43 protein-coding genes (1 of these 43 running past the window's edge) are annotated in these 57,671 nt (G+C 38.1%); 11 read left to right on the plus strand and 32 right to left on the minus strand.

The window, feature by feature from the left end:
* Positions 1-745: 745 nt before the first annotated feature.
* Together IQ247_RS03335 and IQ247_RS03340 are read right to left on the minus strand one after the other, a co-directional pair.
* Positions 746-1,303 (minus strand): HAD family hydrolase, encoded by a 558-nt coding sequence (locus IQ247_RS03335; RefSeq protein WP_322745405.1) that lies wholly within the window; start codon positions 1,301-1,303, stop codon positions 746-748.
* A gap of 372 nt (positions 1,304-1,675) precedes the next feature.
* The gene (locus tag IQ247_RS03340; RefSeq protein WP_193917042.1) at positions 1,676-1,825 is read right to left on the minus strand and encodes an HAD family hydrolase; all 150 of its coding nucleotides are present in this window, start codon (positions 1,823-1,825) and stop codon (positions 1,676-1,678) included.
* A gap of 238 nt (positions 1,826-2,063) precedes the next feature.
* On the opposite strand from IQ247_RS03340, the gene nadC reads away from it, so the two are divergent.
* Positions 2,064-2,930, plus strand: a complete 867-nt coding sequence (gene nadC, locus IQ247_RS03345) for a carboxylating nicotinate-nucleotide diphosphorylase (RefSeq protein WP_193917044.1) — start codon at positions 2,064-2,066, stop codon at positions 2,928-2,930.
* A 52-nt stretch (positions 2,931-2,982) separates the two neighbouring features.
* Here the strand turns inward: nadC and IQ247_RS03350 are convergent, their stop codons facing one another.
* On the minus strand, positions 2,983-3,534 hold the full coding sequence (locus IQ247_RS03350) for a Uma2 family endonuclease (RefSeq protein ID WP_193917046.1): 552 nt from the start codon (positions 3,532-3,534) through the stop codon (positions 2,983-2,985).
* A 299-nt stretch (positions 3,535-3,833) separates the two neighbouring features.
* On the opposite strand from IQ247_RS03350, the gene arr reads away from it, so the two are divergent.
* Positions 3,834-4,280, plus strand: coding sequence for an NAD(+)--rifampin ADP-ribosyltransferase (gene arr / locus IQ247_RS03355; RefSeq protein WP_193917048.1), 447 nt, complete (start codon positions 3,834-3,836; stop codon positions 4,278-4,280).
* A 147-nt stretch (positions 4,281-4,427) separates the two neighbouring features.
* On the opposite strand, the gene IQ247_RS03360 is transcribed toward arr, so the two are convergent.
* Positions 4,428-5,354, minus strand: coding sequence for a LysR family transcriptional regulator (locus IQ247_RS03360; RefSeq protein WP_193917050.1), 927 nt, complete (start codon positions 5,352-5,354; stop codon positions 4,428-4,430).
* A 119-nt stretch (positions 5,355-5,473) separates the two neighbouring features.
* On the opposite strand from IQ247_RS03360, the gene IQ247_RS03365 reads away from it, so the two are divergent.
* The 3 genes from IQ247_RS03365 (at position 5,474) to IQ247_RS03375 (ending at position 8,926) form a co-directional block, all read left to right on the plus strand.
* Positions 5,474-6,100, plus strand: coding sequence for an FMN-dependent NADH-azoreductase (locus tag IQ247_RS03365; protein WP_193917051.1), 627 nt, complete (start codon positions 5,474-5,476; stop codon positions 6,098-6,100).
* Between the two features lie 56 nt (positions 6,101-6,156).
* The gene (locus IQ247_RS03370; RefSeq protein ID WP_228059439.1) at positions 6,157-7,647 is read left to right on the plus strand and encodes an iron uptake porin; all 1,491 of its coding nucleotides are present in this window, start codon (positions 6,157-6,159) and stop codon (positions 7,645-7,647) included.
* Positions 7,648-7,714: 67 nt separating this feature from the next.
* Positions 7,715-8,926, plus strand: coding sequence for an MFS transporter (locus IQ247_RS03375; RefSeq protein WP_193917053.1), 1,212 nt, complete (start codon positions 7,715-7,717; stop codon positions 8,924-8,926).
* 138 nt (positions 8,927-9,064) lie between these two features.
* Here the strand turns inward: IQ247_RS03375 and IQ247_RS03380 are convergent, their stop codons facing one another.
* From IQ247_RS03380 to IQ247_RS03395, 4 genes are all read right to left on the minus strand, one after another.
* A complete protein-coding gene (locus IQ247_RS03380; protein ID WP_193917054.1) occupies positions 9,065-10,039 on the minus strand; it encodes an endonuclease/exonuclease/phosphatase family protein in 975 nt (324 codons plus the stop codon).
* Positions 10,040-10,413: 374 nt separating this feature from the next.
* Entirely contained in the window at positions 10,414-11,697 is a 1,284-nt protein-coding gene (locus tag IQ247_RS03385) for a flotillin family protein (RefSeq protein WP_228059440.1), read from the minus strand.
* Positions 11,698-11,800: 103 nt separating this feature from the next.
* Positions 11,801-13,186: a flotillin family protein gene (locus tag IQ247_RS03390; protein WP_193917055.1), complete on the minus strand. Its 1,386-nt coding sequence runs from the start codon at positions 13,184-13,186 to the stop codon at positions 11,801-11,803.
* 101 nt (positions 13,187-13,287) lie between these two features.
* Positions 13,288-13,623: an NfeD family protein gene (locus IQ247_RS03395; protein WP_193917056.1), complete on the minus strand. Its 336-nt coding sequence runs from the start codon at positions 13,621-13,623 to the stop codon at positions 13,288-13,290.
* A 479-nt stretch (positions 13,624-14,102) separates the two neighbouring features.
* Here IQ247_RS03395 and IQ247_RS03400 point away from each other — a divergent pair, with 479 nt between their 5' ends.
* Positions 14,103-15,635: a YifB family Mg chelatase-like AAA ATPase gene (locus IQ247_RS03400; RefSeq protein ID WP_193917057.1), complete on the plus strand. Its 1,533-nt coding sequence runs from the start codon at positions 14,103-14,105 to the stop codon at positions 15,633-15,635.
* Between the two features lie 130 nt (positions 15,636-15,765).
* Positions 15,766-17,475, plus strand: coding sequence for a tetratricopeptide repeat protein (locus IQ247_RS03405; RefSeq protein WP_193917058.1), 1,710 nt, complete (start codon positions 15,766-15,768; stop codon positions 17,473-17,475).
* A gap of 230 nt (positions 17,476-17,705) precedes the next feature.
* Here IQ247_RS03405 and IQ247_RS03410 read toward each other — a convergent pair whose 3' ends face one another.
* From IQ247_RS03410 to IQ247_RS03420, 3 genes are all read right to left on the minus strand, one after another.
* Positions 17,706-18,107 (minus strand): helix-turn-helix domain-containing protein, encoded by a 402-nt coding sequence (locus IQ247_RS03410; RefSeq protein WP_193917059.1) that lies wholly within the window; start codon positions 18,105-18,107, stop codon positions 17,706-17,708.
* 83 nt (positions 18,108-18,190) lie between these two features.
* Positions 18,191-18,499: a type II toxin-antitoxin system HigB family toxin gene (locus IQ247_RS03415; RefSeq protein ID WP_193917061.1), complete on the minus strand. Its 309-nt coding sequence runs from the start codon at positions 18,497-18,499 to the stop codon at positions 18,191-18,193.
* A 399-nt stretch (positions 18,500-18,898) separates the two neighbouring features.
* Entirely contained in the window at positions 18,899-19,969 is a 1,071-nt protein-coding gene (locus IQ247_RS03420) for a CHAT domain-containing protein (protein WP_193917063.1), read from the minus strand.
* Between the two features lie 153 nt (positions 19,970-20,122).
* Here IQ247_RS03420 and IQ247_RS03425 point away from each other — a divergent pair, with 153 nt between their 5' ends.
* Positions 20,123-20,365, plus strand: coding sequence for a type II toxin-antitoxin system Phd/YefM family antitoxin (locus IQ247_RS03425; RefSeq protein ID WP_193917065.1), 243 nt, complete (start codon positions 20,123-20,125; stop codon positions 20,363-20,365).
* Positions 20,366-20,373: 8 nt separating this feature from the next.
* Here the strand turns inward: IQ247_RS03425 and IQ247_RS03430 are convergent, their stop codons facing one another.
* The 7 genes from IQ247_RS03430 to IQ247_RS03460 form a co-directional block, all read right to left on the minus strand.
* Complete coding sequence (locus IQ247_RS03430) at positions 20,374-22,056, minus strand: nSTAND1 domain-containing NTPase (protein WP_228059441.1); 1,683 nt, start codon at positions 22,054-22,056, stop codon at positions 20,374-20,376.
* A 393-nt stretch (positions 22,057-22,449) separates the two neighbouring features.
* Positions 22,450-23,430, minus strand: coding sequence for a PRC-barrel domain-containing protein (locus IQ247_RS03435; RefSeq protein ID WP_193917067.1), 981 nt, complete (start codon positions 23,428-23,430; stop codon positions 22,450-22,452).
* Between the two features lie 59 nt (positions 23,431-23,489).
* Positions 23,490-27,203, minus strand: a complete 3,714-nt coding sequence (smc, locus tag IQ247_RS03440; protein WP_193917069.1) for a chromosome segregation protein SMC — start codon at positions 27,201-27,203, stop codon at positions 23,490-23,492.
* A 289-nt stretch (positions 27,204-27,492) separates the two neighbouring features.
* On the minus strand, positions 27,493-27,996 hold the full coding sequence (locus tag IQ247_RS03445; protein WP_193917071.1) for a DUF3122 domain-containing protein: 504 nt from the start codon (positions 27,994-27,996) through the stop codon (positions 27,493-27,495).
* A gap of 132 nt (positions 27,997-28,128) precedes the next feature.
* The gene (gene miaB, locus IQ247_RS03450; RefSeq protein ID WP_193917199.1) at positions 28,129-29,490 is read right to left on the minus strand and encodes a tRNA (N6-isopentenyl adenosine(37)-C2)-methylthiotransferase MiaB; all 1,362 of its coding nucleotides are present in this window, start codon (positions 29,488-29,490) and stop codon (positions 28,129-28,131) included.
* Positions 29,491-29,863: 373 nt separating this feature from the next.
* Positions 29,864-30,424 carry a hypothetical protein gene (locus IQ247_RS03455; protein WP_193917073.1) on the minus strand — a complete coding sequence of 187 codons (561 nt, stop codon included), beginning with the start codon at positions 30,422-30,424 and terminating at the stop codon, positions 29,864-29,866.
* 164 nt (positions 30,425-30,588) lie between these two features.
* On the minus strand, positions 30,589-31,689 hold the full coding sequence (locus IQ247_RS03460) for a metallophosphoesterase family protein (protein ID WP_193917075.1): 1,101 nt from the start codon (positions 31,687-31,689) through the stop codon (positions 30,589-30,591).
* A 213-nt stretch (positions 31,690-31,902) separates the two neighbouring features.
* On the opposite strand from IQ247_RS03460, the gene trmB reads away from it, so the two are divergent.
* Positions 31,903-32,541: a tRNA (guanosine(46)-N7)-methyltransferase TrmB gene (gene trmB / locus IQ247_RS03465; RefSeq protein WP_193917201.1), complete on the plus strand. Its 639-nt coding sequence runs from the start codon at positions 31,903-31,905 to the stop codon at positions 32,539-32,541.
* Positions 32,542-32,965: 424 nt separating this feature from the next.
* The gene (locus IQ247_RS03470; protein ID WP_193917077.1) at positions 32,966-33,436 is read left to right on the plus strand and encodes a tetratricopeptide repeat protein; all 471 of its coding nucleotides are present in this window, start codon (positions 32,966-32,968) and stop codon (positions 33,434-33,436) included.
* A 326-nt stretch (positions 33,437-33,762) separates the two neighbouring features.
* Here the strand turns inward: IQ247_RS03470 and bchH are convergent, their stop codons facing one another.
* Complete coding sequence (gene bchH / locus IQ247_RS03475) at positions 33,763-37,449, minus strand: magnesium chelatase subunit H (RefSeq protein WP_193917079.1); 3,687 nt, start codon at positions 37,447-37,449, stop codon at positions 33,763-33,765.
* 577 nt (positions 37,450-38,026) lie between these two features.
* Between bchH and IQ247_RS03480 the strand changes: the two genes are divergently transcribed.
* Positions 38,027-38,968, plus strand: coding sequence for an N-acetylmuramoyl-L-alanine amidase (locus IQ247_RS03480; RefSeq protein ID WP_193917081.1), 942 nt, complete (start codon positions 38,027-38,029; stop codon positions 38,966-38,968).
* Positions 38,969-39,214: 246 nt separating this feature from the next.
* Here the strand turns inward: IQ247_RS03480 and IQ247_RS03485 are convergent, their stop codons facing one another.
* From IQ247_RS03485 to IQ247_RS03545, 13 genes are all read right to left on the minus strand, one after another.
* Positions 39,215-40,645: an O-antigen ligase family protein gene (locus tag IQ247_RS03485; RefSeq protein ID WP_193917083.1), complete on the minus strand. Its 1,431-nt coding sequence runs from the start codon at positions 40,643-40,645 to the stop codon at positions 39,215-39,217.
* Between the two features lie 362 nt (positions 40,646-41,007).
* The gene (locus tag IQ247_RS03490) at positions 41,008-41,946 is read right to left on the minus strand and encodes a glycosyltransferase family 2 protein (RefSeq protein WP_193917085.1); all 939 of its coding nucleotides are present in this window, start codon (positions 41,944-41,946) and stop codon (positions 41,008-41,010) included.
* A 2-nt stretch (positions 41,947-41,948) separates the two neighbouring features.
* The gene (locus IQ247_RS03495; RefSeq protein ID WP_193917087.1) at positions 41,949-43,097 is read right to left on the minus strand and encodes a glycosyltransferase family 4 protein; all 1,149 of its coding nucleotides are present in this window, start codon (positions 43,095-43,097) and stop codon (positions 41,949-41,951) included.
* 34 nt (positions 43,098-43,131) lie between these two features.
* On the minus strand, positions 43,132-44,043 hold the full coding sequence (locus IQ247_RS03500) for a glycosyltransferase family 2 protein (RefSeq protein WP_193917089.1): 912 nt from the start codon (positions 44,041-44,043) through the stop codon (positions 43,132-43,134).
* Between the two features lie 66 nt (positions 44,044-44,109).
* A complete protein-coding gene (locus IQ247_RS03505) occupies positions 44,110-45,084 on the minus strand; it encodes a glycosyltransferase family 2 protein (protein ID WP_193917091.1) in 975 nt (324 codons plus the stop codon).
* Positions 45,085-45,088: 4 nt separating this feature from the next.
* A complete protein-coding gene (locus IQ247_RS03510; protein ID WP_193917093.1) occupies positions 45,089-46,126 on the minus strand; it encodes a glycosyltransferase family 2 protein in 1,038 nt (345 codons plus the stop codon).
* 678 nt (positions 46,127-46,804) lie between these two features.
* Complete coding sequence (gene hepA / locus IQ247_RS03515; protein WP_193917095.1) at positions 46,805-48,646, minus strand: heterocyst formation ABC transporter subunit HepA; 1,842 nt, start codon at positions 48,644-48,646, stop codon at positions 46,805-46,807.
* A 387-nt stretch (positions 48,647-49,033) separates the two neighbouring features.
* A complete protein-coding gene (gene hepC / locus IQ247_RS03520) occupies positions 49,034-49,807 on the minus strand; it encodes a heterocyst development glycosyltransferase HepC (RefSeq protein ID WP_193917097.1) in 774 nt (257 codons plus the stop codon).
* Positions 49,808-50,730: 923 nt separating this feature from the next.
* Positions 50,731-52,965: a GumC family protein gene (locus IQ247_RS03525; protein WP_193917099.1), complete on the minus strand. Its 2,235-nt coding sequence runs from the start codon at positions 52,963-52,965 to the stop codon at positions 50,731-50,733.
* 17 nt (positions 52,966-52,982) lie between these two features.
* A complete protein-coding gene (locus IQ247_RS03530; RefSeq protein WP_193917101.1) occupies positions 52,983-54,092 on the minus strand; it encodes a glycosyltransferase in 1,110 nt (369 codons plus the stop codon).
* 147 nt (positions 54,093-54,239) lie between these two features.
* Complete coding sequence (locus IQ247_RS03535) at positions 54,240-55,001, minus strand: PIG-L deacetylase family protein (RefSeq protein WP_193917102.1); 762 nt, start codon at positions 54,999-55,001, stop codon at positions 54,240-54,242.
* Complete coding sequence (locus IQ247_RS03540) at positions 54,994-56,202, minus strand: glycosyltransferase (RefSeq protein ID WP_193917104.1); 1,209 nt, start codon at positions 56,200-56,202, stop codon at positions 54,994-54,996. The genes IQ247_RS03535 and IQ247_RS03540 overlap by 8 nt, the downstream gene beginning before the upstream one ends.
* 163 nt (positions 56,203-56,365) lie before the next feature.
* Positions 56,366-57,671, minus strand: the 3' portion of a protein-coding gene (locus IQ247_RS03545) for an NAD(P)H-dependent oxidoreductase (protein ID WP_193917106.1). The gene runs 8 nt beyond the window's last position; 1,306 of the gene's 1,314 nt are visible here — the last part of the coding sequence; the start codon falls outside the window, past its right edge; its stop codon occupies positions 56,366-56,368.

Raw genomic sequence — 57,671 nt, forward strand, 5'->3', positions numbered from 1 at the left:
CTGGCTTTCAAACAAATATATAGTTTTCTTGGTTCGGAACCCTTGAGTTGTCGTCGCTTTCGCGTCTCTCTCTCTCAGGCACTTATACATAGTATCGAGAGAATTTGTTTGTGTCAACTCTTTTTTCCAAGTTTTTTGGATATTTTTTTTGTTGATTCCTCAAACTATTGCTGCGTAAGGGTTATGGGCGATAATTTTTTTTGCGGTTTAGTCGAAATCGCTTGGTTGAAACTCCTCTTGATTCGATTTGCGGTAATTATGACGAAACTAAGTCCCAAGGAAACTCGAATAAGTAGAAGTCTCGGTGCTAACCTTCCGCAAAATTAATCAATTAACTGAAAATCAAAAAAATTCATCTCATGAGTATCCATAAAACTTGAGTCTTAGGGTGCGGGAGTACACTACGCCATTTGCTTCAAGTAGATAGATAGACCATCCGAGTTTTGTGACACTTGGGTAAGTCCTGTAAAACAGTAACCGCGCCAAAAATTCCGCAAACTATACAAGTACAGATTATTTGTGGTAACTATAGAGGTCAAAAAGTGACAGCAAGCGTGATCACGCTTGCTGTTGTGCAAAATTAATTAGACATTCCAAAACGCTGAAATCCTTGCAATGAACCGCACCCCGAAGGATGAATGCTATCTCCCGGAGGGAGACGCTCGAAGAACGTTCCTCGCTTCGGACAACATATAATTAATTTTGCCTAAGCACTTATTGCCCTAATCACAAACGATGATATATCTCAAAGTTGGTATTCAGATAAATCCGAAGCAATTAACTTATCAATTAGCTCCGTAACACCAGCACCACGACTATTCTTTGTTACAAAAGTCGCAGCTTCTTTCACTACTGGTAATGCATTATTTACTGCTACAGAGATTCCACACACATTAAGAAAATCTAAATCATTTTCAGCATCACCAACACCAACAACATTCTCTGGTAATAACTGCATATCTTCCAAAGCTGCTGCTAAACCTGACGCTTTGTTGATACCAGTCGGTAAGATCATAAGTGCACCTTTATTCAAAATGATTTCTAAATCTAATCCTAACTCGTTAATAACTTCTGATACCGTTGCCTCGTGTTTATCCCAAGTAGCTACAATGACTTTTCCTATTGAAGGATTGACACCACGTTCTCGTAGCTTATCCACAAACTCTTGCGGTGGTTTTAGAGCTAATAATTTTTCCTGATGATTCGCAGGTACATATAGTAAAGGACCATTTTCCGCTATTACAATATCAAATAAATCTATTTGAGAGAATGCTCTTATTGACACTCTCCGGTCTAAAGACACGGAGATTCTTGATTCAATGAGTCCACTTAGACTAGACCCCTTGCGGTATCTAACCAAGAGGTGGTTCTCTCCCCAAGCGTTACTTTCCGAGTGCCCCTCGGTAGTTGGATTATTCCAAAAATTTGTTTGATTTAAATTCTGAACGTCTAGTCCCCATGAAGATTTTACCTATTCCTGGGAAGGAACTAAAACTATGGAATAGAACCCCATATCTTCAGTTGTCAAGGTACAGATTGCCGCTAGGCAGTTGGGTTTTTATACAGGTTGGTTACCGTTCCTGTTAATAAAATCGTACCATAAATGACTGAGGCTTAAAAGCCTTTATGCAGTTTTCATCCCTGGACTAAAGTCACAGGGTTTTCAACCTTCCCTTTATAAATCATTTAACTCACGACCAGTAATCAAAATTAATTTTCTACCAGAAGAACGTAGACGCTTTAATGCTGCTATGGTTTCATCGTTGACATGACCATGTGTTGCTAATGTACCATCATAGTCTGTAGCTAGTGCTAGATAACGCATAATAAAGTTATGAAAGAAATACCAACAAATGTTACACATAGGATTTACCCTGCATGAAGCCGGTTTTTATACAAAATCCTTGTCTTTAGCATCAGATATCACTGAATAATCCCGATTTATGACTTCACTTGTGTGAATAACGAGATGGATTTTAGTTGTGTAGCAACCATCCGAACGCCTTTTATTTACCTAAAAAAGTCGGGACACTGAAAGCCATATTAACCAAGTAATTTTATTTATGAAACCTATAACCCCTGCACTACCTTCATTTATAATCTTGGATGACTATCTTAAAGATTGGTTACGAGAAGATATTGGAAGGGGCGATCGCACTACCCAAAGTCTGTTAATTCAAGATATAACATCAGGGTTAGCGCAGTGGACAGTTAAAGAGAACGGAATCATTGCTGGATTACCAATCGCAAGGAGAGTATTTCAACTTCTCAATGAAAAAGTTAGTTTTACTACATTGGTGAATGAAGGAGAATATTGTCAGTCAGGAACTGCGATCGCAAAAATCGAAGGTTCTCTTGATGCTTTGTTGACTGGGGAAAGAGTAGCTTTAAATTTAGCAATGCGTTTGAGTGGTATTGCAACATTAACTCGAAAGTATGTAGAAAAAATTGCAGATTTACCTAGTTCATTTGTCGATACCCGCAAAACTACACCAGGATTGCGAATTTTAGAAAAGTATGCGACTCAAGTAGGTGGTGCAATTAATCATCGTATGGGTTTAGATGATGCGGTGATGATTAAAGATAACCACATTGTAGCTGCCGGTGGAATTGGTAAAGCAATAACTTCTATTCGACAACGAATACCTTATCCTTTAACTATAGAAGTGGAAACAGAAAGTTTAGAACAAGTAGAAGAAGCTTTGAAATATCAAGCCGAGATTATTATGTTAGACAATATGAAACCGAATATGATGCGCGAAGCTGTAGAAATTATTCGTCAGCATAATAATAAAGTGAAAATTGAAGCTTCCGGCAACGTCACCCTGGAAACCATTCGCACCATCGCTGAAACTGGGGTTGATTATATATCCAGTAGTGCGCCGATTACTCAATCAAAATGGTTGGATTTGAGCATGAAAATCAATTAAATTTGAGATTTGAGATTTGAGATTTTATTGGATTAAAAATTCAAATTATCAGTCAATTACTCACAATCATATTTACCGATACAGCAACATCCGGAAATGCTAATGGATAAATCGTCCCTTCAGTTACGGTAGATTTTGAAGCATATTCTCCATCTGATGGCTGTCGAAATATAATCAACTGTCTTTTTTTGAGATTTACCACCCAATATTCAATAATTCCTACTTCAGCATAGATTTTAGTTTTCGTTTCTAAATCTTTTTCTAAACTGGAATTGGAATACTCAATCAACCAAAAAATATTTTCCGGATAAGGATGATGTTCTAAATATTCGCGTCCTAAAGGTTCAACAATAGCAATATCGGGTTCAGGTTCGGAATTGTTCGGAAGCGTGATTGGCTTTGCTTGACGAACTTTTGCACGATTACCTAATAATTTACTTAAATACTCCCCTGCTTCAGTACTAAAATAAGCATGGGGTTTTCCTTGCGGTGACATTTCTACAATTTCTCCCCGAAGTAATTCAACTCGACGATTATCAAATATTCCCGCAGCAATCATCTGGTGATATTCTTCTATGCTCCATTTAGCTAAGGTTACTGTCATAGTTAGTCTCCGATGAAACCATGTAATTTAATTGTCTTCTAACTTATATTTTATCCAAAATTAATCTTCAAAGCTTGAATATACCCAACCAATCAGTAAAAAATCATTGGTTATCTGCCGCCGCACAACTTCACTGTTAGCTATGATTGTAAAGAACAATTCAGCAAGCAAATAAATCAATCAAGGGCTGATAACTGTAATCTAAAATTTACCCATAAATGGACATAAATCACCATATTGTCCAGACGCATCTGCTTCTAGGAAGAAAAATAGGACAAGTTATACGGTAAATTACTCCAATGGAAAATAATCAAAGCAAGAACAATTTAAATGAACCAAAGGCAACGCCATTTTCTCAGACATTCTTTCATGGAACAAAGGTTTCTCTAAAGATTGGAGACTTTATCGAAGTTGGTTTTGATTCGAATTTTGGACAGAGAAAAAAAGCTAAATATATCTTCCTGACAGCAACATTAGATGCCGCAATCTGGGGTGCTGAACTTGCTTTTGGAGAAGGACGCGAAAGAATATATTTAGTAGAACCAACAGGACTTATTGAAGACGATCCTGATTTAACTGACAGAAAATTCCCTGGCAATCCAACAAAATCATATCGTTCACTACATCCTTTTAAGGTTGTTGGCGAAGTTACAATTTGGCAAGGACATTCCCCAGAGCAAGTTAAAACAATGAAAGATGGATTAGCTAGGCTTAAAGAACAAGGAATTGAGTCATTAAATGACTAACCGAAAGAAAAAGGGGGGTATTTATTCCAATAGACATCTCCGGAAAAGATGTAGAGACGCAGCATTACTACGTCTCTACTCTACATGGGTTTTGGGGAACGCATAATTAAACTCGGTCGATGTCTAATATATTTAGTCAGCCCGATGTCACTTGCGATCGCTATCGGGATAAAGGGAGGAAGTATTTGCTATGTCCCTAACAATTTCCAGAAATGCTGATAATACTGGTGTCATATTTTCGGCTTTCCAAGTAATACCTAATCCCGCTATTGGAGCATCAGGAGTAAGTACGCGATAAACAACCCCAGCACGTTGAAAATTTTTCACATGGGATGGTAATAAGGAAATACCAATTCCCGCAGCTACAAATCCTAACATCACTTGCATTTCTCTAGCTGCACAAACCACATTTGGACGTAAACCTACTCTTTGATAAATATCGAAAATTTGCTCGTGTAACCCACAACCTCTGTCACGAGATGCTAAGATTAGCGGTTCGTTAGCAAGTGCAGTAATGGGAATTTCTGCTTGTACAGCTAAAGGATGATTGTCTGGTAAAGCCAATACCAAGGGTTCTTGCAGCAAGATTTCCACCGCTAAATTTGCATCGGTAATGGGGGGTATGACAAAACCAATATCAAGATTATTTTCTGCGATCGCAATTACTTGTTTGCTTGTTTCCATCGGTTGCATGATTACCTCCACTTCAGGGAAGCGATCACGAAATTCTTTAATGGAAATGGGTATAATGTCATACACAGAAGAGCCTTGAAATCCAACTGTTAATTGACCAATTTCTCCACGACTAGCTCTGTGGATTATTCGTATTCCTTGATTAAAACGAGCGAGAATTTGCTCAACTTCTATAAGGAAAATTTGACCTGGTACAGTTAATTTTATTTGACGTTGGTTACGTTCAAATAGTATAATACAAAGTTCTTTTTCTAAATTTTGAATTTGACGACTGAGGGATGGTTGGGTAATATTTAACCTTTCTGCTGCACGACCAAAATTTAATTCTTCGGCTACAGCTAAAAAATATCTCAAGTGACGTAATTCTATATTTTGATTCATGCTTAAAAGCTATCGATTACTAGCAAAGAAAGTATTGGACTAGAAAACAGGCATTATTCTAGAGTATTAAAGAATGTGGTAAATGCTGAATCTAGTTTTTAGGGTACAAGGTCAAAAAGATGGTAAAAATTCTGCATATTGATACTAGTCCTAGAGGAGAACGTTCTCACTCAAGGACTTTAACAAATGACTTTGTGGCAAATTGGAAAAATTCTCATCTAGACTCGATAATTACTTACCGAGATATTGGACATCAAATTATTCCCCCAGTCAGCGAAACATGGATTGCAGCAGCATTTTCTTCCCCAGATACACACACCCCAGAATTAACTGCTGCACTGCAACTTTCCAACGAATTAATTGATGAGTTGGTTGAATGCGATCGCTATATTTTCAGCGTCCCCATGTACAATTTTGGCATTCCCGCAAATTTCAAAGCATATATCGACCAAGTTTGTCGGGTTGGACGCACTTTTGTTGTCAATCAAGAAGGTGCTTATGACGGTTTATTAACTGGTAAAAAAATGTTGGTAATTACTGCACGGGGTGGTAGTTTTCCTGCGGGAACTCCTGCTGCGAATTTTGATTTTCAAGAACCTTATATACGAACTGTTTTTGGCTTAATGGGTGTAACTGATATTAACTTTGTTAATGCCGAAAATTTAGCGATGAAAGGTGATGTGCGGGAGCAATCTTTGCAAGAAGCCAAAGCAAAATTAACAGCATTAATAACAGAGTGGAATTAATACCAAAAGTCCGGTTTTTATCTTTTTCTGGAATCTTGATGGGTTCATTGGGTATCATGAATCCCTCATTTGCAGATACCAACAATGAATTTATCCCTGTTACTGCCGTCAGTCAATTAAAAGATGTCCAACCCACCGATTGGGCTTTTCAAGCATTGCGATCGCTAGTAGAGCGCTACGGTGTAATTTCTGGTTATCCCGACGCAAGCTTTCGCGGTCAAAATGCGATTACTCGTGATGAATTTGCTGCTGGTTTGAATGCTGCTTTAAACCGGATTAATGAATTAATTAGTACGGGAAAAGAAAGTTTAGTCTCCCCTGAAGATTTAATTACATTACAACGACTGCAAAAAGAGTTTGCAGGTGAATTAGCTACTTTGCGCGCAAGAATTGATATCTTAGAAACCAGTAATGTAGAACTTTCAGCAAATCAATTCTCCACCACTACCAAATTAACAGGACAGGTAGTAATAGCAGTTAATGCTGGTGAATTTGATGGAGACAAAATCATTGCTCCGAGAGGTGCGGTAATTAGTGAAAATGACCCCAATCCAACCTTCATTTACCGCAGCAGCTTGGATTTAAATAGCAGCTTTAAAGGGACAGATTTACTCAAAATTCGCTTAGTAACCGGAAGTGATGGTGCAAATGATAGTGCTACAGGTTTTCTAGAACCAAATTTTGGTAGCGTTTTAGATTACTCAATTCAAGGACGAAATAATCAAATTAGTCTCGCTCGTTTATATTATACTTTCACCCCCAATCCTGATTTAAAAGTTACCATTGGTTCTGCATTAGTTGCACCCGATTTTGTTGATAAAAATCGCTATGCTAATGTTAGCTTTAAAGACTTTTCCACCCAAGCTTTTGCAAACAATTTCATTTTATTACCTAGAGCCGGAGGTGCTGGTGCTGTAATCGACTGGCATCCCAAAGGTAGTTCTGTAAAACTACGAGCCGCATATATAGCGGGAGATGCGACAAATCAACTACCAGACAATCAACGATTAATTGGAGGAGGAGGTTCAGAAAATATTCGTTTATTTCCTAACGCTGGAGGTGGTGCGGATGGAGGTTTATTTGGAGATCCCTATCAAGGTTTTACAGAGTTAGAATATTCCCCCAGCAAAGCTTTCAATGTACGTTTGCAATACAGTAGTGGAAAAGTATTTGGGAGCAGTTTTCAAGGAGTTGGTGTCAATTTTGACTATTCTTTAAATTCACAAATTGGTATATTTGGTCGCTATGGTTATGCAAGTTATCCAAATACTAGCTTAGGTGACATTAATCCTAATTATTGGATGGCAGGATTTAGCTTACAAGATTTATTTGTCAAAGGAGGTATTTTGGGTTTTGCAATTGGTCAACCATTTATTGAAAGTGCGGTGGGAAATAGTACACAAACTAATTATGAAATTTTTTATAACTTGCCAGTGAATGACAATATTCGCCTCACACCATTACTGCAAATTGTCACAAATCCCAGCAATCAAGATGATAACGGGAGGATTATTAGTGGGACATTGCGGACAGTATTTTCATTTTAATTTTTGAATTTTTAGATATTTCATATCTCCCACTTTTGCGAATAGTTAAATCACACTCTAAAATTTAATGAAACAAGCAACTTTAAACTCAAATACTAACTCAATTTCTACCAAAATTACTCTATTAGTAATTAGCACCCTCACAGTCATGTCAGGTGCGACAATTGCCCCATCCTTACCTGCTATGCAGGAACATTTTGCTAACATAGAAAATGCTGATTATTTAGTCAAATTAGCCCTAACTTTACCTGCATTATTCATTGCCTTGGGTGCGCCATTAGTTGGGATTATTATCGATAAACTTGGACGTAAACCCTTATTAATTATCGCCTTAATTCTCTACGGAATTGCGGGAAGTTCGGGTTTAATTCTCAATAGTTTGAACTTAATTCTCATGGGGCGGGCATTATTAGGTGTTAGTGTTGCCGGAATCATGACCACCGCTACAACCCTAATTGCAGATTACTATATTGGAGCAGCACGGGCGCAGTTTTTAGGATTACAAGCCGCATTTATGGGGTTGGGAGGGGTATTTTTCCTCTCATTTGGTGGTATTATTGCTGACCAAAATTGGCGCTATCCTTTCGGTATTTACTCATTCTCCCTATTACTTGTACCATGCGCTTTCAGTTTTTTAGTAGAACCAAAACGTAACCAACCTGTAAACTTAAATCCAGGAATGTTTACAGATACTCCTCAAAGGCTACCAATTAACTTAATCATTATCACCTATGGCATTGGTATACTGACCCAAATTGTATTTTATTTAATTCCCGTCCAACTACCGTTTTATCTCAAACAATTATTTAATGCGGGTGCATCTCAAAGTGGAATGGCGATCGCACTAGCAACTCTATTCTCAGCAATAGCTTCGCTATTATACAGACAAATCAAAGCCAAACTCAGCTTTATTGCCATTTACGGGATTGCCTTTCTCAATATGGGAATTGGTTATTATTTTATTAGTTTGGGGCAAAATTATGCAATTGTCTTGTTTGGGTTAGCTATTGCAGGTTCCGGTTTGGGTTTATTAATGCCGAATATGAATTTTTATTTGACTTCTGTCACACCCGATGAAATGCGAGGAAAAATATTAAGCGGGGTGACAACATCGTTATTTTTAGGACAGTTTCTCTCACCTTTGTTGAGCCAACCCCTAAGTTTTAGATTAGGTTTAGCTAACACCTACGCATCCGGAGGTAGTTTTATGTTAGTTTTAGCAGCAGTTGCATTAATGACTTTATGGAACTTTAGAGGGAAAAAAATATCCCACAAGTAATTAGTTATTTAAAAATTTATTCTGAACCTCATCTAACTTGAAAACTGTAGTTTTATTGCCAAAATTTTGTGATTGCTTCCTTAGTGGCAATGGCACAACAAAATAATCCAAAACTCCAAATTTCAACATGGTGGAGGTTTATTTAATTAACTGCAATTTCGCAACTACTGGAAGATGATCTGAACCTGCTTCTTTCCCCACATAAGCATCTATTGCTTGAAGTTGTTTTGTATGCCATATATAATCAATCCTAAAAGTAGGAAAAAGTGGACTTAAGTATGTATGTCCGAAACCCCATCCCGCTTCATGAAAACTATCCCTCATTACATGATGCATTTGAGAATAAGTTTCTGATGTATCGGTAAAATTACAATCACACATGAATATTACCGGCTCATTGTACTGTTTTATCATATTAGTTAAATAAGATACTTCCGCAGCGCGACTTGTATACCAATATTTAGCTAACTTAAAAAATTTGTAGTGGGGGTAATTTGGAGTCAAATGTGCAACGATTGCTTCTACAGGTTCTCCATTATTTAAGCGGAGTGTTACTTGGATTCCTCGTTGTATCGGTGGTGCAGGTAAAGTGATAAATTTATCAATGGGAAAGCGACTTAAAATACCTACATTATGAGAAAGTTCAACAGGATGGAAAGCATGATAAGGGTAATCTTTAGTAAAACGTTCAATTAAAATAGGTATTGTTTGCGGAGCTACTTCTTGTAAACCGATAATATCAGGATTATTTTCAGCCACCATTTTATTTATTGAATCATAATCATCATTATTAAAAAGCATATTGAAGGTCATTGCTTTGATAGTTTCTTGGTTATGAGGAACAGGAGCCGATAAAGACGGTAGAAAAAAAGAACTGTACAAACCAATAAATATACCTAAAGGGAAACAAAGTCCCAAAGATAAGCGCCATCTACGTAATAAAACTACAAGCGGTAAGAATATAATTAATGGCACAAATATATATAGCGCTACAGTATTAATTAACGCTAACCACCAGAAACTATCAAAGAAAATAATGCGGAGTAACATCCATAAACAAAACAAAAGAAGGTAAAACCATCCCAGAAGGAAAGTAAATTGAGAAAACTTCATTAGCATTAATAAATCAAATATATATAATCACTCGTTTCAAAATAGCACTTCAAAATGCATTTTCACCGTTTAATAAAAAATATATATCTAATATTTTTTTATTTGTATACAGAATAAAGTATCTATAAATAATCAAAATACTCTTCAAAAAAAAATAGTCTTTTTAAAATATAGAAAGACTATAGCTCACAATCATTTTTGTATTTTTAAAAACTAATTATTCTACCTCTAGAACATCGCGATTCTTAAGCAGCATCGCTGAACGCAATATCAAAGCAATATAAAAAATTAAATCAAAGAGGTCCCATTATTAAATGAGACCACAAGATTAAAATTCAATTTAGCTGCATAGCAGCTTAAGTTTTTAGAAATCCCTACTTCTTCGCGATCGCATTTAAATTTACATGGGGATTGGCGGTGATGGCTTGACCTTCTCCGAGACGTTTGAGTATTTCTGTTACATCTAAACCTGTGGTTTGCCGTAGTTGTTCAATGAAGGCAGCCATACGGGTAGCGGGACTACCACTGTTGGCATCAACAAAAGTGATATTTTTAACATTGACTTCGGGAATACTGGATGCCATTGCTTTGAGTAGAACATCAAGTTTTTGCAGTAAGAAAATTTCTCTAGCGCTATCTCCGGCACTCTTCCAAGATTCGGCGAGTTTACGGATACCTTCGGCTTGAGCTTTACCGTCTTCGATAATTTGAGCAGCATTGGCTTTGGCGATCGCGATCGCCCGCTTACTTTCTGCTTCTGCGGGAGCGATGGTGTCGGCTTGGAGTTGTTGTTCGATTTGTTTAATCCGTTCGGTTTGTACGGCGACTTCGGCTTGGGTACGGGCAATTTCAGCACCGACTAAGGATTCAGCTTCAGCGACTAATGCAACTCGTTTGGTTAAGGCATCACGGACACGTCTTTCGGCATCGGCTTTGGCTATTTCTAAGTCGCGTTGGATACGACGCAGAGCGGTAATTCGTTCGTTTTCGGAGGAACGAATTATAGATTCGGCTTGAGCTTTAGCTTCAGCGATGCGTGCATCCCGTAATAATTCGGCTTGTTGTTTGCGACCGATAGAATCTAAATAACGGACATCATCAGAAATATTTTGAATTTGTAAACTATCTAAAACTAAACCCAGTTTTTCTAAATCGTCTTCGGCTTCGTCTAATAATGTCCGTGCAAAGGTAATTTTATCCGCGTTAACTTGTTCTGGTGTTAAACTAGCGAGAACTCCGCGTAAATTTCCTTCTAATGTTTCTTGGGCTAATTTTTCGATATCCTTACGACTTTTACCAAGCAACCGTTCAATAGCATTATGAATTGTTGGTTCTTCCCCAGCAATTTTGATATTAGCAACACCTTCAACTGTTAGAGGAATACCACCTTTAGAATAGGCATTAACTACCTTTAAATCAATAATCATGTTGGTCAGATTCATCCGATAAGTCTGTTCCAACAAGGGAGTTTGGATACTACTACCACCTTTGACTAAACGATAACCAACTTCCCGACCATCTGCAAGACGACGTTTTCCCCCAGCGAAAATCAAGACTTCACTGGGTGGACAAATATGATACAAATTTTTAATTACTAAAAAACCTGCACCAGCCCCAGCCCCAAAAATTCCTAATAGTAATCCAATTAGTTCAATCATTATTTATTATCTCCATATATCGCAATTTGTAATTTGTGTAAGAAGTCTGGCTCTGAGGAAAAATATCCCTAATACCAGACAATCTTTGTAAAAACCCGACTTCTCATGAATCCAAGGTTTCAGTTGAGGCTAATAACCGTCTTTCTTGACTGCGGTTGAGGGTTCCGATTACATCAATTCCTAAAGTTTGATTCATCATTTCTAGAAACTGAGTGAGAATTTCTGGATAAACTTTCATTAAACTAGCGAGAGATTTTCCATCACCATTGTCAACCACATTGATATGTTCTAGTTGCAATCTTCTGGGAATTTGGGTTGCTTGATTTAGAATCATTTCTAACTGTTGAATCATAAATAATTCACCCGCATCAACACCAGTGTGATTCCATACTTGAGCAAATATTTCATTGACTTGGGCAGCAGCTAAAGCATTTTCTGATAAGGCTGCGGCTTGTCCGCGTGCTAGTAATTCTTGAGCTTGACCTTTGGCTTCTGCTGGTAATACGGTGTCCGCTTCTAAACGCAATCTTTCTAATTCGGCGCGAATTTTTTGTAAAGTTTGTTCAAATTTAGCTCGTTTTTCATTTGCCGCAGCGATGGTAATTTCTTCTTCCGATTTAGCTTGCTGTTCTAGTTTGGCTTTAATTTGACGTAATTCGTTTTCCTTTTCCACAACTATGATGCGATGTTGGGTTTTGGCAACTTCCGCTTGTTGCTGACATTCAGCTTCAATCCGTTCAGCTTCGCCAATCGCATCCGATTCCGCAATTTCCGCATCTCTAATGACATGAGCGATAGATTTACGACCGATAGAACGTAAGTAATCTACATCATCGGAAACACTTTGAATTTTCAGCGTATCGATTTGTAAACCCAACTTCATCAAATCACGACTGACATCCGAAGCAATACGTTCAGCAAATTGCAATCTATCTTCATTTACCTGTTCCGGTGTTAAAGTCGCTACGACACCGCGTAAATTACCTTCTAGGGTTTCCTGAGCAACACGAGCAATCGTCGAACGATCACAATCCAAAAAGCGCTCGATAGCGTTACCAACAATGTTCGGATCACCAGAAATTTTCACATTGGCGATCGCCTGAATATTTAAGGGTGTTCCTCCTCTAGAATAAGCATTTGTCACCTCTACCCGTACCGGCATAGTTGTCACATCCATACGTTTAATCGTTTCCAGAATCGGGATTCTAATCGCTCGTCCCCCCGGTAAAACGCGATAACCAATTTGATGACCATCCTTAGCTTTATATTTGCGTCCCGATATAATTACCACCTCATTCGGTTTGCAAATACACAAAAACGATTTCAAAAACAAAACTGCTGTGACACCAGCAAAAATAGCCAAAGCGATAGGAATACTAGTAGCCAAAAGTCCATCAATCCTAGACATTTGTACTCTAGTCGGAGTACTAACTGGAACTTGAGCAATTTGTACTACAGCCACATTATTATTTTCAAAATAGGAATTCATAAAAAGAATTTTGGATTTTAGATTGTGGATTTTGGATTAGGGAGTTGGAGTAAGAGAACTGTTCGACTTTCTAGCAATAACCCTCACCAACTCCTTTACTATTAACTGTTAAGCGAATCTTCCGAGACGACCAAAACTTGATTTCTTCTGGCTTCGACAATCAAAACGCGATCGCCTTTGTTAAAAAATCCGGATTCTTCGGTAATTGCAGTGAAATCTATGATTGAACCATGAATCATCAATCGTACTTTTCCTTTTTCGGTGGAACTAAAAGGAACTTCAACTACCGCCAAACGTCCAATCAAAGTATTGGTTGACACCATACTATCCACTACTTCACGCTGTCGCCTCAGAGCAATTAAGGAGACAATTAAGAATCCCACAGCAACCCCAATCGCGATCGCAATTAGGGCAATAAGTATTATTTGAAAATTCATGTAAACTAACTCGATTTGAACAAGCTAATCAAGTATTTCATCTTTTCCCGGCTCAAAAGCTCGAATTGTATTCAAAAATTATTTTCTGTTCACATTTTTTATTAACTGCTGACAGTTAACGGTTGGCTAATACATATACAGCAAGAACTCAGAAAATTATGCAGTTATTCCGAACACCGCAGCATCTTAGATAGAGTTCTATTTGTTAACCACATTAACAGATTGCTCAATTCCGCAAAGAACTGCTTTTTTACAAATTAATTAAAAATAAAAACTTTTTAAGTAATCTTTACCCTCAGACGTTCATCCTGGGGCTATACAAGCAAAGCCCACCGGATGTGGGCTAATTAATTAAAAAAGAAAATAGCAAAAATACTCACAACTAACTTACATTTATTTTGGGTAAGAATAGGCAAGACAATGTGATTTTTAGTTCCTAAAATTGATTAATAAACGTTTTATTCAGGTTTGATATCAAAATGTTAGCAAGAGTTTGGAGTGCATCAATTGTCGGCATCGATGCGATTAAGGTGGGTGTGGAAGTGGATGTGTCTGGGGGTTTACCAGCAATTGTGATGCTAGGGCTTCCCGATAGTGCGGTGCAGGAATCAAAAGAACGAGTCAAAGCAACTTTAAAAAATGCCGGTTTTGCTTTCCCGATGCGAAAGATTGTAATTAACTTGACTCCCGCTGATTTGCGGAAGGAAGGTCCTTGTTTCGATTTACCGATTAGTGTAGGTATTTTAGCGGCTTCCGATCAGGTTAATGGCGATTTGTTGGGAGATTTTTTATTTCTGGGGGAAGTTTCATTAGATGGAAGTTTGCGTCCGGTGGCTGGTGTCTTACCGATTGCAGCTGCGGCGCAAAATATGGGGATTACAGCTTTGGTTGTACCTGCGGACAATGCTCAAGAAGCAGCGGTTGTCAAGGGATTACAGGTTTATGGATTTGAGAATATTTCTGATGTCGCTAATTTTTTGAATAATCCCGCACGTTGTCAACCTGTAGAACTTGATCAAATAGAAGCATCACACGACGCAACAGCTATTCATAAATTAGATTTAAAAGATGTTAAAGGACAAGCTCACGCACGTCGGGCTTTGGAAATAGCTGCTGCTGGAGGTCATAATTTGATTTTTGTCGGTCCTCCGGGAAGCGGTAAAACTATGTTAGCAAGGCGTTTACCGGATATTTTACCTCCGTTAGGCTTCGATGAATCTTTAGAAGTTACCCGGATTTACTCGGTAGCTGGGTTATTAAAAAATCGCGGTACATTAATTCGCGATCGCCCTTTTCGCAGCCCCCATCATTCGGCAAGTGGTCCTTCTTTGGTAGGTGGTGGTGGTTATCCTCGTCCTGGTGAAATTTCTTTATCACATCGAGGCATACTTTTCCTAGATGAGTTAACAGAATTTAAAAGAGATGTTTTAGAATTTCTGCGTCAACCTTTAGAAGATGGACACGTTACCATTTCCCGCACCAAACAATCGGTAATGTTTCCCGCACAATTTACCTTGGTAGCGAGTACCAATCCTTGTCCTTGCGGTTTTTATGGCGATATTCTACAGCAGTGTACCTGTTCGCCGAATAAAAGAGAACAATATTGGGGCAAGTTATCAGGTCCGTTGATGGATAGAATTGATTTACAAGTTGCCGTGAATCGTTTAAAACCTGAAGAAATTACTCAGCAACCCAATGGGGAACCATCGGAAACAGTTAGAGAGCGAGTTTTAGTTGCACGGAAAAGAGCATCCGAGCGATTTATTCAAGAAAAAACTTTAAACTGTAACGCTCAAATGCAAAGTCGTCATCTCCAAAAATGGTGCAAACTAGATGATGCATCTCGCAACTTATTAGAAATGGCAATTAGAAAATTAAATTTATCAGCCAGAGCTAGCGATCGCATTTTAAAAGTAGCGAGAACTATTGCAGATTTAGCTGGTGATGAAAATTTGCAGCCTCATCATGTTGCTGAAGCCGTTCAGTATCGGACGATAGATAGAATGCAGTAATAGTTAGGAGTTAGAAGTTAAGAGTTAATTTTTTACTCCCTACTCCCTACATAAGTACAATTACCTTTATCTTTACCCAGAGTTGATACTAAACTAAAATAGATAAATCCCAAAATTCGCAGAACTATAAATGGATTGGAGTTACGTACTGCGAAGTTTACAATCGGACTTTATCAAGCGCTTAGCTGATGGTTGTTTGCTGCATTGTGAAAGTATTGCTCAGTACAGTGAATTAACTGTAATTTCCGGAGACAGGTTAAAACAGCTACGAAATTTTTGCTGGGTGATGGCTGAAAAGTACAAGCGTGTTTCTTTAGTGCGCGATGTTTTTATTAGCTATCTGAAGGGAAAATTGGGTGAGGAAGTTGTTAAGGAAAGGTTGGCTGATTTTATTACTGAAGTCGATTATGAAAAACGCTTCGGCGGTGATGGTAATATTGATTTTACCTTAACTAATAATCCTTTAATTGGCATTGAAGTTAAATCTCGTCACGGTAATTTTGATAAGGTTAGATGGTCGGTTTCTGTTGATGAAGTACAAAAAAATGCGGTGATTGTTTGCGTTTTGATTCAAGAAGAGGTAAATGAAGCGCAATCTGAATATCATTTGGTTTTAGCTGGGTTTTTACCAACTGAAATGATTAAATTGAGAACTGGTAAAATTTCTTTTGGGATAGAACAGTTATTTTATGCTGGTGGGTTACGTTGTTATTTGGAACATTTACAGGCTTCGACTAATTATATCTCTCCGAATTTTCCTGGGCAGCAATTATTTAATAAGTCAATAAATCAAAATTTTGTCACTCAAGTAAAAATCGAAGAGAATTCAAACCAAGTTTATATTCAGCAGGGTGATGAATGTTGGGAAAAACAACTTTATGATGCTGCCATTGAAAATTATAGTCAAGCGTTACAAATTCATCATGGTGATGCTAATACTTATTACAAACGCGGTAATGTTTTTTACTGTTTGCAAGATTATCAAAAGGCGATCGCAGATTATATTCAAGCAATTAATATTAATCCTAATTTTGCCAAAGCCTATATTAAAAGCGGCTTAGCGCGATATCAATTAGCAGATTATTACGGAGCAATTGAAGATTATACTCAAGCAATTAGAATCAATTCTTACGATGCGGTAGCTTTTCAAAACCGTGGTGATGTACGTTCTATTATCGGAGATAGTCAAGGTGCGATTGAAGATTATACTCAAGCAAGAAAAATTAATCCCCTTTTGGTAGAAGATTGCGGAAATAAAAACCGCAGCGAAAAGTGCGGTCTTGGGGTCTCCCCAAGTGGAGCAACTTTTCAAGAGAGAGACGCAAAGAACACTGAGGAAAGAGTTAAAAAAGGGTTGGTAATTTTAGACGGGGATAGGACAAATGAGCGCAAAAATCATCAACGAGCGATCGAAGTTTTTACTCAGGTAATCGAAATCAGTCCTAATGATGCAGTTGGTTACAAAAAACGCGGTAACGCACGTTGCGATTTGGGAGATTATAGAAGAGCCATTGAAGATTTTACTAAGGCAATTCAAATAAATCCCTATGATGCGGATGCTTATTTTTATCGGGGAAATGCTTTTTATGAGTTAGGAGATAAACCCGAAGCAATAGCAGATTATACTCAAGCAATTAAGATCAATCCCAATGATGCGGATGCTTATATCAATAGGGGAAACCTGCGGGATGAATTAGGAGATACTCAAGGAGCAGTTGCAGATTTTCAGGTAGCAGCCGATTTATATCAGAAAGCTGGAAAAGTGCAAGAACATAAGGATACGAGAGAAAAGATTTTAGATTTGGAAATTGAAGAATCTTTGGATGTTCTGGATTTTTGACAGTAGTAATTTATGGTTCTTCAGTACACAGTATGCTAAAAATAAAAATTAAAAACTTGAAACTCTTACTGTGCTTTAAAAATTAGCTTTATTAATCGGTTTTAAGAATAAATACTATTTTTTATTCCCTCTTCCCTCTTCCCTCTTCCCTCTTCCCTCTTCCCTTTTTTTACTATTTTTTTAGCATACTAACTACTGATGAGCCTAATTTATTAAGATTTTACTTCAAACTAATTCTTAGGAAAAAATGCAGCAGGTGAAAGATGGAACATTTCTGCACTTTTTTGAATATGTTCAGCCGTCATTTTTCGTTTCCCTTTGAGTACATCAGAAACAATAGACTCAGTTTTAAAAATAGGAATTAAATCTTTTTGTTTCAGCCCTAATTCCACCATTAAAGCTTTGATAAGCTCTATTCCATAAATATCTGGAACTAAGTCTTGTTTTCCTTCGTACTCTTCAATCAACATTCCTAGTAAATATAAATAATCTTCTTCGTCTTCTGTTAGTTTTTCTTTATCGAGCAAGCTATCAACAATATTTTGAATCTTTACTAAGTCTTCTTCTGACTTTATAGGACGTGGAGGGAAAGATACAAGTAAATTTGTGTAGGTATTTTGTGTGTATGACATTTGCCATTAATTTATTGTTTTCAGGAGAAAGAAAAATTGTCTAATACAATCTTCTTTCTATTTTAGAATAATGCTAGCTCGTATTAGCTATCAAACCATTCGTCATTTTTCCATTTATCTTTGTCGTATTCCGCATGAGTCAGGAAGTCACGTATAAATATGATTCCTTTTTGGTAGTCTACATAAACTATTAATCTATAATTATTGCCTCCAATATTAAAAACAACGAAGTTTTTAACTTTATCAGGCGAAAAGGGAGAATTTTCTTTTATATCATTAAAATTATTCCAAGTTTGTGATTTCGCAATTTTTTTCCAGGTTTTTATGCTTGCTTCAGCATCAGAATACTTTTCATAAGCTTCCTTAAGTCTAGTTTCTGAAATAATACGCATTTATAAAGTTTTTCCTTATTTTTTATAAAAAACATTGTTTAAATTCCTTTTTAAATTAATTGAACTCTAAAGATGACTGTCAGAGGATGTTTAAAAAGTATAGTTTTTAGCCCAGCTTTCAGATTATCCCCCCTTCCCCCTTAAAAAAAGGGGGGTTAAAGTTGCCCTTTTTAAGGGGAGCCACTGCTGCACCAAGTTCCCTGAATGTGCAAGTGGCGTGGATTTAAGGGGATCTGAAAATTTACGAGTTTTATTTACAACTTCTTAAACATCCTCTAAAGATGGTTGCTAGCAATACGAATGATTGCGACATGGAATAATCTTAGCAAATTGCGAAGTTTTCAGCAAGTACACAAAATTAGATGTTTTGGATTTTTGAGAATTATCAATTCTCCAACATCAAATTGTTAAACCAACCAAACCGAGCAATTTATGCCAATTATCACCCAGCCAAGCGGTAGTTTTACTTAAATGGGGCTGGAGTTTTTCTACCACGGAAGCAAACCCTTCAGCTTTCTTGGCATATTTCAAAGCTCGGTTTAAGGCTTCACCGACTTCATCTTTATCTGGCTGTGGTTTTTTTATTTCTTCTTGAACATCTTCAAAAGCATTTTCTATTTTACGACGGTCTGAGGTTTCTAATTTCCCTATTATTTTACGTAAGCTGTTAATTTCTGCTTGGATGTTGACGGTTTCGGGTGCGGGTAAACTGACTTGTTGATAATTTATATTTGCACTGTCGTAATCTCCTGTTTGAATTGCACTACCAGTAACGCTACCCCCAATGGAAACTGAACGGTTTTGTCCGCTTTTATTGTCGTTACTTATATGATTGTTCTTATTAGCTTTTACAGGCACCGTCTCTGCTGGATTTTTTGACTTTTGACTTTCGACTTTTGACTTTTGATAACTTCGTCGTCGAATTTTAATTTCTGGGGTTGCATATTCGGGAATTCCCTGTAAATCAATGGCAGCACAACCCATTTGAAAACAATCTTGGTAATCTCTCTCGCTAAATAAAGCAGTATAAAATCCAACACTAAATTTAATCGCGGCTTTATCGCCAATGGCTTTATTCATCCCCACCACGCAATCAATATGTTGGTGAATTGCAGCGGCTTGTTCTTTGCTATAGCAAGCGTTGAGTACAACACATTCAACCTGTTCTTGAAATAAATCAAATAGTTTTGCTAAAGATTGGGTACTGACAAGTTGTTGGTGTCCAAAATTATCTTCCAAGATTAATCCATCAGTACCAGTACCATGTCCGGAAAAGTGAACAATTGTCGGTTGATGGTGAGATAAAAAGCGGGTTAAATCGTCAACTTGTGCGGCTGATTCAGTGATGATTTGAAATTCGTCTCGATGGGGAGATAGTTGGAGTGTTTTTTTGATTTCCCGCACTTCTTCATCTAAGCGGAGGTTGCTTGTGTTTTTGGGGTTAGAAGAGAGGATGAGGATTTTTTTCATGGTGGTATTTTTTATTTCAAAATGTCATTGCGAGGGAAGCGAAGCAATCGCAGCACTTTGCGGTTGCATGGTTCCGCTATCTGCCTTCGGACAATGTACAATTAATTTTGCACGACTACTTAATAAAGATGAACCAAGCTATTAAACCCAAAAATGCAACAAATTGGTAGCAACGAATTACCCGAAAATCTCCAGAAATTATTTACAGAAGTACAACGTACTAAAACACCCTTAACTGTTATCCATGAGGGCAAACCATTAGTAATTATATCTCCTGCGACAACTCAACCCAAACGTGCAACTTTTGGAGTAATGAAAGGAAGTGGGGAAATTTTAGGAGATTTAATAACTCCGGCAGTTTCCCTTAGTACCTGGGAAGTGCTTCAGTATAGATAGAATTTTTCTCAGCACCTTCGATCTTCTGTTGGAGTTTTTGTTTGGATGGTCTCTTTTTTCATTTGCTTTATCACTGATTTATAGCATTGTCTTTGTTTTTCTGCTTGCTGCCATTGCCACCAAGAAAACCAAAGACTCAAGGCTAAGACCAAACCCACGGTCAGTCCTAAAATAGTCCCAAATCTTGCACGTTCCCGTTGGTTTTGTTCCCTATCTCTCTGTATTATACTTTTCTTAATAAACTCTTGCTCAGCTTGAGCAAGGTCATCTTGACGCTGTTTGAGCTTTTCTTCCGCCTCCGCCAACGCTGCACCCCGCAACAATGCCCCTTCATCCCCTTGCGTCTCTTCCCATTGATGTATTCGAGAACGCAGTCCCTCTTGCCAAGCCCGAAAACTCCTGTCTGTGTCCATCCATTGCCGTAATTCACCCCAGTTACGAATCAATGCCTCATGGACAACCTCTACTGTCTCTTGATTATCAGCATTACGACTTGTTACCACTAATCGCGCATCCGCTAACTGGTTTACTAATCCCCAGCTTGCTTGACTCAATTCGGCTTTAGTTGCCAATCGTCGCGTATCTTCTGTACCTTCTCCTGGACGGACTAATTGGATAAAAATTCGCTGTACCTGTTCTTGCTCAGTTTTACTCAATTTACGATAATTTTCATCAGCATGACGAGCCAAGGCACCTTGTACTTCACCAATTTCCTTATAAGCTGCATGAGTTAACTGTTTACCTCTTCGCCGTTTCCACAATTCCGTTAATGCGAACTCCAAAAGAGGTAAATTTCCCGGTTCATCTTCCACGTCTTTCAAAATGCGTTCCACCAGTCCTCCTTCAAAACCTACTCCCAATTTTTCAGCAGGCTTTTCAATTACCTGTGTAAGTTCCTCACGGTTCATTGGTCCGAGCTTAATGTCAGCATTTTGTAATACATCTGCAAATGGACGATAGGAGAGGGCATTTCCCAAAAAATCTGCCCGCATTGTTGCAGCTAGCACATGATTATATTGGCATTGAGCAGAGCAAGATTGAAAGCTGGCTAATAAAGTATCTAGAAAACTATGACGAATCTTATTATCCGCGCATAAAGTATAAATTTCTTCAAATTGGTCTGCAATCAACAACACCCGATGATTGGGATGCTGGCGCTGGATATGGGAAAGTATATTAGGAAGAGTGATATCACCATTCCCCAAGGATTTTGCTAGCTTGCTAGTTTGAACTATCTGTGTAGTAGAATCGCCAGATGTATAAAGTGGAACTAACGCCTCAGCTAAGGCATAAAAAGGGTCAGAACCTGGACGAAAATGAGTAAATAACCAATGACCTTCATTTTGTAGTTTTGGCACTAATCCAGCCAACACCACCGAAGATTTTCCACTTCCCGACGCACCCAACACGGGTATAAAGTTACGGTTTTGAGTTGCAACAAATAGTTCTTGTACAAATACCTCACGTCCAAAGAAAACATCCGCATCATCGGGACCAAAGTGAAACAAACCCCGATAAGGGCAAAGGAGATTGTCATCAGCAGCATTAGTAGATTCAACAGGTATTACTGTTGTCTGTTCGCGGTAATAGTAATTGGTGATGGTAATAGTCGCAGTATTCCCATCACCAGTTTGAATAGCGCTACTATCAGCACTACCCCCAAGGCTGGCGCTGCGATTTTCTTCTGTCATCCTTGTCTCATTTATGAGTTCTGTACTGCTGGTACAGGTTTAATCCGTCATACTAATATATAGGTGACAGTAAAAACAGCATATGCATTTAAATGAGTAAAGTTTAGTATATGGGATTACTCTGCAATAATTCTTTACTATAGTTGTAGTTGTAGGTTGGGTTAGACGCACGAAAAGATAATGATTAACCTTATAATTTATATCGCGTCGTAACCCAACATAAATTTTTGGATGAAGCGCGTTGTTTTGTTAGGTATTTTATATTGTTTTTAGTTGAATCATTTGGTTTAATCTCTAGATTATGTTGGGCTTCACTACGTTCAACCCAACCTACAATATTACATTGACTACTAAAAAAAATAGGAGCCAGAAATAACTCCTAACTCCTAACTCCTAATATCCGCCTTCTTCTTCATATTCTGGTTGTTTTTCTTTAACTTTCTTGGGAATAATAATTGGTTTTGGTGCTTCCTCTTCTTCCCAAGCGTCTTTTTCTAAGTCGTCGTCGTAGGTTTCGTAGTCTTCGTATGCAGCAGTTGGGTAAGGCTGGGGTGATGGTGTTTGATACCTATCTTTACCCGTTGCTTCGCTCCAGTTGTCGTCTGGCTCTTCCTCGTAGCGGACGGTTTCTTCGTAAGGACGTGCTTCCATTGCGCGACGACGGGGAGCTTCCTCATAAGTGTCGTCTTCTGTCCAAACTTCTTCTGCTACGGGTTCTGGACGACGGACTCTGGGCTGCGGTGCTTCTAAAGGTACTCCCGATGGTAGTTGATTGGATGGTGCTATGGTACGAGGAGCAACGTTGTAACCTTCTTCTTCGCGCTCCCAAGGTGCTTTGCCGATACCCAAACGTTCTAGTATACCAACGCTCAATTGAGTTACTCGTTCTTCTGCCCCTTCAAATACTATCAGTCGATTCGGACCGACGCTGACTACTTCGTCCATTGATAGTTCGTAGGTGCTGAGAACTTGTTCAGGTATTTGGGGTAATCCTAAAGAAGCAATGACTATAGATTTTATGCTACCGTTAAGACCGTCAAATTTAAAGCCGCGTACTCTACCCAACACTTCCCCAGCTTCGGTAATTACTTCCCAGTTAACGAGGTTACTGTAAAGTTGGGTGTCTATATCTTCGATTACGTCTTCGTTGCCAACCAAAATCACGTCACCGATTTGGTCAACGCTGCCTAAATACATATACCGTGGTATTCCAGAAACGGAGATCAGGCTGTCTCGTAAACCAAGTGCCACAACCTCTCGTCTATCAATATCAACCCACAACTGATTGACAATACCAAGTCTTCTCCCGTTGTCGCGGGTGATGACTTGGGTGTTTAAAATGTCCGAGCGCCGAATAATTTGTTCAGAGGTCATTTTATACCGAGTCCCGATCTCGAATCCGGTTTATCTATACACTATTATTAACAGATCGATCAAGCAGATGTATTGTCGGTTTTTAACTTAATCCCTAAAACTTGTGTATAAGCTCCTCGGGCTTGGGTTACTCCGATTGTACGTTCGGCTGATTCTATCATTGGGCGACGCAAGCTTACAACTATAAATTGTGCTTGTTGTGCCTGTTGCTTAATCATTTTAGCTAATCGTTCTACGTTTGCCCCATCTAAAAACATATCTACTTCATCAAATGCGTAAAATGGCGATGGACGATACCTTTGCAGGGCGAAAATAAAGCTTAATGCTGTTAATGATTTTTCTCCCCCTGACATGGATGCTAAGCGCTGTACGGGCTTTCCTTTGGGGTGTGCGACTAAGTTTAAGCCGCTGTTAAATGGATCTTCGGGATTATCTAATTGTAAGTAACCGTCACCGTCGGAAAGTACGGCGAAAATTGATTGAAAGTTCTCATTTACTGCGTCAAATGCTTCTTTAAAAGCTCTTTGTCGTAAGGTAGTAAAGTTTTCAATTCTTAATAATAATTCGGTTCGTTCTGCTTCTAATGTTTCGAGTTTTTCGCTGAGTTCTGCTAAACGTTGTTGAGTGCGATCGTATTGTTCTAAAGCTAACATATTGACTGGTTCCATCGCTTGTAGACGTTTGGCAAGGGATTTTAATTCTTTTTGGAGTTCTTCTAAATCGACTTTTTCTGGTACTTCCGGTAAAGGATTGGGTAATTCTCCGGAAATTATTTGTAATTCTGCTAACACCCGGTCTAATTCTTCACGACGGTTTTGTTGGCTTTCTTGCAGTTTTTGCACTTCCCATTCCAACTGTTGTTGACGTAATAATAACTGTCGCAATTGTGCTTCTACTGCATCGCGTTTTTGTTTTTCTTCACCTAAATTGGCTTCCATTTCCTGGATGCGTTGACGAGTTTCGGCTAGTACTGCGATTAATGTTGTTTCTTGTTCTTTAAGATTATTAATTTGATTTTGCTGATTTACTTGCTGTTGTTGGTATTCTTCAACTCGTCGTGTTGCATCAGTAATTTTTTCTTGCAATACTTGCTGTTGAACTTCGAGATTTTTTAACTTTTCTGTTTGTTCTCTCAAAGCTGCATCTTGCTGCTGTAACAGAATTTCTTGACTTTTAATTGTGGCTTGAATTTGCTGCCATTCGCTTGGGGTTTGGGATTCTTCTAACTGGGCTAATTCCTGACGTAATTGTTGTAATTGTTGCTCTTGTGTCGGTAATTCCCTTTCTAATATTTCCAAACGTGATTGAGCGGTATTTAAACGTTCTGTATTCTGTGATAGTTGATTTTTGGCATCTTCTACCCGTTTAGTTAAATTCTTGACTTCTGTTTTTAACTGTTCTCCTCGCAACTGCTGTTCTCTTTTTCCTTGTCGGGTTTCAGTAAGTTGGGCAGATAATTCTTTTGTTCTTTTTTCAAGAGTATTGATTGCTTCCGTACAACGTTGCAAAACTCGCTCGATTTCTACCAAACGGTTTCTTAAAGCTTTCACTTCCTCAGATTCCGTCGTCTCTACAGTACCAAAACGTAACGTCGATCGCTGTGTAATGCTACCACCAGTCATAGCACCGCTGGTTTCTAATAATTCCCCTTCTAAAGTTACAATCCGAAATTGTCCCAAATGGTTTCTGGCTTGATTCACGGTTTCAAAAACCACCGTATTCCCGAAAACATAAGCAAATACATCATCGTAACGGGGTTCGCAATCAATTAAATTTACAGCATAATCGATAAAACCATTTGCGTGACGCAGGTTAGCAGCTTCCGAAATACGCGGCGAGCGAATTTTATTCAAAGGTAGAAAAGTGGCTCTCCCGGCGCGTTTTTGCTTGAGTAATTGAATCCCAGCCGCACCAACGCTGTCATCTTCTACCACAATATGTCCCAAACGTCCACCGGCGGCAATTTCTAATGCTAACTGAAAATTCGGCTCTACCCTTCCTAATTGCGCCACCAAACCGCACACACCGCTTAATCCTGATTGTAAAATAATCTGACTTGCATGGGTTCCCTGAGCTTCCTGTTGTGCTTGGGCTTGGGCTTCTAATTTATCAAGAGTTCGCTGTTTATCTCTTTGTTCTTGTAACAACCGCTTTTGAGTTTGCTGCTGAATTTGTAATTCCTGTTCGGTTGCGGCTAAATTTTCCGCTAAATCTTGAATTGGTGTGACGGTGGAATTAGAATCGGCTTCAAGTTGATTTAACTGGGTTTGTTTTTCAGCTAATTGCGGCTCTAAATTTTGCACTAACTCAGTTTGTTCTTGAATTTGAGCGAGTAACTGACTATTCCTTTCCCGTAACTGCGCTCTTTCGGTGCGTTGGGGTTCTAAAGTTTGCAGTACAGTTTCAATTTGACGGTTTAAATTTGTCTGCTGTACTACCCAAGCTTCGGATGCAGAAGCAATATTTGTGGCAGCTTCGCGAGATTTTTCTAAATTTTGACCTATTGACTCGCGCTCTTGTTGTAAGGATGCGGTATTTTGCGTTTCTGCATCTTTCTGCTGCGCGTATTGTGTCAGAGAATTCTGATATTGCTGAATTTCCTGCTGAGTTTGGGTTGTTTTGACAACAGCTTCCGTAAGAGACGTTTGTAATTCCCGTTGACGACGCTGAACTTGCTTGTATTCTGCATCTTGAGTTGCTAGCTGCGACTGTACCGTTAAAAGTTCTTCTTCACCCAAAGCTTTGACATGAGCATTTAATTGCTCAAGCTCTTGGTTTTTTTGCTCAATATTGCTGTTCACCACACCCAACTGCTGGGTATTTTCTGAAAAATGGCGATCGCCATCTTGAATTTGCTGGGATAATCGTTCCTGATGTCCTTGTAAAGTCCGCCATGATAGGACAACTTCCCATTTCTGCTTTTCTAGAAATTCGGTTCGCAATCGTTGATATTTCTCGGCTTTGGCTTTATCCTGGGAAAGCCTTTCGCACTGAGCCGTTAATTCCGTTTCAATAATTCGACAGCTATCTTCTTTCTCTTTAACTTCTTCTAAAGTTTTCCTCGCTTGAATAATTTTTCTGTCAAAGGCTGCAACGCCCGCTAATTCATCGATAATTTCCCTTCTTTCGCGAGATTTCATCGAAATAATGCTGGTTACATCCCCTTGCAGAACAACGTTATATCCTTCTGGATTAATCCGAATACTGCTTAACTCTTCATGTAACTCATTTAAGTTACAAGCAATACCATTAATGTAATAACTTGAAGAATAAGTCCCTTGTTTTGTCACCCTTAACCTGCGGGTAACACTCCATTCTTCACCAGGTTTAGCCCGGATTTGTTCACGACGGTTTCTAATTTCTTCCTCTTGTTCTATTGCGGTTGTTATTTCCTGTTCTTCTTCCTCTTCTTCTAGACAATCTTCCTGATTTTCGTCGGATTCATCATCATCTACAACAACCGTAGAAACAATCTGCTGGTCATCAAAAGTATCAGCATCATAATCGGACAAATCAAACGTCACCGTAACGCTAGCTTCCACAGTCGCACGAGATTTACTCACCTGATTGGTATTCACCAAATCCGGGAGTCTATCTGCACGCATTCCCTTGGAACTAGAAAGTCCCAAACAAAACAGTAATGCATCAAGAATATTTGACTTACCAGAACCGTTAGGACCAGAAATCACCGTAAATTCCGGCAGTAACGGTACGGAAGTAGTACCACCGAAAGACTTAAAGTTCGTGAGTTCTACGCGCTTTATATGAACCATAGGCGCTGGTTAATAAAGGGGATTGAAGTTCAAGTGTATCAGTCAAAGACCTAAATTAGTTAAGGAATTTCGATTTTGAAATTTTAATTATTGTGTGAGCGCAATAGTTTTTTTTCATTAACAACAGGGAATGTCAGTTCAAACGTATCACTCACATAGTTTGATTACTTAATCAATTTGAATTTGCAATTTGGATAAAATTTTAATTATTGTGGGATTAACTTGATTTTTTATCCTTGAAACGAGAGGCACTGTTACCACCAAATTAAGAATTATCTATTATCAATCATCAATCAACTTCAGTTACTAATAATTGCCACTCAATAACAACAGTTTTAGGAATTTCTAAAATCTTCTTTTGTTTACCTAATAATGGTAAATCTAATTGCAATGATTCGATTGTAGTTAATTTTGGTAAAACATCAGTTAAATTATATTCTCCAACATTTGGTGCTGGGGATGAAGAAGCGTAAACATCATCTGCACTAAGTAATTTACCTCCGGTTGTAATGATTTCTAATGAATGAGGATGAGCAAACTCAAACACACCAGGAAAGCCTACCAACCTTAAACTTAACTCTGTTTTAGCACCGGGATTAATCTTTTTAAAAAGTAATACTTGCCAAGTATATTCTTGCTTATCTTTAATAGATACCTGGGAATGATAGCGTAGTACTCCCGGTGCATCATGATGCTGACGAAGGGTAGCTGTAGATGATTGGCTATTTAATCCGATTCCAATTAAGCATAAAATTATAATTACAAAACAGCGCCAGAATAACTTTTTCAGCATTAGTTTGAAATTGGAATTTACTATTTCTCTTTATTTCTTGTCTCTGTCTTGAAAAGTTGTTCATGGAGGAAACCCCCAAGACCACACTTTTCGCTGCGTCCTCCGCGTCATTGCGGTTTTTTTCATCCGTAATCAAACGCTGACAATTTCCCTTACTTCCACCACTTCCCCAGTCAAACTAAACGGACGCACCACAGTGATTTTCACCTTGACTAATTTACCTTTGAGTTGATTAATATCCCCGGTAAAGAAAGTAAGACGATTTCCTCTTGTACGCCCCATTACTTGGTTTTGATCTTTGGGGTTTTCATCTTCTACCAACACTTCTTCGATACGTCCCATATAACGTTGCGATCGCTCTGCTGCTTTGATGTTCACAAGCTGATTCAATCGCTGTAATCTATCGCTTTTGACTTCTTCGCTCAATTGTTCTGACCATTCTGCTGCTGGTGTATTGGGACGTGGTGAATATGCGGCTGTATTTAATAAATCGAAACCGATATCTTCTGTTAGCTGCATTGTTTTTTGAAATTGTTCTTCCGTTTCTCCGGGAAAAGCAACAATAGCATCCGCACTAAGTGACGCATCTGGCATATACTCGCGAATTTTATCGATAATTCTACGATATTTTTCATGGGTATAACCCCGTGCCATGCGTTTCAAAACTTCATTATCTCCCGATTGAAAGGGTATATGAAAATGCTCGCAAACCTTGGGTAACTCCGCACAAGCTTTAATTAATCTCTCTGTAAAATAACGGGGATGAGAAGTTGCAAATCGGATTCTTTCAATACCAGGTACATCGTGAACGAAATAAAGCAAATCCGTCAAAGTATTCTCACGACGACCCTCTGGGGTTAATCCTGGTAAATCTCGTCCATAAGCATCAATATTTTGACCAAGTAAAGTAACTTCCTTGTAACCCTCTCTTGCCAACTCTTCCATTTCAGCCCGAATGGCTTCTGGTGTCCGCGACTGTTCCACCCCCCGCACCCCAGGAACTACACAGTAAGTACAGCGTTCGTTGCAACCGTAAATTACATTTACCCAAGCTGTGACTTTACTATCCCGACGCGGCTTAGTAATATCTTCCATAATATGCACCGGCTCAGTTGCCACAACTTGATTACCATCAAACACTTGATGCAGTAAATCCTGTAAACGGTTAGCGTGTTGCGGTCCCATTACCAAATCCAATTCTGGAACCCGTCGTAATAAAGTTTCTCCTTCCTGCTGAGCTACACAACCTGCTATCACCAAAGTTAAATCTGGCTTTTGCCGTTTCCGTCTTGCTTGTCTGCCCAAATAAGAATATACTTTTTGCTCAGCATTATCTCGTATTGAACAAGTATTGCAAATTACTACATCTGCGTCATACTGGTCTTCCGACCACTCAAAACCCATGTCTTCTAAGATGCCAGCCATGCGTTCTGAATCGGCTTTGTTCATTTGGCAACCGAAGGTAATAATGTGGTATTGGCGTTTGGTGGTCATTGGTAATTTTTCGTTGGGAAATGTAGTATTTACTGATTTCATGATTTATTCTAATTAATAAATTATCGCTGTTATCTGGTAAGTGCGACAAAACTCAATATTAAATAATGTTATGTTCTATTTCGCTAAAATTACAAATCTTGCCACTGACTTCTAAGAATTTAAAGCCTCTAAATTGTATATACAAAGCGGGCAGGATGCCCGCACTACAATCATATTTTTAACCTATACAATCAACGCTGAGTATTAACTTATCTATGGAACTCCTTGGAGGAATCAAGCTACAGAATGATTTTGATACAACCTTGGACTTGATAAATATCCTCTGATAAAATTTTCGCGTTTCACAACCGTAGACTATCAAAACTTAATTTTAACAAGATGCTGCCACCAAGCTAATTTGTTTAATTATTTTTTGTTTATCACTAGAAAATGATAAACCGCCATGAAATTCAGTAGTATAATATCCTAAATAATCTAAATCTTTTCCCCGATTAAATTGTGATAATAAATTAGAATATGCCTTTTGAGCTTTACTAATATTATCGCCAACTTTTATCCCTTTTTCGGTAGGATAACGGGAACTAGAAGTAAACATTGACTCTACTCGACTTTGGCTGGAATTATTGGTATCAGAAAGTCCTGTAATCTCTAATCCATCATATTTCCACGTTGTAACATATGAATTATAACAACCATCGTCATATTTGATAGTTCGGCTTTTGGGTTTACCTAATTTTTGAATCAGTTCCTTTTCCTGCATCCCCAGTTTGATACCACCTATAGATATTTTAGTGACATCAATTTCTTTTTTATTGGACTTATCGAAAAGGTAATTAATATTATTCTTGAGACTATTATTTTCACCGATAGCGCTAGGACTTACAGCAAGTAGTATTCCCAAATAAATACCAGGTGCTATTTTTTTTAACATTACTATATTCTTAGTATTACTGATTAAAAATTTTATCAAAGTGCCGATTTATTCTGCGTATTCCCATACACCTTTGTCCATTAGGAACTGAGAGCGGGGTAATGAGTAATTCAATCCGTGAAATCCGTGGAATCCCTTTCAATCCGTGTTCCCCCTCCCCCTCCTTAAAGCAGCAAGGTGGCATGATTATCAATAAATGAGTGATAACCATCAGAAGTAACTGCACCGTATTTTTCAAAATGAAGACGTACTTTTTCGGGAAATTCGGGATATTCAAATAAGGCATCTCCAGCAGCAATATTCGCCCAAAAGTCTCGTAATCTAGGGGCTAGTTGTTCGGCTGTTTCTTCGGTGAGATTTAGTGGGGGTAAAGTTAGTAGTTTGACTATAAACGGAGAACTGCGATCGCCCATCCATTGCCGCGAAGTTTGCTGTAAGTTGGGAAAATTAGTAACTGATTCTACCTTACAAGATGATATGTGTAACTTATTATTACCGTGTTTGTCCTGACGATACTCCAATAACCGATAAGGATGGGGATAACTGACTAAAGAACCTGTGGTAATGTCATATACATTATTGCTGTAAGCGATATCTTGGATATGTAGGTGTCCGGTAAAGACTAATTGAACGTTGTAACGTCTGAGAATTTGTAAGAGTTCCGCTGCATTATCTAACATATAGCGGTGTGCCATCGGGTGACGAGCTTGGTTGGGCAAATGCTCGACTACATTATGATGAACCATTACTAAAATTAATTCTTCCCTAGCTGCTGCTAAAACCTTTTCTAACCAGCGCAACTGGATATCATCTAAACATCCTATCTGCTTAGCTTCGTCATCAAAATTATTAGAATTAAGAGCAATTAGTCTAACCGACGGTAGTAATTTACAAGTATAGTAAAGCTCTTCTGTATGTTCATAACCAAATTTACGATAGAACTGGGGAAATTCGCTAAAAGCGATGGATTGCTCGTTGGCATTGAGAACAGGAACATCGTGATTACCCGGTATCACATAAGTCGGAAAAGGCAGTTTTGCCAAACGTTCTTGCAACCAGGTATGATTTTCTGGTTCCCCGTGTTGAGTTAAATCTCCCGGTAGTAAAAGAAAATCTAAATCTAATTGTGTCAAATGTTCCAATACACTATCAAAAGCCGGGATACTAACTTCCACCAGATGAAAGCGACTCGGATGATCCCAGATAGTATGGGGAAGCGCAACGTGTAAATCGCTAGCGATCGCAAAACGAAAGTTTAGACTCATTGAAGTAAATAAAATATTATATAGGGTGTAAAAAAGCGCTTTTTAAATAGAGTATAACGCTTGCTCGATCCTACAGCGTGGGAACGGGGAAAAGTTAGGAGTTAGGAGTTGGGAGTTATGAGTTATGAGTTATGAGTTATGAGTTGGGAGTTGGGAGTTGGGAGTTGGGAGTTCTTACCTTTAACCTTGAACCTTGAAGCAAGGAGAAAATTATTGAATCGCGTTCGAGTTCGTCAGCACGTTAATCCATTAGGAATAAAATATCAAACACCGATCAATCCGATTGATTGGGAAAAAATTTATGTAGATAGGAATCAACCTTTACTTTTGGATATTGGTTGTGCTAGGGGTCAATTTTTAATGGAAATGGCTCAATTAGAACCCAATTGGAATTTTCTGGGTTTAGAAATTCGTGAACCTCTGGTAGAAGCAGCCAACAAAATCCGCTCAGAGTTAGGATTAACAAACTTACATTATGTATTTTGTAATGCGAATAACTCGTTAAAACCGCTTTTATCTTCCTTGCCAAAAGGAATTTTACAGCGAGTAACAATCCAATTCCCCGACCCTTGGTTTAAGCATCGTCACGCAAAAAGGCGCGTCGCACAACCGCAATTAGTTGCAGAATTAGCAGATTATCTAACACCTGGGGGAACGGTATTTTTACAATCGGATGTTAAATTTGTAGCGCTAGAAATGTGCGAACGTTTTGATGAAAATTCTGCTTTTCAAAGAGAAAGAAAAGAATGGTTAGCAGAAAATCCCTTAAAAGTTGCAACGGAACGGGAATTATTTACTTTAGAAAAAAGCGAACCCGTTTATCGTGCTGTGTTTACAAGAGTTATCAGTTAGGAATTTGCAATTAAAATAGACTTAAATCTTACTTCTATTTCCAAAGGCTCTGTGTACCTCTATCTATGAAGACAGAGCCTCTAAATAATCTATTCCCAGCCTGGAGGTTGGGAATCAGTCAATATGAGATAGTGATGATTTTTTTGTGATGTTTTGTTTAACTATCAATAAAGATTAAGTTTTCAACTATCAGTAGTCTATTTTTGTTGTAGATAATGTAAGGTAAATATGAATTTTTACTTCAAATATGATGAATTATAATTCAAGGGGAAAAAACAGTATTAAAAGTTACATAAGTAGATAAATCTTTTTAAAGATGTAATTTAAAGTAAAAGATTAAAAATGAGTAAATTACTGTATTTTAATGTGATTTTGTGCGAGATTAAATTTAAATAGATCCTCTGATACTCAAAAAACAAATTTCATGGATTCTTTATTTATCAACTCATTACTTGAAGACTTGAAAAATCCCTCGGAGGTAGTTCGCGAAGAAGCGACGAGGAAATTATGGCGTTTATGGTTCCAGCAGAAGGGAGTTTATGGGTTAGAAAAAATAGAAACTAGCCAAAAACTATTGGATGCAGGTAAAATTGCCGAAGCCGAAGAAATGTTGACGCAGTTGATTGAAAACCAGCCCGATTTTGCTGAAGCTTGGAATCGTCGTGCTTTTCTTTACTATACTAATCATCAGTACGAAAAATCTTTAGCTGATACTCAAGTAGCAGTGGAACTCAATCCACTACATTTTGGCGCACTTCACGGCATGGGTTTATGTTATGCAGCTTTAGGAGAGTATGCCAGAGCAATAAATTGTTTTCAACGTGCTTTGGAGATTCAGCCTTATTCTTTAATCAACCAAAAATTGATTTTGGAATGTACTTTACGAATCAGTTAAAAGTTTTTACTTTCTTCAAATACTGTACTAATTGAAGGATTTATTACTGTTTTTAGAGAGGAGAATTCTTTGAACAGCAGATAGGTAGGTCTGCTGGCGCAATTATTTGATAGTTTATTTTATCTGGTAAATGTCTAGCCGGAGCGCTACAAAGTGTAATTAGAATTTAATTAGCAATTACACTCTCACGCCCGTAAATTTTATGGTCTGTACGCTCCGCGTGACCGTCAGGTCATAGCCCCCGGATTTATCCGTGGATGTCCTGATTGTAGGCAATGTTGAAGCACCATTATTTTATTTATGGGGCAATAATTACGAATTACGAATTACGAATTACGAATTATATTCACTCCTTCCAACTCCTCATCTGTCAACTCATACAACTCCCGCAACTTGTCTAACTTTTCATCAGTAGCATCCCAAAAACCCCTCCCGTGAGCTTCCAACATTCTTCCCACAATATTTTTAAACGCTTCCGGATTAGCTTTCCTCAATTTATCCGCCATTTGAGCATCCAAAGCATAAGTATCAGCTGCTTGGTTGTATACCCACTCATCCGTAAAATCCGCAGTACCAGCCCAACCAATCAAAGCCGTCATCCGTTGCGATACTTCAAATGCACCACCGCTACCTTGATTTACCATCGCTTCAGCCCATTTGGGATTAAGTAACTTAGTACGATACTCCATCCGCAATAAATCATCCAAGTCACGGGGAGTAGTATTTTGAGAAAAACTTTCCACAAAGCTAGCTTTAACCTTCTTGCCCTGGTATTTTTCCGCAGCTTTTTTCAAACCACCAGTATTACCGTAATATTCTTGAATATCAGTTAAACCATACTCCACCGAATCAATTTCTTGAACAATCCGACTAGTACTTGCCAAAAGCTGATTTAATACTTCCGGACGTGCTTGTCCCTTATCTTGTCTACCATAACTGAATACATTGCGACTTTTCCAAGTATTTGCTAACTCCTCCCCAGATTCCCAATTACCATCAACAACTTGGTCATTCACTAACGAACCAAAATCACCCGCAGGATTAGAAAACAACCTTGCACAAATATTCTCCACACCTTTTTGCTTCAACTCCAAAGCGTGCTTGCGAACAAAATTTTGATCTAAAGGTTCATCGAGTTCCGCAGCACGTTGAAACAAATCATCCAACAACTCAATAATATTCACAAAACTATCACGAAAAATTCCTGAAAGATTACCCAAAATATCAATGCGCGGATGTCCAACTTCCGCTAAAGGTTTCAACTGATAACGAACAATCCTACCCGTTGCTTCCTTCAAAGGTTCCGCACCCACTAACTCCAACAAAATACCCAAAGATTCACCCTTAGTCTTAATTGCATCCAAGCCCCATAACATTACAGCCACCGTCTCCGGATAGCTGCCATTTTCTTGTAAATGCTGCTGAATAATCTTCCTTCCAATCTCCCTTCCCCGTTCATAAGCAGCAGGAGAAGGCATTCTATAGGGGTCTAAAGCATGAATATTCCTTCCCGTCGGTAACACACCAGCACCATCCCGTAACAAATCTCCCCCTGGTGCAGGCAAAATATACTCACCATTCAAACCCCGTAACAAATTACTCAACTCATCCGTACTTCTTCCCAACAAACCCCTAATCTCCTCTTCCTCTCTTTCTCTGTGTTCTCCGCGTCTCTGCGGTTGATTTTCTTCCTGCTCCTTGCCAAAATAAGCATCCAAATAACACCTCATCTCCTCCTCATCCGGAGCCTCCCCTAAAATATGTAACCCCGAAGAAAACAACCGATTCTCCAAAACCTGTAAATACTCATACAACTTCACCAAATAATCATTAAAAGCGCGATCGCTAAACATTCCGATATTCTCAACCGTAAACTCAATTCCCAACTTCTTCGCTTCCGCAAACGGACAATCGACATCCAAACCAGCATCAATAATTTTTTTACAAATTGCTTCCTTGAGTAAATAATTCTTCTGCGGATCTTCCCGATACTCCGAGATTAAATCCCGCAAAGCCATCAACTCCTTATACAAACCCGCACGAGCGTAAGGAGGTACATTATGAGAAATCAACACCCCATAACCGCGACGCTTTGCTAAAATCGACTCCGAAGGATTATTCGCTGCATATATATACAGATTTGGCAAATCTCCGAGTAAAATATCAGACCAAGAATAACCAGTATTACCCAACGGCGAACCGGGCAACCATTCCACAGTACCGTGCATTCCAAAATGAACTAGTGCATCAGCAGCAAACTCATTCTGTAACCACTTATAATAGGCTGCATACTGGGGATGGGGCGTTAAATCTCGTTCAAACATCAACCGCATCGGGTCTCCTTGAATCCCTAACGGTGGCTGAACCCCTATCCAAACATTACCTAATTGAATCCCGCCAATATGGAAATTATCACCATAAGTTTTGATACCCGAACCCGTAAGTGATTTCCACTGTTTTTCAACGCGGTTTGTTTGCAGATATCCCAACCATTTTTCCAACGTTCTCACATTTACAGAGGCGAACCCTTGCGTCTCTAAATTTTGCGGGGATAATTCATCGGCTTCTTTAATCAAACGAATCAACTCTTCCCCATCTGCGGGTAATTCTCCCACGTTGTAACCTTGCTCTTTTAAAGCCTGGAGAAACTTTAATAAACTGCGGGGAACATTCAATAAAGCAGCAGTCCCCGTTGCACCATATCCTGGTGGAAAGCCGTAGAGAATAACAGCAATTTTGCGTTCCGATATCGGTTTTTTTCTTAAATTTACCCAACTTTTGACTCTACCAACTAACCGCTGTACCCTTTCGGGAACCAAGTAAATATCTTCTCCTACCAAACCACCCAAAGCAACCGTGTCGATCGCTCCATCAAGTTCCGGTAATGCATATAAAACAACACTTTGCAAACCGCCAATACCTTGACGAGTCCAGGAATGAATATCTTGAATTAACAAAGGTGCGGCAACAATATAAGGTACATTTTTAGCAGCGAGAATGGTTTTTGCAACATCAACTTGTCTTCCTGCTTCCATGGAACCCGCTGGCCCTCCTACCAAAGGAAATCCAATGGTAGAAACAATTGCATCAACTTGAACTGCTTCTGGGGAAAGAGAAACAGTTTGCAAATTACCTTGTTGACGTTGTTGGGTTTCGTAATCTGTAGTCATCCAGTCACGAACAGCAACGTGTCCTTCTACACCGTTGATAAATATGGGTAAGGGAATTAAACCAGCTTTTTCAAAGTGTTTAATTAATTGAGGAATATAAGGTTGTTTAGTAATAACGTGTTTTCTATACAAAATAATTCCAATTACTGGATTATAAATATTTACAATTCTTTTTTTGTACCAATCTAAATAACCCTTGGGTGATTCAAAATAACCATTGTAATCAGGATGAAGCAATCCCATATTTGGAGTTTGCAAAGGTGCGGGAATCTCACCAACTTTTAAATCTAAATATTTTTCTGCTAAAGTCCAAAATAATGCAGCGACGTTTTCGCAACCACCAGCATTCCAATAACCGTAAATAATCAACCAGTTGCGTAAATCTTGAACCTTTTGTACTGGTATATATTTTAATAATTTGGGACCAATTTTTAAAAAACTAATATAACCTGCAAGTTTATCTTCTTCCCTTCCATTGCTGAACTTATCCAGAATAAATTTTACTGGTTTGGGCATTCCTTTGGGTTTGTCACCAATTGCAAATGTACCAATTTGATTACAACTCATCAACTCCAAAGCTGACTCGAACACCAAACGAATGGGAATCTTGCTGATTCGTTCCTTTAACCATACAACTTGGTCGTAATCGAATAGCAAACTACCAAAAAACACATCAGCATCTTGAAGTGCTGTTTCCACTGTACTTGGTTTGCTGTTGATATCGCGATCGCAAAATATCCAAATATCCAAATCAGTACAGCGAGATACAGCCATATCAGCAGCTTTGCGGTATAAACCAGCATTGAAAGATTCAAATCCTGCAATCAAGACAATGCGCTTCATATCCTAAACCCATATAATGCTTCATTCTACAACTTTAGCGAAGTTCAAGACTCAAGCAACGTCGATTGCTCGGTTTTTGGTCAAAAATTATCTATTAAAAACCGCCCAGATGCGCTCATAGACACAGAGAAGACATAAAGAGAGATACATAGTTATAAATTGGGTGCGGAATAATAACTGTTTAAAAATAGAGATATTAATCCCGCATTTCTCATAAACAACAAGGAAGTTGGAGTGATTAGTGAGTAGTGGGAAAATCAATCCGCCACTCAACGCTTACCACTTACTTGTGAGAAATCCAGGTAATGCTTATGTCTATGAAAATATCTTTAAATTCAATATTTATCTATTCTCAACTTCGGTTGTTTAAAAACGATTTTATACTTGTTTCTTTAAAATAAATAATTAATAATATAGTTGAGTTTTATCTTGGAAGTTAATATATTTTCCAAAGAAAAAGCTGAATATCAATATTGTTTGAATAATTCAATATTATTGATAATAATGTTATCTAATTATCTTGACAATGACTATATTGAATGTTTTAAAAGTAATATTTAATGCTTGAGGTAAGTCAATGAGATTTGGAATTGATATTGGACATAATTGTCCTCCAGACACAGGAGCAAATGGAATCAAATTTGAAGATAATTTGACTTTGGATGTCGGAAATAGAGTTATGGGTAAACTGAAAGATTTGGGACATCAAGTTATAGATTGTAAACCAGGAAAATCTAATAGTGTCGGAAATTCCTTGCAACAAAGATGCAAGAGCGCCAATGCAAGTAAAGTTGATATTTTTGTTTCGATACATTTTAATGCTTTTAATGGATTTGCCAACGGTACAGAAATATTTGCTATCAGCGATATAGCGAAAAAGATTGCTAAACCAGTATTAGATGAAATTCTGCAAATGGGGTATTTTAATCGCGGGATTAAAAATGGTTCTCATCTATACGTTTTGAAAAATACAAATATGCCTGGAATTTTAATTGAATGTTGCTTTCTTGATTCAGCAAAAGATATGAAATTGTTTGATTCGGAAGCAATGGCAAATGCGATTGTCAAAGGATTAACAGGTAAATTACCTTCTGCTCCGGTTATCTCGGTACCTGATGAATCATTAAATCCTGATGTATCTTTATTGAGATTGCAAAAAGCTTTAAATCGTCTCAGAATCACCGACTCAAAGGGTAATCCTTTAGATGAAGATAATATAATTGGTCCATCAACTGTATTTGCAATCACAAAATTTCAAGAAATAGTTGGTATTCAACAAACAGGAATTGCTGGTGATACTACATGGGGTGCGATTAATCAAATTTTAGCAAAACCAGTAATTAGGAAGAACCATGCTGCCGGTATCGTCATGAAATATTTACAATACCGTTTAGGTGCTGAACCTGATGGTATATATGGTTCTGACACAGAAGCTGCAATTAAGCAATTTCAGCGGGCAAATGGTTTGTCTGCTGATGGAATTATCGGAAATATCACTTGGCAGAAATTGATAGGGTAATTTTAAATAATCAGGGGTTAATAGTTAGGAGTTAAAGTTTTATATTTTGTAAATCCAGCTAAATAATATTGACAGTAATAATATGCCTTTTACTCCATTTATAAATTAAATTATATAATTTAAAAGGTCTATTTATAATTGTTTTTATACTTATAAATAATTCTAACTATTAACTATTAACTATTAACTCTTAACTCCTAACTCCTAACTCCTAACTCCTAACTCCTAACTCTTAACTCTTAACTCTTAACTCCTAAATTTATTCTGCTCGTGTACATGGTAATTATGTCCGGCTAACGCAATACCCAAAAAGCCCCATAACACCATACCAGCAACACCTAACATCCCACTGTTACCAGCTAAAGTTGATATCATACCGATACCAATACCACGGGATGCAGCCATAAAAGAATCAAAACGACATTCATTAAATTGAAATATTTGAAAAACTAATAGCAGCATTCCACCTAAATAAAACACTGCTCCAAACCAACCTAAAGTGAAAAATGTATCGAGGAATCCACTATCAATTACAATTGGTTCTAAGATACCTTGTTCATTTACAACAAAAGTATTTCCGACTCCATTACCTAAACCGTTGGTAAGGGCTTGATTCAAACCTTCCTCGTAAATTTTTTGTCGAACTTGGGCGCTATCGTCTTTTTCCAGATTAGAAAAAGTTTCAAAGCGTTGTGAAATTGTTTCCGAAAATGGCTCAATTGTTGTTAAAGGTACAACAAAAAGTACCATCAACAAAATAACCACAACCAGGCGCATTTGAGAGCGTGCTTTGAGGGAGCCAAATAGAGTTACTAATCCTACTAACCAAGCACCCCATAATGTCCGTACTGATGTTAGCAAAAATGCCAAATAACCGGCAGCCGTTGCAGGAATATTGAGATAGTGAGCGTGAGTCAATAACAATAATAAACCAGCCATCATTACAGCCCCAAAAGGTGCGGGAGAAGCCATTGTACTCCATACCCGCAATCCCAAAGGTTCTGGATCTCCCATACTTTTCAACTCGGTTTCTATCAGCCAAAATACATCCCATTCAGGTGCTACTATAAATTGCCAAACACCATAAGCACCCATCACCAGTACACCCCAGATAAAGGTGCGTTGAATTACCTGACGATACTGAGGATATTCTCGCCATTTGATAAACAAAAAGAAAGCAAACACAATCGGGGGTAGCCAATCGAAAATTCCCCTAACCGCAGTCATTGGGCTAGTTTTAATTAGTCCGATTAAAGAACCGTAAAACACACCTAAAAATGCCAAAACAAAAGGTAAACCACCTTGACTTAAGGACTTGGGAAGATATTTTAAAAAGGTATGTAAAGTAAATAAAGTGATTAAATATGGTGAAATCAGCATCAGACGACTGGGATCAAAACCGCTTTTTAAATCAACTAAGCGAGTTACAAATGGTGTAACGAACCACATCCACCATGTAAACCCGATATAGAGGATAGGATATCGCAGATACAAAAACAGACCTACTGCAAGGGAGAGTGCTATATAGCTATTGCGAAGAATAGCTGTAGCCCCTGAAAAAATACATAGTGCTGTGAACAATACCAATGCAAGTATTGCTGTCCAACCCAAAGGTGGTTCTAAACCAAAGGAAAATCCTTTTTTAGGAGTGTTATTTTGCGTTTGTATATAATTCACTGTTAAACTCGTGAAAAAGTTAGGGGTTAGGAGTTAGGGGTTAGGAGTTAGGAGTTGTAGAGACGTAGCAATGCTACGTCTGTACGGGAGTTAGGAGTTAGGAGTTGGGAGTTGGGAGTTAGGAGTTAGGAGTTGGGGGTTGGGAGTTGTAGAGACGTAGCAATGCTACGTCTGTACGGGAGTTGGGAGTTGGGAGTTGGGAGTTGGGAGTTGGGAGTTGTAGAGACGTAGCAATGCTACGTCTGTACGGGAGTTGGGAGTTGGGAGTTGTAGAGACGTAGCAATGCTACGTCTGTACGGGAGTTGGGAGTTAGGAGTTAGGAGTTATAATTTATTAATGCCTAATGCCTGATTAATATGTATTAATTGATAATAGATTTAGAGGCTTGCCAAGTTTGTAAACCTTGCCAACGACCGCGTAAAGATGCAAATAGCTTTTTACCTGCTAATAAACCTTGAGAAGGTAGAAATCGCAACCACTGAATAAAACCCACCGCTTCTCTGGTTCCTACTGTTATGGCCCAGAATAAAAATGCTAGTTTTTGTAATGGTGAGAAGTATTCTAACAAAGCTACAGTTTCATTGTGTACGGCATTGGCAAAGGCTATTTGATTGAAACTTTGACGTTGGTCTTCGTCAAATCGTTTCGCAGGATAATGATTAACTGCTATTTTGGGGTCGTAAATTAATTTCCAACCAGCCCGTTTTAATTTTAGGGAAAAAGCTAATTCAAAGTGAACTTGAGCGCCGGTACCTCGCATTCTTTCGTCAAAATGCCATCCCTCAATCGCCCCACGTCGAAAGCTCATGTTTACTCCTTTGAGTACATCTACTTCCCGCGCTTCACCACTACCTATATGATGATTACCAATAACTTTACCAAACCAACGTACTTGCCCAACTGTTGACGAATTTCCATCTTCTAAGTCAGTGCCATGATATACCCAATCGCGTCCACCTACACCACCGACACATTTATCTGCTAGATAATAACTTTCAATACGTGCTAACCAGTCAATATGGGGGGCTGCATCATCATCCGTAAAAGCCACAATATCAGTTGTTGCTGTATCGAGACCAGTATTCATGGCTGCAACTACCCCGGTAATACTGACCTTTGCGGTGCGTAATGGTAAATTTTTACGATCAAAGGCTGCAAGGAATGACCAAGTTTCAGTATCCGTATCGCGAACTACTACTATGACCTCATCAGCCGATCGAGTTTGATTTTGCAGTGCTTGCAAACAGCGAGCCAAGTCTTGGCTGCGTCGGTAAGTTGGTACAATGACCGCGATCGACATGACTAATTGATCTCCTCAAATAAATCTACATATTGTTGTGCCATATTTTTCCAGGTATGTTGGAGGGCGATCGCTCTTGCCGTTTGACCCATTTTAATTCTTAAATCCGGATTGGTGCTTAATTTTTGCATCGCTTCTGCTAAAGCTTTACTATCGTCTGGATCTGGTAAAACGATTCCGGCTTCGGGAGTTACTAAGAAAGCGGCTCCGGTACAACCTGCGGTAATTACTGGTATTCCTGTAGCCATTGCTTCAGTAAGTACTAAACCAAAAGGTTCGTACCGTGAAGGAAACACAAAGAAATCCACAACTTTCATAATCGCTGGGACATCACGACGGAATCCCAAAAAATGCACTCTTTGAGTTAATCCTAAAGATGCTGCTAGCTGCGGATAAGGGCTACCATCGGTAACACCAACCACTGCTAAATGCAAATCGGCAACTTGGACTAAAGCTCGTAGCACTGTGTCTAAATTTTTCCGAGGTAGTCTGATGTCTCCAGCAAACATTGCTAAGGGAACGCCAGTGGGTAAGTTCCATGTTTCACGATTACCAGCGCTACCGGGTGAAAATTCTTCGATATCTACCCCATTACTAATGACTCGAATAGCATCTTGAGGTACGCCAATTTCTCGTAAGTCTTCAGCAACTTGATTAGAAACTGCAATTACTACTTTGGTATTGTCAAATGCTGATTTTTCCCAACTAGCGTTGAGTGTCGTATACAACCACTGATAAAAATTATATAAAAAAAGGCGTGGATTGAGGATATTGTTTTTTGCAGCAGGTGTAGTTTGTAAGCTGGAAAACTTCAGCCAAGAGTTATGTACGAAATGTACTGCATTCACATCTGAATTTGCCCAGGTAATAGCACCATTAGTTTTAATTAAATCGAGTTGATCCCGATGTTTTTTTAGCCAATGGTTGCTTGCAAAAGCAAACTTAATGTTCCTGATTAATTCTGTTGGTAAACCTTCCACAGAAATAGGAACCCAATCAACTTGATGATGTTGTTCTAATTCTGGAGCAATTTTACTTGACAATACAGTCAAATGATGACCGCGCTTAATTGCTTCCCAAGCAACTTCATAATTGACTCTTCCTTGACCATCACCTTTAATTAAACTGTGAGTAATAATGCAAAGCTTCACGATATCAGCCTGCTGTAAAAATCAGGTACAAATTTCAAGAAATAATCACTGAAGAAGCAGATTCTGGTTGAGGAATATTTTCCTGCTGCCATAATAGTTGAATGCGAGAACGACGAATAATTTCTGGCCAAGCTTGGATTGCTCCTTTTTTTAATAAATACCCGCTCATATGAACAAAATATATAGTTAAAAAAGCTAGTAACTTAATCGGATTTGGGAATAGATTTTTATAGCGTTTAATGCCTACATAAAGTCTAGCAGCTTCTATGTGTAATTCATAATTACTAATACCACTAATACCCGGTGCGTCAAGCACACTCTGGGTACTTTTAACATTTACTTGTAATTCTGGACAAGAAACTATTTTGTAACCGTACTTAATAGCTCGCAAGCAAAGTTCTGCATCTTCATAACCGAAATATATATCTTCATCCCACTGTTCTTGAATAAAAAACTGTCTGGGGAATAATGCTGCATGAATTACGACTGTTTCGGGAGTCTCTTCGGTGGCAGAAAAGTATCCTCGAAAAGTTAACTTTGATGGTAGTAATTTTTCTCCTTTAGTACCTGTACTAACACCTGTAATAATAGTATATTTTCTTTGCTCGTTTGACATTTGAGAATATTTATCTATGGCATTAGCAATAAAGTCTGGTTCTACACAAATATCATCATCAACAAAAGCCACAAAATCTGTTTCTAACACAGAAGTTGCATTGACTGCGTTATTACGGTTAGCACAAACACCGCGCTGAGGACCTGTAATATAAGTTGTTCCTGGATATTGTTGAACAACTTGCAAATTTGTTTGCTGAATTTCAATATCTTGCGAGTCATCAGAAACAATAACAGTATGGGGCTTAACTGTAGAATTCCACAAAGCTTTTAAACAATCATCAAGCTGTAGGGAACGATTTCTAGTTGTAATACAAGCTGCAATTCGCATTTGTGTAAAAACTTCCTTGATTTGCAAATAATATTGATTACGAAATATATGTGATGTCAGTTACAACTAAAATTTAGCTGCGATTTTCGGAGGAATAAAACTGAGTATTAGTGCGGCTATTGTCCGTAAACTAAAGTGCTGACGTAAAGAATGCCAAAAACTAATACGTGCTTCTCTTAAGTTTTCACCCCGCATCAAGCCAATTCCTAAATTCGTACTAATATATCCCCATTGCTTCTGAAAATAAGGATGTAATTCTTTTAATCGGTCATCTTTGAGAAACTGCTCGTAACAGAAAAGGTCAGCTTTGGCTTTGCGGATTTTAGCCTGAAAATTGCGTCTTCCACTTAGCATTGTGTCTGTTTGTTCGTGTTCGCGATATCTGGTCAATTTAGCAGGATAATAATAAGCACCATTACCAGAACGACAGCACAGATAATTCAGATAAATATCCCACGAACCACCTACTTCTGCTGGAATGCTATCCCAATCAATTATTTCTCGACGAATTACAGCCGCAGTCGCGCTGGAAACTGCTCTATCAATTAAGCTTAATTTATAAAAAGGTTGGTAAATTCCTTCTTTCAAATCTACACGTTTATAGAATTGAGAACACTTTTGTGTTGCAGCAATATCTATTGTGCCATCTGCTTTGATAACGTAGTGGTCGCAGAAAGCTAAAGCTAAATTGGAATTGGCTTCTAATGGTGGTACAAGCTTAGCTAAGAAGTCTTTTTCCCATATATCATCGTCTAATAAGCTTGCAACATATTTACCTCGCGCCTTTTTAAAAGCATTCATTGTATTCACCAACATTCCTAGGTTGCTTTCATTACGAAAAAAGCGAATTCTAGAATCTGCAAAAGACTCAATTATCGATTGAGGATTTTCATAGCTACAATTATCAGAAACAATAATTTCGATATTTTGATATGTTTGTTGAACGGCACTTATCAGAGCTAATTTTAAATATTCCGGACGATTATAAGTAGGAATGATCACGCTGACTAAAGGTTGATTATGACAATAATTATCGGTCATTTCTTTAAATTTCAATAGTTGTTTTATACTCGTCAGATTTTACCACTTTTTGTAGCAGACTAATCGTTCTATTCCAGAATAATATACGACTTGCTGACCTAATTACTTTGTAAGATTTACTATATTTTATTGCTGTTTTCAGTTGAAGCATAGCTCCGGAGATATCGCCTTTTTTAATTAAAAAATCAGCAGACTCTAAAGCTAAAAAAGCACAATTTTGTTTTGCGGTTCGAGCCAGTTTGTGATTATTCTCTTGGGTAAAATAAGAATTCAATATAGTCTCTACGGTATTATAATTTTCCTGAATGAAAATATTACTTTTGGCGTTAACATTGTTTGCAGAATTTAAATGTACTCGCCACATAGCCAAAGGTTCTGCTTCAAACCACATTGGATAATGACTAAAAATTCTCACCCACATCTCCCAATCTCCACTGATACCACAGCGCCGGTCAAATCCTCCCAGATTTTCATAAACTTCACGTCGTACTACGGCAAGGGAAGGCACGGAAATACAGCAAAGTTCCGCAATTCTATGCAACCATTTTTTAGGTAAGATACCACTGGTGGGCATCTCAAAATCTGATAAACCTTGCCATTGATTGTATTGATCGATCGCAATACTTCGGCAAAATGCAGCACCTAGTTCTGGATGTTTTTCAAAAGGTTGTGCCATCTTTTCATAAAATCCCTCTCTTACACCATCGTCACTGCACATTAAATGAATCAACTTCCCCCTAGATAATTCAAAACAGGTTTGAAAATTATTCATCATACCGACATTACTGCTTTGACGGTAAAATTCTATACGGTTCGCCCCTAATTCTTTTACAACTGCTTCTGGGTTATCTTCCGTAGAGTAATTATCAACAACTACGATTTGCATCTGATCTACACCAGGGTCTTGTGCCAAAATACTCTTGAGTGTATACCGCAAGTATTCTGCACAATTGTAAGTAGGAATCATTACAGACCACAGAGGACGTTTTACTTCTGGGGAAACTGGCAAAATGCTCGGACGATAAGGATTTAACTGATTCATAGCTTATTTAACAGGGATTTTGCGTAAAAAAAGTCGTATATATTCGCAATTGTGAGTATTTGTCTAAATTAATACTCTTATTTATGTTTTAAAGATTACAAGTCGCCAGAGCGTAAATACATAAAAATACACGTATTGAAGTAGTGTATGTAGTATTACGGACATTTATCAGCTACGACTACCAAGTAAGTTGTTTACAGATAGTTGCCATGTGTATCTTTTGAATAGGTTATACCAAAATATATGTATATTAGGCGAGAGGTTTTGCGTTATTTTTTGAAATCAAAATCTTAGAGATAATCTTCTTTATAAAAGCTTTAAATTAGGGTTCGGTAATTACAAACGATATCCCTAAAAAGCACTTTAAGTATTCAAAATATTAATACCGTTTCTGTATGAATATGCACTTAATTAATCCATCTCCGTGGTTTTTAATCAGCATATAGCAAATTTCAGTTGAGTCCAATACACTAAAACCTCACTCCCTCCTCTCTCCGATGTCTTGGAGAGGGGTGGCTAAGAGAGGTAAAATTTGTATTGCACCCAAGTGAAAACCGCTATATTACAAATATTTCAGGCAAAAACCCCGACTTCTAAGGGAACTAACCTTAAAAAATAAGGCTTGCTATTAGCAAACCCTATGATTAATATTGTAAATTAACCAGCCATTCCTACTCTTTAATTTGTTTGACCGACTTCATTTTGCATTTGATGATATTTCCATAACTTGCCACGTTGTTGTAGTAAGTCTTGGTATTTTCCTTGCTCGACAATATTTCCTGCTTCTAATACAACTACCTTATCGGCTTTAGCAATTGTAGAAAGTCTATGAGCGATCGCAATCACTGTTCTACCAACAGAAAGCTTTTCTAAAGATTCTTGAATCAACCGTTCTGATACAGAATCCAAAGCACTGGTGGCTTCATCCAAAATCAAAATTTGGGGATCGCGAAGTAATGCACGTGCGATGGCGATTCGCTGTCTTTGTCCCCCGGATAATCGGACACCGCGATCGCCAAGTTGAGTATCAAAACCTTCAGGCATATCTTCGATAAATTCTAATGCATTGGCAAGTCTGGCGGCTTCTTTGATTTGGGCTTCGGAAGCGCTGAGTGTACCGTAAGCAATATTATTCCAAACTGAAGTATTGAAAATAAATGTATCTTGACTGACAACAGCCATGTTTTTTCGCAACGAGTAGATGTCAAAATCTTTTAAATCGACTCCATCAACAAAAATATGTCCTTCTGTTGGATCGTAAAATCGAGGAATCAAATCTGCAAGGGTGGTTTTTCCAGCACCAGATGCTCCTACCAAAGCAGTTGTTTTTCCCTTTTCAATGGTAAGAGTAATATTTTGTAATACTAAATTACTGGGTTCGTAACCAAAATCAACAGATACTATGTCAATAGAACGATTCAACTGCTTAAATTCAATAGAGCCATTTTGGAAGTACTCTTGGTCATCGCTTTCAAGTAGTTTTGTGACATTATCTAAGGAACCATTCAAGGTACTCATGAATGCTACCGTTCCATTGATGTCTTGAATACTGGGTACAAGACGAGTCATCACAAAGAAAAATGTTAATAAAGACTCAACTGGTAAAGTAAATTTCGCAAAGGAAAGAATAATTAAACCAATCAGCGCGGTAGTTGCAATTGATTCAGTGATGGGTTTTACCAAAGTCCAAGCTCTTGCAACTTTTATTGAAGCATTAAGCAATTTACCGCTAACGCTATAAAAACGCTCCCGTTCAAAATCTTGGGTACCTGATGCTTGAACTGTGCGGATACCATTAATAAACTCTGTGGCTGTTGAATGAAAAAGACCGTTAGCATTAGAAATTCCAAAGCTTGATTCTCGAACACGAGCATTAAGGGTTGAAAGTCCTACTCCTAAAAGTGTAAACAGCAACACCGAAACTATCGAGAGTTCCCATGATATCAAAAACATGGAGATAAAATAAACCGAAACTGCCATTCCCCTAGTAATCAGGAAAGCAGCACCACCAAAACCTTGTTTCAATCTCTCTATTTCAGTGGTTATCGTGTTTATCAGTTCACCGGAACGAGTTTTAACAAAATAGCTTAAGGGTAATGCTTGTAAATGTTCAAACATTCGTTTACGCAAACGGTCTGCTAGATGCAATTGTGCCGATTCGGTATAGATTGCACCAAAATAATTGAATGCAGAACGCAGCCAAGTACTTAATAAAATTAATATTGATATTCTATATAAACGACTTGTTGCCGAAGTTTTGACTCCTAATATCCAGATATCAAACCAAGCAATACCTGTGTGAATCGGTTCTGCATTACTCCCGGCTGTGAGACTTTGTAAAAAAGTTAACAAAAAACCAATAGTAAAACCTTCAAAAGCCGCTGCTAGTATAGAAAAAACTAAAGCAAATATAGTAACCTTACGAAAATGTTTAAATTCTCGTAATATTAAATAGTTATCCTTCCAGAAGTTAGTCGCTTTAAGTAAATTGCTGAATGGCTGATATATTTTTCTCTGCATATATATATTTTTAACTGTTAGAGTAGTAGCTAATCAAGGATTGATTCTTTTTTAACAGGATAGCAGTGTGAGATCAACAATCATCCCCTTTACTAAATAGTTAAGCAGAAATATTTAGCTATTTTTGGACAGGAATGAAATTGCTATATTTTATGAATTTTTCTTGCAATTTGCGTGGTCGCCAGCTAGTATCCTTGTTACCTCCTCTAACTAAATAATTTATTTTACACGGCTACTTAGCAGCATTTTTGTAATTATTCCCCCAGGATACAATGCCAACACGAAAGCTGAAATATAGTTTTTACAGGTGTTGGCAGTGATGATTTTGTTGAATTGGCAAGATAATGTATGAATAAGATTTATTAACATTTATAGACAACACATCAATTACGATATTTGGCTATCTAGATGTAAGATGCTTGATTCAGTCTCTACTTCCCACGAACTCATGATTCCTGGTAGATGATTCAGTTGTTTTTGTGCCTCCGGAGTTAGCTTAATCGCATCTTCCAAAGTCCAGCAACGAGAACCAAACAAGCCGATTTCACCTCGAAGCACATTTAACAACTGTGGTAAGTTTTCTAAACCGGATTTATGCATCCACTTACCTATTTGTGTGGTGTTTTGGTTTATTGCTTCTCTATTGGCGGATTTTGTCCGATATTTGATTATTTTGAATAATTTACCTCTTTCACCAACGTGCCAAGTACGTTCAAATATTGGTGCTTGAGTGTCTACTTTCATGAATAAAGCTAATAGTAACATCAGCGGACTTAATACTAGTAGAAAAATACTGGCGATCGCCCACTCAATTAAACGTTTGGAACCCCACAAAAATAAACTATTTGGCTTGGGCTGCTTTTTGTCAGCACTTAGAGACAAATATATTGGTTTAGAAATGGACGCACAAGCATCTGCCCAAAGTCTTACTTTTTCTTCACCCAATTTGGGATCTATGCGAACTAACTTAACGGCAGAATGTTTTAAGCATTCCTTCAAAGATTCATGATGATCTAATGAAGGCATATAGGGCTGCTTGATTGTACCCGAAGATTTAACTAATAATTGATTGCGTCGCCATTGAAGGGTGCAGTAGATCGAACTCTTAGATTCAAGTCCACTGGGGTTATTGTATAAATTTGGAGCTATTGAAATTGTCATATAAATTTTAAATTGTGTGGTGGTAGACAGCTTGTTTGATCATAAAATACCGGGGAAATGCCTATATTCTCCGTAATTATTGTTTTTACTTGCATCAAAATAAATAATGCAGGCAAATAATAACTCATAAAATTTCCGTTGCGGTAATTACATAACTTTTATCAATTCAATGGAAAAACTATCTTAATAAAAGATAGGGGACTACCAATAAACCGACGAAATTGTGCTATTACCTTTTTTTGTAACGGTATTCAATAAACAGGATATAGGAAACTATATGAATAACGCTATTTAAAATAGATTCTTTATTTATTCTTTAAACAGTAACTGCTTTATTACACTTATTATCAAGGTACGATGAATTAAATTTGCGTAACACTTAATAACTAGACTATGTTCAATTTCTAAGTAATTGTAACATACATATTTTTCACAACTTAATAAAGTTTTTTTTATTTGCAGAGCTTTACCTAAAAAAAACAAATATACTAAAGAATTCACGTAAAATTCATATATACTTCGTTTGTTCTGCTGTCATTTCGTTTAACCTCAAATACCCTTTGAGATTATGTTAACGTGAGTACCCCTGAGTGGAACACACTTACGAAAAATAAATATTCCTGCGCTTCTTATTTTCGAGAGGGCTATTGAAGCATATTGGGTAATAGTTTGAATTCAACAACTATCTTAAGTAATACATATAGCTTCCATAACCAAGTTTAATTGACAATATAAAAGGCATACGATTAAATGAAAACTTTGCCTGAATAAATCAAATATTATTAACTATTTACTCACACCCACTTCTAAGACTTGATAAGTCGGGTTTTTAAAATCAGTATTTGTAAACACCCTGATAGAAATAGAAACCCGACTATCTTAGATTGCTATGTGGGTTCCGAAGGGATACTCAGATTAAATATCTACTCTTCCACCGCTCCTTTGAGTGCAAGTTGCTGTTGTTTGACATGGGGAACATAACTAAAATTAGAGTTTGAGACTCCATTTGCCACAACCCCAAGTAAATTCAACTTACCAAGCATCGCAGTAGCTTGTGCAACTTGGGTACGAGTTACCTTGCCAATACTTGCTACCATGATTACACCGCGACAAGTTGATGCTGTGAGTAAAGCATCCACCAAACCAAGCACTGAAGACCCATCCAAGATGACTAAATCGTAATTTTCTTCAAATGCACTCATCAATTCTTCCATACGAGGAGAGCTTAATAGATTCGCTGGGTCTTCTGGAATTGGTCCTGCGGTTAAGATGTCTATATAAGATGAGCCTGAAGATTGAAGAGTTATCTGGTTCGGTAGAGCTACATCGCTTGTTAACAAAGTAGAAAGACCTTGTTCGTTGGGAAGATTGAGATTTTTATGTACGCTAGGGTCGCGTAAATTGGCATCAATTAATAATACCTTTTTATGCAAGCGAGCAGCACTCATGGCTAAACCCAAAGCTAAAGCTGATTTACCTTCATCGGGTAACGCTGAAGTTACCATCAAAGATTTAAAGGTAGAAACAGAATTGAGCAATTCTATATTTTTATAGATTAGGTCGAGGGATTCCCAACGCGGTGGTGATTGCAACACCTGAATTGTCCAAGGAGCAAGAACTTCTGGCTTGCCAAAGGGTAATCTAAATATGGGTTCTTTGGCTTTTGCAGGAGGTAATTTAGGAGTTGTTCCTAACAAGGGGATGGCAATTTGTTTTTCTAATTCAGCAGTAGTCCGAACCGCATCATCACCGGCTTCGCGAGCAAAAGCTGCTATCCCTCCTAACATCAAACCAACTACTCCACCCAACATCAGGTTTTGTTGCAGATTTGGACCTAAGTAATTTCCTTCTTGGGGTTCTTCCACTACTTCCCAGTTAAATCCACCTTTGTCCAGTTCTTGCTCCAATTCTTGTTCTACTTTCAAAAGCTGCTGTAAGCGTTGACGGGTCAAGTCTACCTGGGGCTGTAAGCGGTTATACTGAGCTAATAGGAGAGGAAATTTTTTCAGTGCTTCGTTAAGCTGTTCTTCTCTTTGCGCCAAACTTTGGTCACGAGCAGCTAAAGCAAACAAATTTGTTTGGGTTTCTGCTAAGCTACTAGCTAGGTTCAGGTCTGTTTGAGAAAGCTGTCCTTGATTGAGTATTTCACCCGAATCGATCGCGCTTGCATCGGTATTACTCCCTCCTAAAGCCCGTCCGACTTCTTGTTGTAATAACTGTTTTTGTTCTACAAGCTGTTCTTTGAGCTTTAAAACGTCCGGATGACTTTCTGTAAAACGCAAATTGGCTTGGGCGATCGCCAGTTCGGTTTTTTGGATTTCGTTGAGCAAGGATTGGTAGCGAGTTGACTGACTCAAACGAGAAGAGACCAGTGCATTTTGAGGAGTTTGTTTTAATTGTTGTTGTAAAGAGTTGAGCCGAGCTTGAGCTTCTTTATATTGATTACGAGTTGTGGTTCGTTCTTGCTGAATATTATTTAAAGCGTCTTCATAAGCTTTAGCTTGTGTAGAAGGATCTGTTAAATTCTCAGTTTTGCGAAACCTTAATAATTGCGCTTCTGCTTTGTTTAGCTCGTCAGCGACATTTTTTTTCTGTTCCCTGACAACTCTCAGACCATTTCCTAAACGCTTTCTCTGCTGCTCTTTGTTGTAATCGAGATAAACTTGCCGTATAGCTTCTAATACTTTTTGAGTCTTTACTGGGTCTTGACCTGTATACTCAATGCGGAATATTTTAGTTGCAGTATTATCTTCTTTTGACCTTAGTTGCTCTAAGGATAAAGCACTTTTAATATTATTTACACTTATCTCCGGATATTCAGGCTTGAGTTTCTCAACTGCTTCTTTTATAAGTGAAGAACTACCCATTAAATTCAACTGAGTAGCGGTATCTATCTTCACATTAGAGTCCGTAAACTGATTTTTGCCTATTTCCGTTCCTTCTGCTTTTGCTTGATAATTTGGCTCTACTAGCAGTTCCATTGAACTCTTGTATGTAGGCGCGGTTCTTTTGTATATATAATAACCCGCTCCTACGGAAGCCAGAAATACGATCAAAAACCAAGGAAATCGCCGGATTAATACCGCAAACAGTTGTCCGTAACCCGGTTCTGTATCAGCCGCTGGATTTACATGGGGACTTAGACTGGCTTGATTCACTTTATTAATTTCCTCAGCTAACAAATCAGAGACTGCGATCGCTGTATTTCACTAGTTTGGTCGATGACTTGTTCGACTTTACTAAAAAATGCCTCTTCCGAAAAATTGGCTACAGCATGATTGCGGATGTTATCGTAATTCCAATAGATTTCCCTGGCTTCTAATAATGCGGTTTGTAGAGAATCAGGTGTTTGCCTTTTGAAAAAGACTCCTGTTTTACCAGGTACCTGAGTATCTAAAACTCCTCCGGCTCCGAAAGCTACTACTGGTGTTCCACTAGCATTTGCTTCTACCGGAACCAATCCGTAATCTTCTAAGGCTGCAACTATTACTGATTTTGCCTTAGAAAACAATTGGGTACGTTCTAAATCTGATACGTGACCCACAAATTCGATATTTTTCAAAGCTTTTGATTGTAAGCGTTCTTTTTCTGGACCGTCACCTGATATTTTGAGATGCCATCCCAGCCAGTTAAAAGCTTCTACTATTATATCAAGTCGTTTGTAACCGATCATTCTTGCAGATGCAAGAAAATAATCATCTTTGGAATCTGAATAAACAAATTTACTCGTATCAATCGGGTAGTTAATAACTATTGCTTTTTTACCATAAGTACTTTTGATCCGTCGTGCAACAACACTAGAATTCGCAATGTACAGGTCTGGTTCTTGTGCATAAGTTAAGTCTACATTTCTCATCAACTGAAAAACTTTCTCAATTAATGGAGCAAAGTACTGATAGTCAGCATATTCTCTTAAATAAGTTTCTGTATCCCAAAGAAAACGAGTCACATTATGACAAAAGCAAATATGCCGTGCTTTGGGGCTTTTTCGTACAGCTTTGGCAAAGCTAGTACTACTACTAATAATTAAATCATATTCTTGTAAATCTAAAGCCCTAAAAGCAGGAAAATACAAAGGAGCCATGAGGCGAAAGTATTTTGCAGCACCAGGAATATTTTGTAAGTAAGTCGTGTTGACTATCCGTTCACCTAGGTCAATAGTTTTTTGAGCATCGTATAAAGATGTAAAAATATCAGCTTCAGGAAAACGTTTACAAAGCAATTCAAATACTCGTTCTGCGCCACCTTTTTGGGTTAAATAATCATGGACTAAAGCAACTTTCATGTTGTTCCCTATAAAATTACACTTCGACCGCAAGCAAGAAAAAAAACTTAATTTGGAAAGTGTTTTTTACATTTAAATCCTGAATAATTATTACTGTTTTTTGTTTATTTAATAAATGATTTTTACTACCAATGGCAATAGATAAATTTAATCTTTAAAAAATATTTCGTGACTGGAAAACATTGCTTGCTTCAAGCTAGAAGGTAAATTTGGGGTTTGTGAATTGTAGACTGCAATTGCTTGATGTTTTGTTTCTTTAAAATTGCCAATAAACAAGCGATAAGCTTTACTTTTTTTCTGCAAATATTTATGAGAAGATAAGGGATTTCGCCACAACATCCAAATCGGATATTGTAAAAGTTCTATAGGCATTTTAGAAGCTTTAATCGCACTGTCAACTAAAGAGTAAGTTGCTTCATGATCTGGATGTCCATCGTGATGATGAGGAACGTAAACTTCTTGCGGTTCAAAAGATTGAATAATTTCAACTAATTTATTAATTAATAAGTTCCGTTGTTCGGGAGATAATTGAGCTAGGCTTCCATCGGCTGCACCGAGGAATTGCGTTTGCGATGGTTGAATACCCAAAATATTCAAAGCGCTTGATGCTTCTTGTTGACGGTATTCGATAATATTTTCTGGTTCAATCCAATTTGGTCTACCATAACGTCCATCTGTGAGGAACACTACTTTGACTGGTATTCCTTGGGAACGCTTCAGGGCGATCGCTCCTCCACAACCGATAGTTTCGTCATCCTGGTGGGGAGAAAAGACTATGGCTGGCTTGTTACTCACCTCGATAGGTTTGCTTTTAAAACGTAAAAGCCAATTGTAATGTACATTATAATTAGTATCTCTAAGTGCGGCTCCTAAACTAATTCGCAATTGATTTAAAGACAGTTTAAACATATGTTAATAAATCTTTTTTTATACCTTGTTGTAACATGATTTTTTCAATGGTTTCTCGATACACCTGAGCAAATCTATCTCTGGTATGATTTTTTCGGACAAACTCCCAAGATTTTCTGGCCATTTGTTCAAGTTGTGATGGATTTAAACTAGAAATATTCTGAATACTCTGTTTAATTTCTTCGACAGTATTTTCTTTTAAAATAACTCCATAATCATCGCTAACATCTACACTTGATTCATAACTAACAATGGGAATTAAACCTGTATGCATACAATTTATAACGCATCCGCCACCACCTTCGGAGCATGTTGGATAAACAATTCCTAGACAACTATTAACAATGTCTATAAATTTTTGCGAGTTCACATCAACCCAACCAATTGTATGAATATTCGGAGTTTGATAAAGTTCTTGATAAAAAGCTGTTTTAAAATCGTCTTCTCGTTCAATTGGTCCGCAAATAGTTAAATTGTAATCTGGCATTTGGGAAAAGGCATCTAAAAGTAAGTCTAATCCTTTGTGAACCAAACCACCGCTACCAAACCAAAGAAAGTTTTTCCGACAAGCTGCAAAATCTTTATCTTCAGGAAAAGGATAAAGCCTTGGAGCAGAAATAGGAATTCGATACAGGGGTTTATTTGCGTATTTAAATGTGTTTAGAGTAAACTCGTTACCAAGAACTGTCGCGCAATCGGCGTATTCGATGGCTTGATTTGGTTGCTCGAATCTTTTCGGACTTAAAGTAATGCCGCGTCGTTGCTGTAATCTTAATAATCTATTTGCTTCAGCAGCATTGTGGAATAAAATATGCGCTGTATCGGAATGAAATATTTTTAGACAATCTTTATTCAGAAAGGGTACACATCTTTGTAAGTTCCAACGTGTTTCAATAAAAAACGTATAATCTTTGCTCGGAAGAAATACATCGTTATAAAACCATATAACATCAACGTTGTAGCCGAAGTCTAAAAAAGTTTTAGCCATTTGCAAGCATTCCCAATGTTGAGTATGGGAAGTTGGAACGGGTTCACCTGGTTTCAAAGTAAATGGATTGACAACGTAAGAAATAAGTACGTTTCCAATTGCTGGTTTATCTGGTTGAATTGAAACCATACGCCGTCTTTCGAGACGACCTTGGATTCTATCTGCGACTACACTAATATTATCTGCTACGCGCTTAACTAAATTGGTTTGCATAAATACCCCTGGGAAAACTCTATTAAATTTTAACTAACTAAGAGAAGTGGAGTGAAGGATATTTAATCTTTTAATTAACAAAAATCCTTCACTACCCAAATTATTTATTCTCTACTACTTCGGTCAACTTATTAGATAATCCATGATATGTTTGGTGGTTATTTTATCTAGCTAGTGCCAAAGTTTTGCTGTTGGCAAATGTTGTATTTTGTTCTTCCCGTAACTTGTCGCAAAGTCTATCTTGTGGTAGTTCTACATCATCGTAGGTAAGAACTTGGTCTTTGACAATATCTTGCTTTAAACGGCATCCTTCTGCTAGACCCATTGGGAGTAGATTTTGTTCGCGAACAATTTCGGAATTTTCGCATTGACCGTAGGTCATGTAGTACCCAATACCATCAAGGGTATCACCAGCTTTGAGGTCAATTTTGGCAGTAGTTACCACATCGACTAAGGGGCCTCCCAAGGGAGAGATCACAGCGTCTTTAAATAGTACGGCTCTGGCTACTGATAAAGGTACTTCAAAATGGCATAAGTGATAAGGAGTATAAAAGCTGTAAAGAGGTCCTTCACCCAATTTATATAAATTCAGATAGTGCTGCTGTTTGGGGTCGTCGTGAGTTGCAAAAACGAATACTCCGGGACCGGGTTTAGCACCGACAACATAATCAACAATACCGCCAAGTTGCTTTAATTGTTCCACATCATACATCGAGGTCATTTCATCAACATGACCTTTAAAGTCGTATCCCAGCATTCCCCGTTGAGCAACTTTCATTCCCGTAGCGTTAGCAACAATGGCTTGCTCAAAGGAAATTTTGCTTCCATCAGCGAAGCTAGTCACCATGTGAGGCTTTTGTCCCCAACGTTTAGCAAATGCTTCTTGAGTGGTAGGATTACGATAGGGGTCTTGTAGCCCTTTGATGTTTCCACACAGCAACGGAGTTAAACCAATGCTCTTAACAAACCGATAAAGGTTCATTTCGACCCCCGGTTGGTCTCCGTCACAAGCTGAGAGGATAACTCCGGCTTTATCGGCATACACTTTCAAAATAGAACCGATAGTACCGTCAAGTTCCGCATTCATCATAATGATATGCTTATGATGAGCGATGGCTTCCATGACAACGTGAGCGCCAAACTCGATCGCCCCAGTGACTTCAATAATTGCATCAATACCTTCAGCGCGACACAGCAACATTGCATCTTCAGTTACTGCATATCCACCTTGTCTGATGACATCTTCCAAATCCGTAACACCGGAAATTTCTTTAACAGTTTCAATTCCGGCTTCTGTATAAGCCCGTTTCGCAGCATCTATATTCCGGTTAGAAATTGCCACTAATTCCATTCCAGGAACCGAATTAGCAATTTGATTGGCAATTCCGCGACCCATAAAACCAGCACCAATCATTGCTACTTTTACCGGGTTTGCGGCTTCGGCGCGTGCTTGTAAAGCGCGGTCTACA

Source organism: Plectonema cf. radiosum LEGE 06105 (genome assembly GCF_015207665.1).
Taxonomy (GTDB): domain Bacteria; phylum Cyanobacteriota; class Cyanobacteriia; order Cyanobacteriales; family Nostocaceae; genus Rivularia; species Rivularia radiosa_A.

What these genes read in the sequence shown, in the direction of transcription:
- IQ247_RS03455 (WP_193917073.1), bottom strand. Translation starts at nt 30,424, where the DNA reads ATGTTAAAAAAAATAGCACCTGGTATTTATTTGGGAATACTACTTGCT.
- IQ247_RS03535 (WP_193917102.1), bottom strand. Translation starts at nt 55,001, where the DNA reads ATGTTTAAACTGTCTTTAAATCAATTGCGAATTAGTTTAGGAGCCGCA.
- IQ247_RS03470 (WP_193917077.1), top strand. Translation starts at nt 32,966, where the DNA reads ATGGATTCTTTATTTATCAACTCATTACTTGAAGACTTGAAAAATCCC.
- IQ247_RS03500 (WP_193917089.1), bottom strand. Translation starts at nt 44,043, where the DNA reads ATGCGAATTGCAGCTTGTATTACAACTAGAAATCGTTCCCTACAGCTT.
- hepC (WP_193917097.1), bottom strand. Translation starts at nt 49,807, where the DNA reads ATGACAATTTCAATAGCTCCAAATTTATACAATAACCCCAGTGGACTT.
- IQ247_RS03385 (WP_228059440.1), bottom strand. Translation starts at nt 11,697, where the DNA reads ATGATTGAACTAATTGGATTACTATTAGGAATTTTTGGGGCTGGGGCT.
- IQ247_RS03365 (WP_193917051.1), top strand. Translation starts at nt 5,474, where the DNA reads ATGGTAAAAATTCTGCATATTGATACTAGTCCTAGAGGAGAACGTTCT.
- hepA (WP_193917095.1), bottom strand. Translation starts at nt 48,646, where the DNA reads ATGCAGAGAAAAATATATCAGCCATTCAGCAATTTACTTAAAGCGACT.
- IQ247_RS03350 (WP_193917046.1), bottom strand. Translation starts at nt 3,534, where the DNA reads ATGACAGTAACCTTAGCTAAATGGAGCATAGAAGAATATCACCAGATG.
- bchH (WP_193917079.1), bottom strand. Translation starts at nt 37,449, where the DNA reads ATGAAGCGCATTGTCTTGATTGCAGGATTTGAATCTTTCAATGCTGGT.
- IQ247_RS03390 (WP_193917055.1), bottom strand. Translation starts at nt 13,186, where the DNA reads ATGAATTCCTATTTTGAAAATAATAATGTGGCTGTAGTACAAATTGCT.
- IQ247_RS03400 (WP_193917057.1), top strand. Translation starts at nt 14,103, where the DNA reads ATGTTAGCAAGAGTTTGGAGTGCATCAATTGTCGGCATCGATGCGATT.
- IQ247_RS03340 (WP_193917042.1), bottom strand. Translation starts at nt 1,825, where the DNA reads ATGCGTTATCTAGCACTAGCTACAGACTATGATGGTACATTAGCAACA.
- IQ247_RS03410 (WP_193917059.1), bottom strand. Translation starts at nt 18,107, where the DNA reads ATGTCATACACACAAAATACCTACACAAATTTACTTGTATCTTTCCCT.
- smc (WP_193917069.1), bottom strand. Translation starts at nt 27,203, where the DNA reads ATGGTTCATATAAAGCGCGTAGAACTCACGAACTTTAAGTCTTTCGGT.
- IQ247_RS03530 (WP_193917101.1), bottom strand. Translation starts at nt 54,092, where the DNA reads ATGAAAGTTGCTTTAGTCCATGATTATTTAACCCAAAAAGGTGGCGCA.
- IQ247_RS03480 (WP_193917081.1), top strand. Translation starts at nt 38,027, where the DNA reads ATGAGATTTGGAATTGATATTGGACATAATTGTCCTCCAGACACAGGA.
- IQ247_RS03370 (WP_228059439.1), top strand. Translation starts at nt 6,157, where the DNA reads ATGAATCCCTCATTTGCAGATACCAACAATGAATTTATCCCTGTTACT.
- IQ247_RS03425 (WP_193917065.1), top strand. Translation starts at nt 20,123, where the DNA reads ATGCAACAAATTGGTAGCAACGAATTACCCGAAAATCTCCAGAAATTA.
- IQ247_RS03445 (WP_193917071.1), bottom strand. Translation starts at nt 27,996, where the DNA reads ATGCTGAAAAAGTTATTCTGGCGCTGTTTTGTAATTATAATTTTATGC.
- IQ247_RS03415 (WP_193917061.1), bottom strand. Translation starts at nt 18,499, where the DNA reads ATGCGTATTATTTCAGAAACTAGACTTAAGGAAGCTTATGAAAAGTAT.
- IQ247_RS03430 (WP_228059441.1), bottom strand. Translation starts at nt 22,056, where the DNA reads ATGACAGAAGAAAATCGCAGCGCCAGCCTTGGGGGTAGTGCTGATAGT.
- IQ247_RS03360 (WP_193917050.1), bottom strand. Translation starts at nt 5,354, where the DNA reads ATGAATCAAAATATAGAATTACGTCACTTGAGATATTTTTTAGCTGTA.
- arr (WP_193917048.1), top strand. Translation starts at nt 3,834, where the DNA reads ATGGAAAATAATCAAAGCAAGAACAATTTAAATGAACCAAAGGCAACG.
- IQ247_RS03510 (WP_193917093.1), bottom strand. Translation starts at nt 46,126, where the DNA reads ATGAATCAGTTAAATCCTTATCGTCCGAGCATTTTGCCAGTTTCCCCA.
- IQ247_RS03460 (WP_193917075.1), bottom strand. Translation starts at nt 31,689, where the DNA reads ATGAGTCTAAACTTTCGTTTTGCGATCGCTAGCGATTTACACGTTGCG.
- IQ247_RS03505 (WP_193917091.1), bottom strand. Translation starts at nt 45,084, where the DNA reads ATGACCGATAATTATTGTCATAATCAACCTTTAGTCAGCGTGATCATT.
- IQ247_RS03380 (WP_193917054.1), bottom strand. Translation starts at nt 10,039, where the DNA reads ATGAAGTTTTCTCAATTTACTTTCCTTCTGGGATGGTTTTACCTTCTT.
- IQ247_RS03375 (WP_193917053.1), top strand. Translation starts at nt 7,715, where the DNA reads ATGAAACAAGCAACTTTAAACTCAAATACTAACTCAATTTCTACCAAA.
- nadC (WP_193917044.1), top strand. Translation starts at nt 2,064, where the DNA reads ATGAAACCTATAACCCCTGCACTACCTTCATTTATAATCTTGGATGAC.
- miaB (WP_193917199.1), bottom strand. Translation starts at nt 29,490, where the DNA reads ATGACCACCAAACGCCAATACCACATTATTACCTTCGGTTGCCAAATG.
- IQ247_RS03435 (WP_193917067.1), bottom strand. Translation starts at nt 23,430, where the DNA reads ATGACCTCTGAACAAATTATTCGGCGCTCGGACATTTTAAACACCCAA.
- IQ247_RS03405 (WP_193917058.1), top strand. Translation starts at nt 15,766, where the DNA reads ATGGATTGGAGTTACGTACTGCGAAGTTTACAATCGGACTTTATCAAG.
- IQ247_RS03395 (WP_193917056.1), bottom strand. Translation starts at nt 13,623, where the DNA reads ATGAATTTTCAAATAATACTTATTGCCCTAATTGCGATCGCGATTGGG.
- IQ247_RS03420 (WP_193917063.1), bottom strand. Translation starts at nt 19,969, where the DNA reads ATGAAAAAAATCCTCATCCTCTCTTCTAACCCCAAAAACACAAGCAAC.
- IQ247_RS03540 (WP_193917104.1), bottom strand. Translation starts at nt 56,202, where the DNA reads ATGCAAACCAATTTAGTTAAGCGCGTAGCAGATAATATTAGTGTAGTC.
- IQ247_RS03490 (WP_193917085.1), bottom strand. Translation starts at nt 41,946, where the DNA reads ATGTCGATCGCGGTCATTGTACCAACTTACCGACGCAGCCAAGACTTG.